This window comes from Streptomyces sp. GQ60, from assembly GCF_059758875.1.
Genome location: NZ_JCAXEG010000029.1, coordinates 1 through 50099, shown reverse-complemented (window position 1 = coordinate 50099; position 50099 = coordinate 1). Strand labels below are relative to the sequence as shown.

Sequence of the window (50099 nt, the reverse complement as noted above, 5' to 3'; positions counted from 1 at the left end):
GCCAAAGCGGAGCAAGCTCAGGCCGCGCCCTGCGACGGCTCAGGCGACGCGGGGGCTGCTCGGCGGCTCGGGCTCGCGCAGTCGCTCGGGCCGCCCGCTGACTCGGTCCGCTCAGTGGCTCGCCTGCAGCTCGGACGAAGTCGGATGCCCACCCGGCTGAAATGGCTGACCTGGCCGATCCGGCGGCCTCAGGCCTACGCGGCCGACCGGCCGATCCGGCTCACCCAGCCAACCCGTCCGATCCGGCTGATCCGCCCTGGCCGACACAGCCGAACCCGACTGACCCAGCTGACCCAGCTGACCCCGCCAACTCGTCCGATCCGGCACAGCCGACCAACCCGCCAACCCGTCCGATCCGTCCGATCCGGCCAACCCGGCCGATCCGGCTGATCCGGCCGCCCCGGTCTAGGCGGCTGCCCCTCCGACCCGACTGATCCAGCTGATCCAGCCACCTCGTCCGATCCGACATACCCGACTGCACCGCCGACCCGGCCAACCCGGCCGATCCGACGCACCCGACTGACCCAGCCAACATGTCCGATCCGGCGCCCCCCGCCGCACTGGCTGATCCGGCCGACCCGTCCGATCCAGCTCACCCGGCTCACCGGGCTCACCCGGCCGACCCCGCTGACGCCGCTGACGCCGCTGACCGGCCATCCCAACGGCCCCAGCTGATCCAGCCACCCCGTTCGGTCCGGCTCACCCGACCAACCCACCGACCCACCGACCCGCCGACCCAGCCGATCCGGTTCACCCAGCCAACTCCTCCGATTCGGCTGGCCCCACGCCCTGGCTGACCCGTCCGAGCCGGCTGACCCAGCTGAACCCGTCCGATCCAGCTCACCCAGCCAACCCGTCCGATCCGGCTGACCCCGCCGCCCTGGCTGACCCAGCAGGGTGACCCGTCCGATTCGTCCACCGGCTCACCCGGCCGACCCAGCTAACCCCCGGCCGACTCGGCCGATCCGGCTGGCTCAGGCAATCCGGCTGGCTCAGGCAATCCGGCTGGCTCAGGCAATCCGGCTGGCTCCGGCCCCCAGCAGGCGCCCTCCCGCTCATCCCCGCATTCGCCCTCGCTCGCAGCTGGCCGGCGAGGACGCTCAGCAACCGGGCCGTGCCGCTCGGACCAGTACGGCTCCCATCCGCTCAGACCCGTAAGTCCCCTTCGACGCACCCCGCCATACACCTACGGCTCGGCTCCACCCATCTCCTTCCGCGCAACTCCGCAGTCCGCGTCCCCAAGCCGCTGCCTCCTGGCTCCGCACGTGCCCCTTCTGCACGCCTCCGCAGCGCGCGTCCACACGCCCGTTCCCGCACGCCCAGTTCGGCGTGCTCGGTTCCACACGCCCGTTTCCACACGCCCGATTCCGCACACCTAGCCCAGCGCGCCCAGCTCGGCGCGCCCGCCGACGTGCCGCATCGGCGTGCCCGGTTTGGCATGCCGGGATCGGCACGCCCGGTTCCGCCCGCCCGCTTCGGCACGCCCGGTTCCGTTCCTCCCCACGCTGGCGTTCCCTCCGCGCTTCGCGCCCGTCCGCTGCCTGCCCGCCCGCCTCCGTGTCCCGGGGAGGTGGCCACGAAAGGTTCCGTCATGTCCCGTTTTTCCGGCTACGCCCTCACCCCTCCCCCGATGCCTTCCCGGCCGCCGCGGCGGCCCGTCCCTGCTGCTCCGCCCCGCCATGCCCTCGCCTGGGGCGCGGCGCTGACCCTGCTGTCCGTGCTGACGGGACTGCTGCTGCGGCTGGACGAACAGCCCTTTTTCCAGGGCCTCGACGACGCGTGGGCCGCTTCGCTGAAGGGGTCGCCCGCTGACGCCGCCAGCGGGTTCGCCACCGTGCTCGACCGGCTGGGCGGGCCGCTGGGCACGGTTCTGCCGCTGCTACTGGCTGGCTGCCTCTGCATGTACGGGCGCTGGCGGTCGGCGCTCTTCGTCTTCACCACGGCCGTCGTGGCCAACATGCTCGTGGTGTTGCCGCTCAAGCAGTTGGCCGACCGGCCGCGCCCCCCGCACACCTGGGTCCTGGTCAACGACGGCTCGTACCCCTCCGGCCAGGTCTTCAGCGCCGTGGCCCTGGTGATCGCGGCCGCCGTCGTGCTGTTTCCGCCGGGCGGGCGGCGCTGGTGGTGGCTGTTCGGCGCGGGCTACACCGGCGCCATGATGTGGAGCCGCACGTGGCAGCACGCCCAGTGGCTGAGCGACACCTTCGCGGGCGTCCTCGCAGCCGTGGGGGCCTGCCTGCTCCTGTGGCGGGCGTTCGCCCCCCTACTGGAGATCGAGGCCGAACGTATGGCGGCCGACACCCTCTGGAGTTGACGAACCGCCGCGACGGTCAGCCCGGAGCCGCCCATCCCGACGGCACGGGCCGCCCGAGCGGCCTCGGCGGGCAGTCCGGACGGGCCAGGCGGGGCCAAGCAGGCCCGGCGGTCCGGTCAGACAGGCCGATTCTCCGCAACGGGTCGGCCCTTCTGGGCAGTCGGGTCATCCCGGCCCGGCGAACCGGCACCAGGCCCCAAACGGGAAATGCGCAGACCGGGCCCATGCGGGCAGTCCGGGGGCATAGCCCGCCACGAGATCCCGCCCGCGACCAGGTAGCGGATCGCGTCCAACAGCTGCCGGTGGCAGTAGCCCTCGGGCCATCTGCCCCGCCCCTGGAACGAGGCCGGCACCGGCAGACGGCCGGACGGCCGCCCACTGCGCGTCCGTTCATGTCCGACGAATACCGGCGCGCCCGGTCCGGATGCTCGGCCGCGTCGCCCTACACGTGAGCGACGCAATCGCACGACACGGCAGGCGAGTTGAATTCAACATGCTCGGGAACGCACAACAAAGCCAACAGGGCCTCCGGGAACCACTCGGAAGGGGATCGCACCCCCGAGTTACCTCTACCTGGAGGCCCTGCTTTCACGCGCGGAAACCGCCGCAGGCACCCGATCGAGACTCCCACTCGATCGGCAGCCTTCCAGATCGGTACGGGCAACAACCACTTACGCGTCAGGATGCTCCGGCAGGGCGAGCCAGTCCGACCAGGAGATCTCGCGGCCGATGAACCGCGGCTGCTCGAACGGCCAGTCGGCGGCGATCCACTGCGGCACCAGCGCGTCGAGGGCCTGCTCGACCTTGCTGCCCACCAGCTCGTCCACCACCCACCAGGAGATCTCGCCGTCCGCTCCGGCCCTCTCCGGTGGGTCGATGTAGACACAACCGAGCAGAGCCGTCTCCGCCGCGTCGAACAGCGGGTAGTTGAAGGACTGGTGTGCGGCGATCTCCTTCTCGTGCCGCAACAGGTCGGCCTGGTCGGCCTCGTACGTCATGGTTGCCGCGGGCCAGCCCCAGGCCGGGCCGAAGATGGTCCACAGCCGCTCACGCGAACCCATCACAGCCGGATAGTCGAGTGGGGTGTCCGCCTCCCGGATCGGCCGCAGGTGATGGCCACCGCCCGGCAGCGGTACCAGGACGGGGTGGACGAAGTCGTCGGGAAGCCAGCTCATGGCGCCCGACCGTAGCAGCGCGCGGCCGCCCGCTCCCCTGGATTTTCCCCGTATACCGCTAGGACCTGCCCTCATGCCGGGCAAGGCCCGCGATCACCCGATCGAGACTCCCGCTCGATCGACGGACTCCATGATCGGTACGGCAACGGCTTCCCAGGCCCCGCCAGACCTATCCGACCGACGGGGGCAGGTCGGATGGCCCCGGCAGACCGGCGGGCCAGCCCTTCCGACCCGCCCGGCAGACCCCACCAGAAGCTCCCCTCCGCACCAGGCGGACGGGCGGAGCCCCCGGCCAGGCCGATCGGCCGCAGGTACGTCAGCTCGGCTTTCGGGCCCGCCAGACCTGCCCTCCCGGCGGGGGCGGGTCGGATGCTCGGCCAGATCTATCCGCCCGGCGGGGCAGGTCGGATGGCCCGGCAGGCCAGCGGGCCAGCCCTTCCGCGCCTACACCGGGCCAAGCGGGCCGTACGGGCCGCACAGGCAGGTCCACCTGGGCGGACGAGGTCACCCTGGCCGACCAGGCCGGCGGCCAGGGTGGCCAGGCCACCTCGAGCGCGGCCGACACGACGGGGCGCCCTCCCCGCGGCCCGCCCGTCACCGGGGCCCGCCACTGTGGCCCCCACGCGCGCCCGGCGGCCCCCACGCGCGCCCGGCGCCCACGCGCGCCCGGCGCCCACGCGCGCCCGGCGCCCACGCGCGCCCGGCGCCCGCGCCGCCCGGCGGCCAGGCCTCAGCGGCGCCCCTGGGCAAACCGGCCGAACCAAGCATGACTATCGAGCAATATTGACGACCGGAGAATCAACGCCATACTCTTGACAGGTCGGCACGCGTTCGGCGCGCGGCCCAGGAAGGATCGACTCATGGCACCCACCCCAGGACCCGATCACCCCGTGGCACATCCGCCCGCGGGCCGGCTCCGCGGCGCGGTCGAGGACGGCCTCGCCGTTTTCCGGGCCGTGCCCTACGCCGCGCCCCCGGTCGGCGAGCTGCGCTGGCGGCCCGCGCGGCCGCATGCGGGCTGGAGCGGCACCCGGGACGCGACCGTCGACGGGCCCAGTGCCCCGCAGATGTACGTGGAGGGCGGCGACCCCGTCCTCGGCGGGCACGGTTCGCCGCCCTTCGACGAGGACTGCCTGACCCTGGACATCTGGACGCCCGCGGTCGACGACGCCCGGCGGCCGGTGCTGGTCTGGATCCACGGCGGCGGCTTCGTCTCCGGCTCCGGGTCACTGCCGAACTACTCCGGCGCGACCTTCGCCCGCGACGGGGACCTGGTCGTCGTCAGCATCAACTACCGCATCGGTCCGCTCGGTTACCTCTACACCGGCCCCGAGGACGAGCCGGACGACTCCGGCGCAGGCTGCTCCGGCGCCAACCACTGGCTGACCGACCAGGTCGCCGCCCTGCGCTGGGTACGCGACAACATCTCCGCCTTCGGGGGCGACCCCGACTCGATCACCGTCGCGGGCCAGTCGGGCGGCGCGGTGTCCACCGCCGCCCTCGCCGGACTGCCCGAGACCCAGGGCCTGATCCGCCGGGTGATCCTGATGAGCCCGCCCTTGGGGCTGGATCTGCCCGCGCCGGACGCGTACCGGGAGCGCACCACCGCCTACCTGGAGCTTGCGGGGGCCAAAACCCTGGCCGAGCTGCGTGCCACGCCCTGGCCCGAGCTGATCGGCGCCATGGGCGGGCTCTTCCCGCTGACCACGCGCTGGGGGTACTGGCCCACGCCGTTCCTGCCCGTGGTCGACGGCGTCACCCTGGCCCGCCACCCCGCGCACGCCCTGCTGCACGGCGGCGCCACGGGCATCGAGGTGATGATCGGCTGGACCCGGGAGGAGGCCAATTTCGGCTTCGCCCTGAACGAGGCCTACGCCACGGCCTCACGGGAGCAGGTGACCGACCGGATCGCGGACACGTTCGGCTCCGAAGCCGCACCCGGGGTGTACGCGGCGTACGAGCGCGCCCGGACGGGGGCCGGACCCGTCGGCGTCCTGATGGACCTCATCACCGACGAGCTCTTCCGGGTGCCCGCCCTCCGGCTGGCCGAAGCACGGGCCGCGGCGGGCCACCCGGTGTGGGCCTACCAGTTCGACCTCCCCGCGGCCGCCTACGACGGCCGGCTCGGAGCGGCTCACTGTCTCGAACTGCCCTTCGCCTTCGCCAACTTCGACCAGTGGGCCCACGCTCCCCTCACCGCCGGGCTCGACCCCGCCGTCCGGGACGGGCTCGCGCACACCATGCACGAGGCCTGGATCGCCTTCGTCCGCACCGGCGACCCGAACCATCCGGACATGCCGACGTGGAACCCGTACGAGAAGGACACCCGCACCACGATGCGCTTCGACTCCGTGGTCACCGCGCTCGACGACCTCGCCGGGGACTCTCTGCGTCTGCACGAGGGAACGCTCGTTCGAAGCGAGTGACCCTGCCGCTCGCCCCCTGTCTCCCCTTGCGCCCCTGCCCGGCGGCCCCCGGCCCGGGGCTCCCCGCCCATCCGGGCGGGCCGGCGCTCGCTTGATCTAACTCGTGTAACCTTCGAAGGGAAGGCAGCGAGCCGATCAAAAGGAGCGTCGATCGACGTCATGGCCAAAGACACTCCTGTTCCGGCGTCCCCCACCAGCGCCGACGTGGCCCGCCTCGCCGGGGTGTCCCGTGCCACGGTCTCCTTCGTCCTCAACGACACTCAGGGCCACCGCGTCGGCGAAGCCGCCCGCGCGCGCGTCCTCGACGCCGCCCGGCAGCTCGGCTACGTACCGCACGCCGCGGCCCGGTCCCTGCGGGCAGGCCGCAGCAACCTCGTCCTGATGCCCGCGTCGATCTCCGCGGTCGGGCGCCTCGTCAGCGACTGGGTCGACGACCTGCACAGCGAGCTGGACCGGCACGGCTACACCGCGGTACTCCACGCGGGGCGCTTCGCCGATCCCGTCGACGCCGCCCGCGCCTGGGCCGAACTGCGCCCGGCCGCCGTCATCGCGCTCGATGGCGACCGCCTCACCGCGCAGGCTTCCGAGCTGCTGCGACGCGCCGGGGTGCGCGGCCTGATCGCCTTCGCCGCCCGGCCCGTACCGGGCGTGCACACCATCGGCTTCGACCACGCGCTCATCGGCGCCACGGCCGCCGAGCACCTGATCGCCCGCGGCCGGACCCGTATCGGCGTGGTCATGCCCCAGGAGCGCGGCCTCGGCACCCTCGCCGCGCCGCGGCTCGCCGGCGCCGAGTCGGTCGCCGCCCGGCACATGGCCACCGTGACCCCGGTGGAACTCTCGTACACCCGTGAGTCGGCGACCGCGCTGGCCCGGCGCTGGCGGAGCCTCGGGCTGGACTCCGTCTTCGCGTACAACGACGAGTACGCCGCCCTGCTCCTCCACGCGCTGCGGACCGAGGGGATCTCCGTACCGCAGGACGTGGCGGTCGTGGGCTCCGACGACCTGGTCCTCGCCGCGCTCCAGGACCCCCCGCTGACCTCGATCCGCCTGGAGCTCGCCTCGCCCGCCCTGGTCGCCGACGCCGTGCACGAGCTGATCGAGACGGGCACCACCGCGCCCGTACCCGACATAGAGGCGATCCTGGTCCAGCGCGAGACCTCGTAGGCGGGACCTTCCGGGCCGGCGGACCGCCGCCCCGGGTGCGATCGCCCGCATCACACTGCCTTGGGTGCGCCGAGACCGTCAGTTGCGTTGGGATCCCGCGCGACCACGGCGGCGGCCTGTGCGGCCAGCGCGGTGAACACGCTCCCCCAGGTGCCGCCGAGGGCCCACGCCCGCTGCTGGTTGTAGACGCCTCGCCCATCTGCCGTACTTCTCCGGGAGTTGGATCCACTGCGGAGTCGTGTGGAACTCCAGGCGATCGCGTCCACCGCTTCGCGGTGATCCCGCCACCGCCCGTGCCGGCGGGAACGCCGGCGCCGTCAGTCGGACGGCCTGGTGCGGAGCCGCCGACCGTCCCGCACGAGCGCGTACGAAGCGATGAGGAAGGTTACGGCTCCCGCCACGAGCCAGACGACCGAGGCCCCGGAGCGGTACTCACGAACGCCAAGAGCGAGCAGCATCACGCTGGCAAGGACGCCGAAGGCCGAGATCAGAGCGCCGAACCCGCCTCGGCGCGTGACGGCCGGCGACCGGCGACCCGGCACGGATCCGGAAGCGACCCGGCTCCGTGCCGGACACCCCCGGTCGGGGCGTCCGGCCGGGGCCGGGCCACTGGCCTCTCCGGGGCTCAGGCGGCCAGGTGGCGGGCGAGGAAGGCGACGCTGTCGGCCACGATCCGGTCGATGTCGGGAGAGCCGAGGAAGATGTGGTCGGCGCCTTCCACGGGGGTCAGGACGACCTCGCCCCCGGCCTTCGCGAGGGCCGCGGCGAGCTCCTCGCTCTGGCTGTAGGGAACCAGTCCGTCCAGGGTTCCGTGGACGAGGAGGAACGGCGGCGGGTCGGAACCCTCGACGGCGTACGTGACGGGGCTCGCGGCCCGCGCCAGCTCCGGGCGTTCGGCGACGGACGCGCCGAGGAGGGCCTCGTACGGGTCGGGGAACTCGGCTCCGCCGGGCATCGGTGGGAAGGCCGGCATGGGGTGTTCGGCGAGGGTGAGCAGGTCGGAGACCCCGTACCAGTCGACGACGGCCCGTACGGCGGTGTCGCCGGCGCCCACTCCGTGCGCGCCCTCCAGCCCCGCGGCGTCCGGGGTGCCCGCGCCGACGACCCCGGCGAGGGCCGCCAGGTGGCCGCCCGCGGACTCGCCCCAGACCCCGATCCGCTCAGGGTCCACGCCGAGGACGCCGGCGAACTGCCGTACGTAGCGGATCGCGGCCTTCACATCGTGGAGCTGGGCCGGGAACGGGGCCTCCAGGCTGTGCCGGTAGTCGATCGAGACGAGGGCCAGCCCCGCCCCCAGCACGGACCCGTGCAGCAGCTCGACGGGCACGGTCGGCGGCGGGTAGCGGCGGTCGCCGTCCAGCCAGCCGCCGCCGTGGATCCACACCACGGCCGGGAAGGGGCCCTCACCCGCGGGTACGTGGACGTCGAGCAGCCGGGGGCGGTAGCCGGGCGAGGTCGCGTAGGTGACGCCCTCGAAGCGGCGGCCCCCGTCCGCGTCCACGACGGCGGACACGGGGGTCCGGAACGGCGGCGGCGGCCAGGTCATGTCCGCCGGTTCGATCGCAGCGGGGAGCGATTGCGTCATTGCGGCCCTTCCAATCTGCCCGGCCCGGGGGGCCGAGGGGTTCAGGTGCGACTCCCTCCGCGCCCGAGCGAGCACCGAGCGCTACGGACAAGGCTTCGTAACGTATGTCCGAAATGCTTGCGCGGGCCGGGGAGGAGGCTTAGCGTGTTACACGTGTAATCAAGACTCTAGCGACGCGTTTCCGCAGACCACAAGAGCACGGGCAGTCCGAGTTCCCCGGCTGTTACACGAGCTATCGCGCGAATGTCGTCGCCTTCCCCTCCGGGAGCACGCCATGCTCACCTCCACACCCCCCTCCGCACCCCCCTCCACACCCCCCTCCACACGGTCCGCCGCCGACCCGGCCGACTCGGCCGCCACGGCAGCCACGGCCACTTCCCGGGCCCGGGGCGTCGACCACTGGGCCGCGGAGCCCACCGCGGCGACCGTCCCCCCGATCCGCTCCCGCGTGCGCTCGGTGCTCGACGGCTGGGAAATCGCCGCCGAGATCGCGGACGTCCTGCTGCTGGCCGTGAGCGAGCTGGTCGGGAACGTCGTCCTGCACGCCGCCGACGCGGGCCGCCTGCGCGTCGGGATCTCGGTGCGCGGGGGGTGGCTCCAGCTCGAGGTCGCCGACGGAGGCTCCGCGCTGCCCCGGCTGCCGCAGCCGCAGGGCCAGGTCGACCCGGACGCCGAGGACGGGCGCGGCCTGCTGATCGTGCACCTGATGGCCACCGAGGCCGGTGGGCAACTCAGCGTCCGGGCCGATGAGTTCGGCAAGTCCGTCCGCGTGCGGGTGCCGGCAGCCTGACTGCGGCTCGGCGCGCACCGGGAGTCTACCGGGAGGCGATCGCGAGGGGGTCCGGGAGGGGGCCGAGCGGCGACCCAAGGGAGTCGCCAGGGGTGCCGGGGGGTCGTCAGGGGGGCGCAGGGGGTCTCGCCAGGGGGTTGCCGGGAGGTCGTCCGGGGCTCGCCAGGAGGTCGATCGCCTCACAGAAATATAGCGAGGAATTGACGGCAGCCAATTTATCGAGATACTTGCCCCATCTCCCCCGCTGCTCCCTGATTGAGGTGCCGCCCCATGGAGCTCTCCCCTTCGGCGCACGCCGATACCTTCTGTCGCGACCGGCTTCCGCCGTTCGACCTCTGGCCTGAACTCCACTTCGACCTGCCGGAGTTGGACTACCCGGACCGGCTCAACTGCGCCCACAGCCTCCTCGACGACGCCGTCGAGCGCTGGGGACCCGACCGCCCCTGCCTGCTGACCGCCGAAGAGCGCTGGACCTACGGCGAACTACGCCAGCGGGCCAACCAAGTGGCCCAAGTACTCACGGAGGACCTGGGCCTGCTCCCCGGGAACCGCGTGCTGCTGCGCGGCCCGAACAACCCCTGGCTCGTCGCCGCCTGGTTCGGCGTGCTCAAGGCGGGCGGGGTGGCCGTCACCACGGTGCCGCTGCTGCGCGCCGCCGAGCTCGCCGCACTGTGCGAGATCAGCCGGCCCGCCGTCGCCCTGTGCGACCACCGCTACCTCGAGGAACTCGAGGCCGCGGCCACTGCCGCTCCCCCTACCGATGGTGGTGACGATGCAGAAGCGGGCCCCGGTTCGGGCGTCCCCCCGCGGGTGGTCTCGTACGGCGGCCCCGGCGAGGACGACCTCACCGTCCGCTGCTCGGCCAAGGCCGGTGTCTTCACCTCCGTGGACACCGCCGCGGACGACGTGGCCCTGATCGCCTTCACCTCCGGCACCACCGGGCGCCCCAAGGCGACCCTGCACTTCCACCGGGACGTGCTCGCCAACGCCGACACCTTCTCCCGGCACGTCCTGCGGCCGCAGCACGACGACGTGTTCACCGGCACCCCGCCGCTCGCGTTCACCTTCGGGCTCGGCGGGCTGGTCGTCTTCCCGCTGCGGGTGGGGGCCGCCACCCTGCTCGTCGAGACGGCGACGCCGGGGCAGCTGGCCGACCTCGTCGCCGCACACGGCGTGACCGTCCTGTTCACGGCGCCCACCGCCTACCGGGCGATCCTGGCCGCCGGTGCGGCGGACCGGCTGACGGGGTTGCGCCGCTGCGTATCGGCGGGCGAACCCCTGCCCGCCGCCGTGTGGGAGGAGTTCCACGCCGCCACGGGGCTGCGCATCATCGACGGCATCGGTGCCACCGAGATGCTCCACGTGTTCATCTCCGCGGCCGACGAGGACATCCGGCCCGGCTCCACGGGCCGGCCCGTCCCGGGCTACCGCGCCGCGGTGGTCGACGGAAACGGTGCTCCCGTCCCCGACGGGCAGCCGGGCCTCCTTGCCGTCACCGGACCCACCGGCTGCCGCTACCTGGACGACCCGCGCCAGGCCGCGTACGTCCGGGGCGGCTGGAACATCACGGGCGACACCTACGTCCGCGACGCCGAGGGCTACTTCTGGTACGTGGCCCGCAGCGACGACATGATCGTCTCCTCGGGCTACAACATCGCGGGCCCCGAGGTCGAGAAGGCGCTGGCCGACCACCCGTACGTGGCGGACTGCGGTGTCGTCGGGGTCCCCGACGAACGGCGCGGCATGCTCGTCAAGGCGTACGTGGTCCTGCGCGACGGTGTCCCGACCGCCCCGGAGACCGTCCGCGAGCTCCAGGAGCACGTCAAGGCGGCCATCGCCCCGTTCAAGTACCCGCGCGCGGTGGAGTTCGTCACCGAGCTCCCGCGTACGGAGACCGGCAAGCTCCGGCGTGCCGAACTCCGCACCCGGGGAGGGGGGTCAGCCCCCGCCGCACCGGCACCGGACGACGGCGGCTGCGCCGCCGGGTGTCCCGAGGCGCGGGTGCCGCACCTGCCCAGCGTGGTCGTCGAGCGCCGGGTCGAATGGACCGACACCGACGCGGCGGGCCACTACCACCACTCCACCGTGATCCGCTGGGTCGAGGCGGCCGAGGCCGTGCTGCTGCGCCGCCTGGGCCTGTCGCACCTCTTCGGCAGTACGCCCCGGGTCCACTTCGAGGCCGACTACCGGGCCCGGCTCTGGTTCGGCGAGGCCGTACGGACCGAGCTGCGGGTCACCAAGGTCGGCACCAGCTCCCTCCACTACGCCTTCGCCGTTCGCGGCGAACCGGGCCCGGCGGGCCCGGACGGCCCAGACGGCACGGACGACACGGTGGCCGCCACCGGCCGCATGGTCATCGCCCACTCCGCCGCCCGCGCGACCGGGACCACCCCCTGGCCCGCCGAGGTCCGCGAGGTCCTCACGAAGGCCGGCCGGCAGGCCCCAGAACTGATCGAGAACCACCGAGGAGGCGCCCCGTGCGCATAGCAGTCATCGGAGGCGGGCCGGGCGGCCTGTACTTCGCCGCCCTGGCCAAGCAGATCTCCCCGCACTGGGAGGTGACCGTCTGGGAGCGCAACGCTCCCGACGACACCTTCGGCTTCGGGGTGGTCTTCTCCGACGAGACCCTCGACGGCATCGCCCAGGCCGATCCCTCCGTACACGCCGCGATGTCGGCGGAGTTCGCCCGCTGGAGCGACATCGACGTCCGCCACCGCGGCCGGACCCTCACCTCCGGCGGGCACGGTTTCGCCGCTCTGGGCCGCCGGCGGCTGCTGGAGATCCTCCAGGAGCGCTGCGCCGCCCTGGAGGTGGACGTCCGCTATCGCACGCAAGCTCCACCGGCGGAGCAACTGGCCGCCGAATACGACCTGGTGGTCGCCTGCGACGGCGTGCGCTCGGCCACCCGGGCCGCCTACGCCGACGCGTTCGGTGCCGATCTCGACGAGCGCGCGGGCCGCTACATGTGGCTCGGTACGGACAAGGTCTTCGAGGCCTTCACCTTCATCGTCGAGGAACGGGACTTCGGCACCCTCCAGGTGCACGCGTACCCGTACGACGACACCCGCTCCACCTTCATCGTCGAGATGGACGAGGACACCTGGCAGCGCGGCGGCTTCGCCGGGTCCGCCGGCCTCGACCTGGCGCCCGGCGCCAGCGACGAGGAGGGCATCCGGCGCTGCGAGGAGATCCTCGCGGAGCACCTGGACGGCCACCGGCTCATCCCCAACAACTCCAAGTGGCTGCGCTTCACCACCGTGCGCAACCGCACCTGGCGCCGCGGCAACACCGTGCTGCTCGGGGACGCCGCGCACACGGCCCACTTCTCCATCGGCTCGGGCACCAAGCTCGCCATGGAGGACGCCCTCGCCCTGGCCGCCTGCCTGCACGAGCACCCCGACGTGGAGAGCGCGCTGGCAGCCTACGAGGACGAGCGCAGGCCGGTCGTGGAGTCCACGCAGCGGGCGGCGCAGGCCAGCCTGGAGTGGTTCGAGAACATCGACCGCTACACGGGCCAGGACCCGCACCAGTTCGCCTTCAACCTGCTGACCCGCAGCCGCCGGGTCACCTACGACAACCTGCGGGTGCGCGACGAGGAGTTCACCACCGCCGTCAATGCCTCGGCGCCGGTCCCGCCCATGTTCCGCCCCTTCCAGCTCGGCGGCCTGCACCTGCGCAACCGGATCGTCGTACCCCCGATGGCCCTGTCCACGGCCCGCGACGGAGTCCCGGGCGACTTCGACCTCGTCCACCTGGGGACCCAGTCCCTCGGCGGCGCGGCCCTGGTCATCGCCGGGATGACGGCGGTGAGCGCCGACGGCCGGACCGACGCGGGCTGCCCCGGCCTGTGGACCGACGAGCAGGAAGCCGCCTGGCGGCGGATCACCGCCTTCGCGCACGGGCAGTCCGACACCTGCCTGGGCATCCAGCTCACCCACGCCGGCCGCCGGGCCGCCGGGGGGCCCCTGCTGGCCGCCTCCCCGCTGCCCTGGGACGAGGGCGCCCGGGTGCCCCGCGAGGCGAGCCGCGCCGATATGGACCTGGTCGTACGGGACTTCGTGCGCGCGGCCGAGCGCGCCGACCGGGCCGGCTTCGACGTTCTGGAACTCCAGTACGGGCACGGACATTTGCTGTCCGGGTTCCTCTCTCCGCTGACCAACCGGCGCACCGACGGGTACGGCGGACCGGTGGCGGGCCGCCTGCGCTTCCCGCTCGAAGTGCTGGGCGCGGTACGGGCGGTGTGGCCGGCCGGGAAGGCCCTCGTGGTCCGCGTCTCGGCAGCCGACTGGGCCGAGGGCGGCCTCGACGAGGCGGACGCCGTGCACATCGCGCGCGCCCTCGCGGCCGCGGGCGCCGACGCGATCGACGTCTCGACCGGCGAGGTCGTGTCCCACGAGCGGCCCCCGTTCGGCCGCAGCTACCAGACCCCGTACGCCGACCTGATCCGCAACACCATCGGCGTGACGACCATCGCCGTCGGTGCGATCTCCACCTACGACGACGTGAACTCGGTGATCCTGGCGGGCCGCGCCGACCTGTGCGCGGTGGGCCGCGCCCAGCTCCACGACCCCCTGTGGACCCTGCACGCGGCCGTGGCCCAGGGCTACCGGGGACCGGCCGCGCCGTGGGCCCGGTCCTGGCGGGCCGGCAGCGCCCGGCCGCCGGCCGCGCGCACCGACCGGGTGCCGCCCCGCCTCGAACTGCTGCGGCGGCCCGCCGCACCGGTGCACCAGCGATGGCTGCCGCGCGTCGCCGCGCCGGCCCTCTGAAACGGAACGGCCGAGATCCATGGAGACCCGTACCCCGTCCGATCTGCCCCGCTTCACCGCGGCCGCCGTCCAGGCCGCTCCCGTCTACCTCGATCCCGCCGCCACCGTCGACAAGGCCGTCTCCCTGATCGCGGAGGCCGCCGGGAAGGGCGCGGAACTCGTCGTCTTTCCCGAGGCGTTCGTCCCCGGCTACCCGTACTGGAACTGGACGATGAATCCGGTCCAGGGCTCGCCCTGGTTCGAGCGCCTGCAGCGCGCGTCCATCGACGTTCCCGGGCCGCACGTGGACACCCTGCGCGCGGCGGCCCGCCAGTACGGGGTCGTGCTGGTCATCGGCGTCAACGAACGCGCCCCGCACAGCCTGGGCGTGCTCTACAACACGCTGCTGACCATCGGAGCCGGCGGCGAACTGCTCGGCGTGCACCGCAAGCTGGTGCCCACCTGGGCCGAGAAGCTCACCTGGACCGGTGGTGACGGCAGTTCCCTGCGCGTCCACCAGACGCCCGTCGGCCCGATCGGCGCCCTCGCGTGCGGGGAGAACACCAATACCCTGGCCCGTTTCACGCTCCTGGCACAGGGCGAACTCGTGCACGCGGCCTGCTACATCGCCCTGCCCGTGGCACCCGCCGACTACGACATGGCGGAGGCCATCGCCGTGCGGACCGCGGCCCACAGCTTCGAGGGCAAGGTCTTCTCGGTCGTCGCCTGCTCCACCGTCTCCCCCGAGATCGTCGACGCGGTCGCCGGCGAAGACGAGGCGGTCCGGGCCCTGTTCGCCCGGCCGCGCAGCGCCCTGTCGGGCATCTTCGGTCCGGACGGACGCCCGGTCACGGAGCCGCTCGTCGACGTCGAGGGCATCGTCTACGCCGAGATCGACCTGAACCGGTGCATCCAGCCCAAGCAGATGCACGACATCACCGGGCACTACAACCGCTTCGACGTCTTCCGCCTCGAAGTGGACAACCGGCCGCGCCTGCCGGTCACTTTCACCGCACCGCACACGGCTCCGCCGACCACCGCCACCCCCGAGGAGGACGCATGACCACCGACCAGGACGACACCGCGCTCGGCCGCGCCCGGGTCTCCGACACCCCCGAACTCACCGCCTACTACGGCGAGCTCGAAGCCCTCGAGGCGGGTGCGCTGTGGACCGTGGCCAACGACATCGAGCCCTGGTACCCGCAGCCCAGGTCCGTTCCGGTGCTGTGGCGTTACGAGGAGCTGCGGCCCCTCGTCCACAAGGCCCTCGGCCTCGTCCGGGCCGACGACGCGGGCCGCCGGGTCGTGATGCTGGTCAACCCCGGCCGCAGGGACGTCAGTGCGGCGGCGGGACTCCTGTACACCGGGCTGCAGATCATGGGTCCCGGCGAGGCGATGACCGCCCACCGCCACCAGGCCGCGGCACTGCGCTTCGTGCACGAGGGCACCGGTGCGTGGACGATCGTGGACGGCCAGAAGCTGAAGGTCGGCCCGCGCGACTTCGCCATCACCCCGAACGGCACCTGGCACGAGCACGGCAACGATTCCGCCGACGCCCCGGTGATCTGGCAGGACGGCCTCGACATCCCGCTGGTCAACGCCCTGGACGCCGGGTTCTACGAGGTCCACCCCGAGCTGTACCAGCAGCCCGGGAAGGTGGTGAACTCCTCGGTCCTGACCTACGCCGCGAACCTGCTCCCGTACGGCTCCGAGAAGTGGACCCGCCCCTACTCCCCGCTGCTGGCCTACCCCTGGGAGCAGACCTACGAGGCCCTGCGCGGCCTCGCCTCGGCCACCGACGGCTCCCCGTACGACGGGGTCATCGCGGAGTACACCAACCCGGTGACCGGCGGTTCGGTGATGCCCACCATGAGCGCCCACATGCAGCTGCTGCGCCCGGGCCAGGCCACGCTGGCCCACCGCCACACCGGGTCGGTGATCTACACGGCGGCGAAGGGACACGGCGTATCGGTGATCGCCGGGCAACGCTTCGAGTGGAAGCAGGGCGACATGTTCTGCGTGCCGTCCTGGGCCTGGCACGAGCACCACAACCTCGACCCGTCCGAGGACGCCTGCCTGTTCTCCTTCAACGATTTCCCCGTCATGCGCTCCCTCGGCTTCCACCGCGAAGAGGCGTACCCGGACAACGGCGGCCACCAGCCCGCCTCCTGAGCCGCGTCGCCGCACCGGACCGCCGGCCCTGACACCGGTCCCGGTGCGGCGGCGCACCCCCGCGGGGACCTGCCTCCGCGCCCCCGAAACCCCCTATCCCTGAGGAGCCACCGATGCGACTGGTGACCTACACGACCGCGCCGATGACCGCCACCGCCGACCGGCTGGGCGCCGAGGTCGACGGCATGGTGTACGACCTCGCGGCCCTGGCCCGGCACGCCGGCGTCGAACTGCCCGCCGACCTGCTCTCCTTCGTCCGGGCCGGCGCACCCGCCCGGGAGACGGCCGCCCGCCTGCTGGCGGGCGACGCGGCGGACCGGCCCGCCGGGGCCGTGCACCGGCTGGAAGACGTCACCCTGCGCGCCCCGCTGCGCCCCGGCAAGATCATCGGGGTGGGACTGAACTACGTGGAGCACGTGGCGGAGTCCAGCCGGAGCCTGGACACCGACAAGGACCTGCCCCCGCGTCCGGTGCTGTTCAGCAAGCCCGCCACCGCCGTCACCGGCCCCGGCGCGCCGATCCTGCACAACGCCGACCTCACGACGCAGCTCGACTGGGAGTGCGAGCTCGCCGTGGTCATCGGCACGACCGCCTTCCGGGTGACCGAGGAGGAGGCGTACGGCCACATCTTCGGCTACAGCGTCGTCAACGACATCAGCGCCCGCGACCAGCGCCGTTCGGGCCAGTGGTTCTTCTCCAAGGGGCAGGACTCCTACGCCCCCTTCGGCCCGGCCGTGGTCACCGCCGACGAGGTTCCGGACCCGATGGACCTCGATCTCGAACTCCGGGTGAACGGGGTCACGAAGCAGAAGTCCAACACCCGCCACATGCTGTTCCCGATCGCCCGGCTCATCGCCGACATCAGCTCGGGCGTGACCCTGGAGCCCGGCGACGTCATCGCGACCGGCTCACCCTCCGGCGTCGGGGCCGGCATGGTCCCGCCCGAGTTCCTCATGCCCGGCGACACCGTCGAGGCCACCGTCGAGATCATCGGCACCCTCGCCAACCCCGTCGTCGACGCCCGCTGAGCCCCGCCGCCCACCTCCCCCACCACCCGCCGCCCGACCATCGAGGAGCACCCGTGCCGCCCCGTACCTACCGCATCGGTCAGATCGTGCCGAGTTCCAACGTCACCATGGAGACCGAGGTGCCCGCGATCCTGCGCGCCCGCATGGAGATCGCGCCCGACGACCGCTTCACCTTCCACTCCAGCCGCATGCGCATGACCCATGTGACGCCGGAGCAGCTCAAGGCCATGGACGCCGATTCCGACCGCTGCGCCGTGGAGCTCTCGGACGCGCGGGTCGACGTGCTCGGCTACGCCTGTCTGGTCGCCATCATGAGCATGGGCCTCGGCTACCACCGCACCTCCGAGGAGCGCCTCCACGCGCGCACCGTGGAGAACGGGGCCCCGGCCCCGGTGGTCACCAGCGCCGGCGCCCTGGTCCACGGGCTGCACACCATGGGCGCCAAGAAGGTGGCCCTGCTCGCCCCGTACATGCGCCCCCTGACCCAGACCGTCGTCGACTACCTCACGCACGAGGGCATCGAGGTCCTCGACCACCACGCCCTGGAGATCCCGAACAACCTCGACGTGGCCGCCCACGACCCGGCCAGGCTCCCCGGCCTGGCCCGCGCGCTGGACTACGCCGACGCGGACGCGGTCGTCCTGTCGGCCTGCGTGCAGATGCCCTCGCTCGGAGCCATCGAGGAGGCCGAGCAGCTCCTCGGCAAGCCGGTCGTCTCGGCGGCCGTCTGCACCGCCCATCAGATGCTGCGCGCGCTCGACCTGCCGGCCGTCGCGCCGGGCGCCGGCCACCTCCTCTCCGGCGCGTACGCGGAGGCTCCCCTGCACCCGGGGGCGCGGGCCTCGGGGTGAGCGGGGGCGGTCCGGCCGCCACCCCTCGATAGGATCACCACCCCACACCACGGGAAGGTGATCATGTCGGACAGCCCCCTCAGGCCCAGCTCGCTGATCAGTACGGTCTACGGGGCCTTCGTGCGCGGGAGCGGCGGCTGGATCAGCGTCGCCGACCTGATCACGCTCATGTCCGAGCTCGGCGTGGAGAGCCAGGCCGTGCGCTCGGCCATCTCCCGGCTCAAGAAGAAGGGCGTCCTGGAACCGGAGCGGCGCGGAGCCACCGGGTACCGGCTGAGCGCGGCCGTCCACCCCGTCTTCGACGCCGGCGACCGGCGCATCTTCGCCAGCCTCGAACCGGCGGACCTCGCGGACGGCTGGGCCATGGCGGTGTTCTCCGTACCGGAGTCCGAGCGCTCCCACCGCTACCAGCTGCGCACCAGGCTGACCTGGCTCGGCTTCGGCAACATCGCCCCCGGCGTGTGGCTGGCGCCGGGCCGGCTGCTGGAGGACGCCCGCGACATGCTCGTCCGGCTCGGCCTCAGCGAGTACGTCCACCTGTTCGCCGCCGCCGACTACGCCGCGTTCAGCGACCTGCCGGAGGCGGTGAGCTCCTGGTGGGACTTCCCCGCGATCCAGGCCCAGTACGCCACGTTCACCGGCTCGTACGCACCGGTCGCCGCGAAGCTCGCCCCGCGGGACGGCATCGACCCCGGCGAGGCCTTCCGCCACTACGTGCCGATGCTCACGGAGTGGCGCCGGCTGCCCTACCTCGACCCGGGTCTCCCCGCCGAGCTGCTCCCCGCCGACTGGAACGCCGTGGGCGCCCGGCAGGTATTCCAGCAGTTGCACGAGGTCCTCGCGGGTCCGGGCCTACGGCACGTCCAGCACGTCACGGGCTCCTCCGAGGGAAGCGGTGCCTGAGGGAAGCGGTGCCTGAGGGAAGCGGTGCCTGAGGGAGCGCTTCCCTCAGGAGGATTCGCGGACCACTAGGTCGTTCGGCATGAGCACCCGGTCCCTGGAGCCGCCCTCGATCAGGCCCAGGAGCAGCCGCACGGTGGCCGTGGCCTGGTCGGCCATGGGGCTGCGGACGGAGGTGAGGGCCGGGACGGTGTAGGCGGCGGCCTCGATGTCGTCGAAGCCGACGACGGCCACGTCCTCGGGGACCCGCAGGCCCACCTGCCGCAGGGTCCGCAGGGCGCCGATGGCCATCAGGTCGTTGGCCGCGAACACCGCGTCCAGTTCCGGATCGTCCTCCAGCAGCTGCCGCATGGCCTCGGCTCCGGAGGCCCGGGTGAAATCGCCCAGCGCCACGATGGAGCGGCGGCCGGTGTCGCGCAGGGCCGTGCGGTAGCCGTCGAGGCGCTCGCGGGACTCGAAGAGGTCCAGCGGTCCGGTGATGGTGGCGATCCGGCGCCGGCCCCGCTCCAGGAGGTGGCGTACGGCGAGCGCGGCGCCGGCCGCGTTGTCCAGTTCCACGTACGGCACGTCCGGGGCGCAGGTGCGGTTGAACGAGGCGACCGGCAGGCCCGTCCTGGCCAGGGCCGCGGGCAGCGGGTCCGTGCCGTGCAGGGCGACGAGCATGACTCCGTCCACGTGGCCGCCGGCCACGTACTCCTCTACCCGGGCGCGGCTCCGGTCGGATTCGGCGAGCATGAGCACGACCTGTTTTCCGGCGGCTTCCAGTTCCCTGCTGACGGCGCGGACCACGGTGGAGAAGAGGGGGTCGTCGGAGACCACCCCCTGGGGTGGGTCGGAGACGACGACGGCGACCGCGTGGGTCCGGCGGGTGACCAGGTTGCGGGCGGCGGCGTTGGGCACGTAGCCCAGTTCGCGCACGGCCCGCAGGACGACTTCGCGGATCTCGGGCGCGACCGTGGTCTCCCCGTTGACGACACGGGAGACGCTCGATCGGGACACGCCCGCGCGGGCGGCGACCACTTCCAGCGTGGGTCTTCTCAATTCCGGCCCGTTCCGTTCGGCGGCGCCGCCGGGTCGGACGGACGGCTCGCGGGGAGCGTTCTCCCGCGATGGTGGACCGGAGCCTGATCGGCTGTCAACAGTCCGCGCCTCGGAGGGGATTGCGCGCGATCGCAGCCGGACGGCGGCCCGCTCCGCCTTCTCCCTGGTCAGCGCGGTTCACCGGGAGACGTGCGGGCACCGAGAGAACGCTCCATCCGTGGACGAACCGGAGTCGCCGGTATGTCCATCGGATGACGCGACACCTTGACAGCCCTGGGGGCCCGCCCCATCCTCACCCCTCAGGGAGCGCTCCCCGGCTCCCTCACTTCCCCCGCGTTTTGCCCTCCCCACTCGCTTCCAGGAGCCGCCGTGCCTCCGTCGCTGCGCCGCCTCGGCTTACTCATCGCCGTCGCGCTCACCCTCTTCACCTTCAGCACCTTCCCCGCCTCCCCCGCCCGCGCCGCCGAATCCCTGCTCTCGCAGGGCAGATCCGTCACCGTCTCCGGCAGCGAGCCGGGCTACAGCCCTTCGAGCGCCGTCGACGGGAACGCCGGCACCCGCTGGTCCAGCGCCTTCGCGGACCCGCAGTGGATCCAGGTGGATCTGGGTGCCGCCGCCACGGTCAGCAGGGTCTCCCTCGCCTGGGAGGCCGCGTACGCCAAGGCGTTCCAGATCCAGGTCTCGGACGATGCCGCGAACTGGACCACGGTCTACGCGACGACCTCCGGCGCCGGAGGCACGCAGAACCTGACCGTCTCCGGAACCGGCCGCTACGTACGGATGTACGGGACCCAGCGCGCCACTGGATACGGCTACTCCCTCTGGGAGTTCCAGGTCTACGGCACCCCGGGCACCGGCACGGGTGACGCACTCCTCTCGTACGGCAGGACCGGCGCGGCCTCCTCCTCGCAGGCCGACGGGAACTGCTGGGAGTGCACCCCGGCCAGGGCCTTCGACCGCGACCCGGCCTCTCGTTGGGCGACCAGCCCCACCACGGGCTGGACGGATCCCGGCTGGATCTCCGTGGACCTCGGCGCGCCCGCGCAGATCCACAAGGTGGTCCTCCAGTGGGACCCGGCCTACGCGAAGTCCTTCCAGATCCAGGTCTCCCCGGACGGGATCGCCTGGACCCCGGTCTACTCCACGACGGCGGGCACGGGCTTCAAGCAGACCCTCACCGTCTCGGGCTCCGGGCGGTACGTGCGGATGTACGGCACCGAGCGCGCGACCCCGTACGGCTACTCCCTGTGGGAGTTCCAGGTGTACGGCACCGGCGGCGCCCCGGTGACTCCCCCGCCGCTGCCGCCGGACCCGGCGAACCCGCCGCGGCTGGTGTGGAGCGACGAGTTCGACGGCCCCGCGGCCGGCAAGCCCGACCCGGCCAAGTGGCGCGCGGACCCGGGCACCGGGCAGAACGGCGAGCTGGAGTACTACACCGACCACCAGAACGCCGCGACGGACGGCGCGGGCCACCTCGTCATGGAGGCCCGCAAGGAGGCCACGCCCGGCAAGGGCTGCCCGCCCGACCCGCTGACGGGCAGCACCACCTGCCAGTACACCTCGGCGCGGATGAACACCGGGGCCACGTTCCAGTTCACGTACGGGCGCGTCGAGGCCCGGATCAAGGTTCCCAAGGGCAACGGGCTGTGGCCGGCGTTCTGGATGATGGGTGGTGACTTCCTGACCGGGCGGCCGTGGCCGTACAACGGGGAGATCGACATCATGGAGGTCCTCGGCAAGGACGTGAAGACCTCGTACTCCACCGTCCACGCGCCCGCCTACAACGGCGGCGGCGGGATCGGCGGCCCGTACAAGCTGCCCCAGGACGCCGATTTCTCCGACGACTTCCACGTCTGGGCCGCCGACTGGAACAGCAAGGGCATCGTCTACAGCCTGGACGGGCGGACCGTCTTCACGCTCGACAAGGAGACGGTGGAACGGACCCGCGGGCCGTGGATCTTCGACCACCCCCACTACATGATCCTCAACCTCGCGGTGGGCGGCGACTGGCCCGGCCCGACGGACGCCACCACGCCGTTCCCGGCGCGGATGCTCGTCGACTACGTCCGCGTCTACCAGTGACCCACTGACCCACTGACCGGCAGGGGGCTGCCCGCGTCACCGCCGCCGGGCGGCCCCCTTCCTCCGCTCCGCCCTCCTCCCCACCCACCCCACCGGCAGGCAAGGAATCGCCATGCGAAAACCCCGGTTCACGCTCCACGCCCTCCTCGCGGGCGCCCTGGCCACGGCCTTGGCCGCGGGCCTCGGAGCCACGGTGACCAGCACTCCTGCCCGGGCCGCGGACACCGTGCTCGTCCAGGCGGAGTCGTACGCGGCGCAGTCCGGCGTACAGGTCGAAACGACCGGCGACACGGGCGGCGGCCAGAACGCCGCGTACCTGGCGAACGGCGACTGGATGCGCTTCGACAACGTCGACCTGGGCGCCTCCGGCCCCCTGACCGTCTCGGCCCGGGTGGCCTCCGCGGTCGGGGGGAGCGGCGCCGTCGAGCTGCGCACCGGGTCCACCACGGGCCCGCTGCTCGCGCAGTTCGACATCACCTCCACCGGCGGCTGGCAGAGCTGGGCGACGCGGACCGCCGACGTGGCCGCCCATCCCGCAGGCCCGCAGTCGGTGTTCGCGGTCCTGCGCGGCAGCGGGGCCGGGGACTTCGTGAACATCAACTGGTTCTCGTTCGCCGCCGGTTCCTCGCAGGGCTGGGTCAAGGTCGACCAGGCGAAGTGGGACGCGCAGCTGGCGTCCTTCCGGGCGATGGCCCCCGCGCCGGTGCCGGCGAACACCGTCCGGGTCCCGGAGTTCAACGCCACCTGCGTCTACAGCCATTCCAAGCCCGACGACCCGATCGTGGCCCCGGGCCTGCCGGGTGCGTCCCACATGCACAGCTTCTTCGGCAACCGCAGCACGGACGCGTTCAGCACGGCGGAGTCCCTCGCCGCGCACACCGCGACGAGCTGCACCCCCGCCAAGGACCTCTCCAGCTACTGGATCCCGACCCTCTACGAGCGCGGGAAGGCAGTGGAACCCGAAGGCATGATCGTCTACTACGGGTCCCGGTTGTCCGACCCCACGGCCACGGTGCCGTTCCCGCAGGGCTTCCGGATGATCGCGGGCAACGCCAAGTCGCAGATACCCACCCCGGCCGGCTCGGTGAACCAGTTCTGGTGCGCGGGCGAGGGCGGCGAGATCGGCCGCAGTGCCGACGGCAACTGGCCGGTGTGCGCGCCGAACGCCAAACTCGTGTACCAGCTCGTCTTTCCCGACTGCTGGGACGGCAAGCACCTCGACAGCCCCGACCACAAGTCGCACGTCTCCTTCACCACCGTCAACGGGAAGTGCGGGGGCGCCTACCCCGTGGCCATCCCCTCCGTCTCCTTCGTGATCGGCTACCCGACCGGCGGCAACCCGGACGGCCTCTCACTGTCCTCGGGCATGGCCTCCTCCATCCACGGCGACTTCTTCAACGCCTGGGAGGACGCGGCCCTGGGGCAGCGCGTGAAGGACTGCGTCGTACAGAGCGCCAAGTGCAACTCCGCCGGTACGTTCTGACCCGGCGAGCCGCGTCCGTGCTGCTGCTCGCGGCGCTCCTGGTCTCCGGCTGCACCACGCAGCCGGTGGCCGGGACGCCGCGGGCCGCGGCCTTCAACTCCACGGACATCGCCTGGATCCAGCTGATGATCCCGATGGACGAGCGGGCCCGGCTGCTGACGGATCTGGCGCCGGCCCGGGCCGGGGATCCGGCGCTGGCCCGGTTCGCGCAGCGGGCGGCGGACCGGCAGCGGGCCCAACTGGGCCGATTGCGCGCACTCTTGGCCCTCTCCGGAGCACCCGACACGCGCCCCCACGAGGGGCACGACATGCCGGGCATGGTCAGCTCCGAGACGGTACGGAGGGCCGGAGCGCTGTCGGGGGCGGAATTCGACCGGGTCTTCACCGCCGCCCTGCGCGCCCACCTCGCCCAGTCCCTGCTGCTCTGCGCGGGCGAACGCGCCTCGGGCGGGGCCGCGGAGGCACGGGAGCTCGCCGGGGAACTGGAGAAGGCCGGCTCCGAGCAACTCGCCCTGCTCGACGCGGCCCGCTCCGACGAAAGTTGAGAATTGTTCACTTTCCATTGACAGGGCGGGTCCGGGGACCCGAAAGTGCCGTGAACAGCGCGCCCGACGGCGTGCGTCCCCGTACTCGCGCGCGCCGGGGATTCCGTGCGTCCCCGACCGAAGCGAGCCCGCATGACCACGTCCGTTCCGCCCGCACAGCCCGTACCCCGCTTCCCGGCCGGCTTCCGCTGGGGGGTCTCCGCCTCCGCCTTCCAGATCGAGGGCTCGCCCACCGCCGACGGCCGGGGCCCCTCCTCCTGGGACGCCTTCACCCGGGAACAGGGCCGCGTCAAGGACGGCTCGCACGCGGAGGTGGCCACCGACCACTACCGCCGCTACCGCGAGGACGTGGCCCTGATGGGCGGACTGGGCGTGGACGCCTACCGGTTCTCCGTCTCCTGGTCCCGGGTCCTGCCCGAGGGGCACGGAACCGTCAACCGGGCGGGGCTGGGCTTCTACGACCGCCTCGTCGACGAGCTGTGCGCCGCGGGGATCGATCCGGTGCCCACCCTCTTCCACTGGGACACCCCGCTCGCCCTGGAGGAGCGGGGCGGCTGGCTGGAGCGCGACACCGCCGAGCGCTTCGCGGCGTACGCCTCGGTGGTGGCGGAGCGGCTCGCCGACCGCGTGCCCATGTGGATCACCATCAACGAGCCCGCCGAGGTGACCCTCCTCGGCTACGGCCTCGGCGAGCACGCCCCCGGCAAGCAGCTCGTCTTCGACGCCCTGCCCGCCGCCCACCACCAGCTCCTGGCCCACGGACTGGGCGTACAGGCCCTGCGCGCGGCGGGCGCCCGCCACATCGGCATAGCCGCCTCGCACAGCCCCGTCTGGACCGCCGGCGAGAGCGAGGAGGACCGGGCCGCCGCCGCGTTGTACGACACCCTCACCAACCGCCTCTTCGCCGACCCGATCCTGACCGGCGCCTACCCGGACGGCCTGGAGTCCCTGCTGCCCGGGCCGGTGGCCGAGGACCTCAAGGCGATCTCGGCCCCGCTGGACTGGTACGGGGTCAACTACTACAACCCGATGCTCGTCGGCGCCCCCACCCCGGCCGGCGGCTCCGCCTTCGGCGGGATCGAGATACCGTCCGGACTCCCCTTCGGCATCCGGGAGATCGAGGGGTACGAGCGCACCGACTTCGACTGGCCGGTGGTCCCGGACGGGCTGCGCGAACTGCTCGCCACCCTGCGCGAGCGCTACGGCGACCGGCTGCCGCCGCTGTACATCACCGAGAACGGCTGCTCGTACGGGGACGGGCCGGACCCGGGCACGGGGCGGATCGAGGACGCGCGCCGCATCGCCTACCACGAGGGCCACGTGCGCGCCCTGCACGAGGCGATGACCGAAGGGGCCGACGTCCGCGGCTACTTCATCTGGTCGATCCTCGACAACTTCGAATGGGCGGAGGGCTACCGGCAGCGGTTCGGCCTGGTCCACGTCGACTACGCGACCCTCGCCCGGACCCCCAAGGAGTCGTACGCCTGGTACCGCGACCTGATCAAGAGCGGCAGGTGACCGCCGGGCCGAAGGCCGAGGCCCCGTCGGCCGCGGCGGCCGGTACGCCGCCCGGCGGCCGGTGGGTGAGCGCGCTGTCCCTCGCGAACCTCGGGGTCTGGGTCGGCTGGTTCGGCCCGCTGCAACTGCTCCTGGCACGCCAGGCCGAGTTCCTCACCCCGGACGGCAAGGCGTCCACCCTCGCGCTGGTGACGGGACTGGGGGCGGCCGTCTCGATGGTCGCCAATCCCGTCTTCGGAGCCCTGTCCGACCGTACGACGGCGCGCGCGGGCCGCCGCATCCCCTGGGTGGTCGCCGGGGTGGCGGGCGGGGCGGCGGGCCTCGTGGTCCTCGGGCTCGCGCAGAGCGTCGCGGTGGTGATCGCGGGCTGGTGCCTGGTGCAGCTCGCCCTCAACGCCGCCTTCGCCGCCCTCACCGCGGCCGTACCCGACCAGGTACCGGTCCGACAGCGCGGGCTGGTCGGCGGCTGGCTCGGCGTCTCCCAGGTCATCGGGATCCTGGTCGGCACGGCGCTGGCCACCGTCGCGGGCGGCATCACCGCCGGCTACCTGTCCTGCGCGGCCTTCTGCGTGCTCGCGGCGGTGCCGTACGTGCTGATGCGGCGGGACTCGGTGCTCGCCCCCGCCGCCCGGCCGGCCTTCCGGTGGCGCGGCTTCCTGACCGGCTTCTGGATCGACCCGCGCCGCCATCCCGACTTCGGCTGGGCCTGGCTGACCCGGTTCCTGATGAACCTCTCGTACTCGATCAGCACGATGTACCTGCTCTACTACCTCACCGACGCCGTGCGCTACCGGGGCGACGCGGACACCGGCGTCCTGATCCTCACGGCGCTCAACGCCCTCACCCTGCTCTCCACCGTGGTGATCAGCGGCATCCGGTCGGACCGCACCGGCCGCCGGAAGTCCTACGTCATACGGTCGGGGCTGGTCATCGCCGCGGCCACGCTGCTGCTCGCCGGCTGGCAGACCTGGACCGGCGCCGTCGTCGCCTCGCTCATCCTGGGCCTCGGCTTCGGCGTCTACACGGCGGTGGACTTCGCCCTGCTCACGGACGTGCTGCCGACGGCCGAGGACCGGGGCAGGGACCTGGGCGTCATCAACATCGCCAACGCGCTGCCGCAGGTGCTGGCCCCGGTGATCGCGGCGCCGGTCGTCACCCACCTGGGCGGGTACACGGCCCTGTACACGCTGGCGGGCGTCCTGGCCGTGGCGGGATCGCTGCTGGTCCGCCGGATCCGCTCGGTGCCGTAGGCGGGTCCGGTCCCCTCCGCGGCCCGCCGCCCCGCACCGTGAGACCGGGCACATTTCTCACCCTTTTGGTCCGATTTGGACCAAACTTGTGTAGTTCGGATTCCGAAGTGACAGGGAGAGACATGCGACGCGCCCACGGCCGTACGGCCACCACGCGGATCGCCCTGATATCGGCCGGTACGGCCGCCGTGCTCGGCCTCGGCGGCCTCTCCGCCGGTTCCGCGGCCGCCGCGGGCACGCCAGCCCCGGACCGGACCGCCGAGCCCACGGCCACCGCCAGCGCGAGCGCGAGCGCCACCGCCAGCACCCCGGCCCCCGCAGCCGTCGGGCAGCAGGTCCTCTCCACCTTCACCGTCGCCTATCCCGCCGCGCCCTACCGCACCCACAACATCGCGCGCGCCGTGGAACTGATCAACGGGGCCGTCGTCCAGCAGGGCGACATCTGGAGCTTCAACCAGGCGGTGGGCGAGCGGACCGAGGAGAACGGCTTCGTCGACGGCATCATGATCAACGACGGCCGTTACGTGAAGTCCCCCGGCGGCGGGGTCTCCGCGGTCGCGACGACCATGTACAACGCCATGTTCTTCGCGGGCCTGAAGCCCGTGGAGCACGGGGCCCACTCCTTCTACATCGAGCGGTACCCGGAAGGCCGCGAGGCCACCGTCGCCTGGGGCACCCTCGACCTGCGCTGGCAGAACGACTCGGGGCATCCCGTGACCGTCCGGGCCTCCTCGACCTCCACCTCGGTGACCGTCACCCTGCTCGGAACGAAGCAGTACGACGAGATCCGCGCGACCCAGGGCCCGCGCACGAACGTCACGCCGCCGGCGAAGCGCACCGTGACGGGCCCCACCTGCGAGGCGCAGACCCCGCTGGAAGGGTTCGACGTCTCCGTCGACCGCGTCTTCGTCCGCGACGGCCAGGAGGTCGGCCGCGAGACGTTCCGTACGCACTACACACCGCGCGACGAGATCATCTGCGCTCCGGAGTCCCCCACGGCCACGCCCGGCGCCACCCCGTCGGGCTCCCCCGGAACCCCGGCCGCGCCCGCGGCCCCCGCCGCACCCGGCGCGTCCCACGCACCCGGCACCTCCGCCGCACCCGGCACGCCGCCCGCGCCCACCGCGTCAGCCGCGCCCGGCGCCCCGGCCGCATCCACCGCTCCGAGCGCGCCCACCGCGTCCGGCACCGGCACGGCGCCCACGCCTTAGGGCGTGATCAGCACCTTTCCGCGGGCCTCGCCCCGGTGGAGCCCGGAGGCCATCGCCGGGCTCCACCACGTCCGGCACCGGCACGGCGCCCACGCCTTAGGGCGTGATCAGCACCTTTCCGCGGGCCTCGCCCCGGTGGAGCCCGGCGATGGCCTCCGGGGCCTCGGCGAGGCCGCAGGTGCGGTGGACGGCCGGGGACAGGGTGCCGTCCTCGACGTGCCGCCCCAGGACCTCCAGGTCGGCCTGGCGTTCGGCGGAGACGAACCCCTTGAGGCCGTGGCGCACGAAGGGGTTCAGCAGCACGGCCCACAGGACCCGGCCCATGCCGCCCAGCCAGGGGCCGCCGCCCTCGCCGCCGACGATCACGAGCGTCCCGCGCGGGGTCAGCGCGCGCCGGAGCCGGGCCAGCGGGCGGTTGCCGGCGATGTCCAGGATGAGGTCGTAGCGCAGGGCCCCGTCCGTGAAGTCCTCGCGGGTGTAGTCGATGACCTCGTCCGCGCCGAGCCCGCGCACCAGCTCCGTCTTCGTGGTGCTGCACACGCCGGTGACGTGCGCCCCGTAGGCCTTGGCCAGCTGCACCGCGAAGGTGCCGACCCCGCCAGCGGCGCCGATGACCAGGACCCGCTGCCCTGGCCGTACGCGCCCCGCGTCGCGCAGGGCCTGGAGGGCGGTGAGCCCGGAGATCGGCAGGGCTGCCGCCTCTTCCAAGGGCATCCCGGCGGGCTTGTGCGCCAGCTTGTCCTGCCGGGCGGTCGCGTACTCCGCGAGGGAGCCCTCGCAGATGCCGAACACCTCGTCCCCCGCCCGGAAGGCGCTGACCCCCTCGCCGACCGCCTCGACCCGCCCGGAGACCTCCCGGCCGGGTACGGGCACGCTGGGTGCGCGCAGACCGTAGCCGAGGAGCCGCAGCAGGTAGGGCTTGCCGCTCATGAGGTGCCAGACCCCCGCGTCCAGCGCGGCGGCCCGGACGGCTATCAGCACCTCTCCCGTGCCCGGTCTCGGCGTTTCGATCTCCCTGAGCTCCAGTACTTCGCTGGAGCCGTACGTGTCCTGCACGATCGCCTTCACGGCGCCGTCCCTTCCTCGTCCCCATAGTGGAATACCTGTTCGAGCGGTACGGCGAAGACGCGGGCGATCCTGAAGGCCGTCTCCAGCGACGGCGAGTAGCGGCCCTTTTCGATGGCGATGACGGTCTGGCGGGTCACGCCGATGCGCTCCGCGAGCTCCGCCTGGGTCATCTCCCCGCCCTCGAAGCGCAGGATCCTGATCCGGTTCGTGATCCCGGTCGGCTTCACCACGACTGGAACCCCCAGCGGTAGGCGGCGAGCTTGACCACCGAGCCGAGCACCGCCGAAAGGACGAAGCCCAGGTAGAGGGCGTTCGAGATCCAGAAGCGGTCCGCGCCGGCCATCGAGAGGATCAGCGCGGTCACGGCGCCGATGACGAGGAAGGACTGCCCGGCATGCTCGCCGAGGCGGCCGATCTCCTTGTCACGCTGGTCCTTGGCGTCGGCCTCGCCGGGCTTGGACACCGCCACGGCGATGTTGAGGAGGATCGCGGCGATGCCGGCGCCCCCGACCGTCTGGAGCAGCGGCGTGACGTACGGAAGCTCCGTGAGGGGGATGCCTTCGCCGGACCCGCCCAGCACGAGGGCCAGGTAGACCGCGTACCCGATGACCGCGACCACCCCCATGATCCATGCGCGCTTCTCTTCGAAGGTCACGACCGCACCCGCCCCCATGTAAAAGAACTTTGACATCACGAAGGTAAAAGGATTCATACCTGGTGTCAATGATTTCTTACATCGGCCTCACGGGCTCGGAGCCCGGACCCCGTGTCACCCGGGCGCGCGGCCCCGCTGGCACCACCGCTCCACCCCGGGCTTGCTGGACGCATGAGACCAGAAGCCCCGGGAACGGCCCCGCTAAAGAGCCTGAGCACCCCCGGGGCGGCGGGGCTCGCGGGGATCCTCTTCGCCGTCCTCATGGCAGCGGCGATCGTGCTGGCCCGGATCGGCCTGCCCGAAGGAGGCGGCGCGGCCGAGGTCGAGGTCACCCCGGGGCAGCGGGACGCGGTGACCACCGCGCTGGAGCTCGTCCCCTTCGCGGGGATCGCCTTCCTCTGGTTCATGGGCGCACTGCGGGAGCACTCCGGCGAGGCCGAGGACCGGTTCGTCGCCACGGTCTTCCTGGGCAGCGGGCTGATCTTCGTCGCCTGCCTCTTCGGCGCCGCCGCGGCCGCCGGGACGGTGCTGGACGCCGATCAGCCCCAGGAGTTCGGCCGCCACTTCGCGTACACCCTGCTCACCACGTACGGGATGCGGATGGCCGCCGTGTTCGTGTTCGCGACCTCCACGATCGGCCGCCGGCTCGGGGTCTTCCCGCGCCCGCTGGCCCTGGCCGGGTACCTCGCCGGCCTGGTGCTGCTGGTGGCGGGCTCGGCCTTGCCCTGGTCCGAGCTGGTCTTCCCGGCCTGGGCCCTGCTCGTGAGCCTGTACATCCTGCGGTCGGGCCGGAGCCGCCCCCGCCCGGCCCCCTGACGGGCGCCGAAACCTCACCCCAACGGCCGCCGCGGACGGGCCCCCGGACACCACCGCGCACACGCTGGTCCGGGAAGCCCAGGGGGGCACCGAAAGGACCACACCTTGCTGAGGCTCGTCGTCGATCTCAACCGGTGCCAGGGATACGCGCAGTGCGCCTTCCTCGCCCCCGACGTCTTCGCGATGCACGGGGACGAGGGACTGCTCTACGATCCGCAGGCCGAGCAGGCCCAGCGCGAGCGCGTGGCCCAGGCCGCCGCCGCCTGCCCCGTACAGGCCATCCTCGTGGACGATCTGGACCGGTCGCACGGCGCCGCGCGCACCCCGCCGGCTGCGGCTTCCGGCTCCGGAGGGCAGGCCTCCGATGGCTGACACCGCGCTGGACCAGCTGAAGCGCTCCGGCCGGATCGTGGTCGTCGGCGCCTCGCTGGCCGGCCTGCGCGCCGCCGAGGTCATGCGGGAGAAGGGCTTCGCCGGCTCACTGACCCTGATCGGCGACGAGCGCCACGAGCCGTACGACCGCCCGCCGCTGTCCAAGCAGGTGCTGCTGGGCAAGGCCGACGCCGACCACACCCTGCTCCCCCGACGGCTCGACATCGACGCCGAATGGCGCCTCGGCGTCGCGGCCACCGGCCTCGACATGGCGGCCCGAACGGTCGAGCTCGCCGATGGCGACGAGGTCCCGTACGACCGTCTCCTGATCACCACCGGGGTCCGGGCCCGGCCCTGGCCGAACGAGGCCGAGGGCGAGCTCGGCGGGGTCTTCACCCTGCGCACCCGCGAGGACGGGGCGGGCCTGGCCCGCGCGCTGGCCGCCGGACCGCGCCGGGTCCTGGTCATCGGCGCCGGGTTCACCGGCTCCGAGATCGCCTCGGCGTGCCGGGAGCGCGGGCTGGACGTGACCGTCGCCGAACGCGGCGACGGCCCCCTGGTCGGCGCCCTGGGCGGAGTGATCGGGGCGGTCGCCGCCGAGCTCCACCGGGAGAACGGCGTGGACCTGCGGACCGGGATCATGGTGACCGGACTGGAGGGCGACTCCACCGGCCGGGTGCGGGCCGCACACCTCTCCGACGGCACCACGCTGGAATGCGACGTGGTGGTCGTCTCGCTCGGCGCCCAGCGCAACACCGAGTGGCTGACCGGCTCCGGACTCGGCGCGGGTCCGCGCGGCATCGCCTGCGACGCGGGCTGCCGGGCCTTCGACCTGCGCGGGATCGTCACCGACGACATCTACGTGGCGGGCGACGTGGCCCGCTCCCCCCACGCGCTGTTCGGCTACCAGTTCCTCTCCCTGGAGCACTGGGGCAACGCCGTGGCGCAGGCCGAAACCGCCGCCCACAACATGATGAGCGAGAGCACCGACCGCCGGCCGCACCTGTGGGTGCCCGCGTTCTGGTCCTCGCAGTTCGGGGTGAACATCAAGTCCGTGGGCGTGCCCTCCATGGGCAGCGAGATCATGTTCATCCAGGGCTCCCGGGCCGAGCGCCGGTTCACCGCGGTCTACGGCTACCAGGGCCGGGTGATCGGCGCGGTCACCTTCGACAACGGCCGCTGGCTGCAGTTCTACGAGAAGCAGATCGAGGCCAGCGCGCCCTTCCCGCCCCCGTTCACCACGGTGGACCGGCGTCCCGACGGGCAGCGGCCGATCCCGGCCGACTTCCCCGACCCGTCCGTGCCCACGCACGGCCCGACCATCACCCTCAGCGGGTACTCGCCGGCCGACCGCCGGATCGCCACCTTCACCCCCGCCGGGCACTGACCCGCACGTTCCCGGAGGACCCCCATGGCCCACGGCATCCTGAGCCAGATCCTGGACTATTCCAGCCGCGCCAACCCGTACCCGCTGTACGAGGAACTGCGCAAGACCCCCGTCTTCCACGACGGGACCGGCCCCTACGTGGTCAGCACCTACTACGACATCCAGGGCCTGCTGCACGATCCGCGCCTCAGCTCGGACTCCCGCAACCTGGCCGCGACGGCCGGGGACCCGCTGGCCGAGGGCGGGGAGGCGGCGGCGACGGCCCTGCCGCCGAGCTTCCTGAAGCTGGACCCTCCGGAGCACGACCGACTGCGCCGGATGACCAACCGGCCCTTCGGGCCGCCGCACTCCCCGCACCGCGTCGACGGGATGCGCGGGGGGCTGAAGGACATCGTCACCGGTCTCATCGACAACCTCGGCGACCCCGCGAAGATCGACCTGGTCGACCGGTTCGCGTACCCGTTCCCGGTGACGATGATCTGCCAGCTGCTCGGCGTACCGCGCGAGGACGAGGCCCGCTTCCACGTCTGGGCCGACACCCTCGCCGCGAGCCTGGACCCCGATCCGGACTCCGATCCCGCCGAACGGCAGCGGACCACCCACGACGCCCGGATGGAGCTGGGCATGTACCTGGCCGGGCTGATCGAGGAGCGCCGCAAGGATCCCGGCGAGGACATGCTCTCCCAACTGGCCGTGGGACACGGCCCGGACGAGTCCATGTCCACGATGGAGCTGCTCAGCACCTCGGCCCTGCTGCTGATCGCCGGCCACGAGACCACGGTCAACCTGATCACCAACGGGATGCTGACCCTGCTGCGCAATCCGGACGTGCTGGCGGAGCTGCGGCAGGAGCCCGGTCTGGCCGTGCCGCTGGTGGAGGAGCTGCTGCGGTTCGAACCGCCGGTGCAGCTGCTGCCGCAGCGCACCCCGCTCGTGGACATCGAGGTCGGCGGGGTCATCATCCCCAAGGGCTCCTCGATGTGGCTGGTCCTCGCCTCCGGCAACCGGGACCCGAACCGCTTCGAGAACCCGGACCGCTTCGACCCGCACCGCAAGGACATCCAGCACCTGGGCCTGGGCAGCGGCATCCACAGCTGCTTCGGCGCCCCGCTGGCGCGGCTGGAGGCCCAACTGGCGCTGGCCGAACTGGCCCGGCGGCTGGAGAACCCGCGCCTGCTGGAGGATCCGCCGCCCTACCGGCAGAACGCGGTGCTGCGCGGGCCCCGGCACCTGCGGATCGCCTGCGGCGGGATCCGCGACTGATCCAGGTCAGGGAGCCGGGGCCCGGGGCCCGGGGGCCCGCTCGTGGCTACCAGCCGAAGCGGCGGTCGACCTCGCGCTCGAACTCCTCGAAGGTCAGTACGCCGTCGCCGTCCGCGTTCGCCCGGTCGAAGAGGGCCGAGGAGGTGTCCACGTCACCCACGGCCCAGACGGGCAGAACGCCCTGGGCGGCGAGGGTGGGGCCCTTGCTGCGCAGGGCCCGGATCACCTCCACGCGGGTCAGGACCCCGTCGCTGTTCAGGTCGAGCGCGTCGAAGAGTTTGCGGGCCTTCTCACTCATGGCATGGTCCTTCCCCCGGGAGGCCGGCGGGACGGAAGCCCCGCCGGACCGACAGCCTATGACCGACCCCGGCGGAGTTGACCACCGGGGAGGGGCCGGGTGTCCGGGATCGCCAGGCCGGTGGGCGTGTTCAGGCCGGTGACGGGGAGGGTGGTCTGCCCGCTGCCGTCCGGGGCGAGTCGGACCACCCGGTTGTTGAAGGCGTCCGCGATGTAGAGGCGTCCCCGCCCGTCGAGGGCCAGGCCCAGCGGGTCGTTCAGCCCGGCCGCGGGGACGGTGCGCTGGCCGGAGCCGTCGGCCGCCAGCCTCAGCACTCGGCTGTTGCCGGTGTCGGAGACGTAGAGGTTGCCCGCCGGGTCGAGCACGATGCCGGCCGGCTGGGAGAGCCCCGTGAAGGGGAGGGTGCGCTGTCCACCGCCGCCGGCCGGGAGCGTGACGACCCGGTCGTTGACGAAGTCGGAGACGTAGAGGGAGCCCGCGGAGTCGAAGGCGAGCCCCCACGGGTGGAGGAGCCCCTCGGTGGGAACGGTGCGCTGCCCGCTGCCGTCGGCGGGCACCTCGACGACGCGGTCGTTGAAGCTGTCGGCGATGTACAGGTCGCCGTCGCCGTCCAGGGCCAGCCCGAGGGGGCGGGACAGGCCCTCGGTCTCGACGGTGACCTGGGGGCCGCCGTCCGAGGGGATCCGTACGACGCGGTTGTTCCCGGTGTCCGCTACGTAGAGGTCGCCCGCGGTGTCGACCACCATGCCCGTGGGCCGGACCAGGCCCACGGCGGGCACCACGACCTGGCCTCCGCGGGCCGGCAGCCGCAGGACCCGGTCGTTGCCGTAGTCGGAGACGTACAGCGAGGCGCGCGCGGCCCCGGGTCCCGGGTCGGAGGCGGCCGCCGTCCCGGCGGGGCCGGCCCCGATCGCGCACAGCGCCAGCAGCACCAGGAGGGAGCCCGCCCTCCGGCCGGCGGCACGGCCCGCACGGCCCGCACGGGCGAGCTGCAGCGTCTCGGGAACTGTGGAACGGGGCACGGCGCACCTACCTGTCCTGGTCGTCCGGCCGCCGAGGCTAACCCCGGCGGCGCGTCCGCTCCCCCGCACCACGCCACGTCCCGGCCGCCTTGCACACGGACGGCCGGGCGGCCGGGCGGCCGAGGGGGTGCCGGCTTCGCGGCCGGGGTGCGGCTACCCGAGGGGGTCCAGCTCGCGGCGGCGCCGGCTGATCGAGTCGGGGTCCCAGCCCGGACGGGGTACGGAGGCCAGCAGCAGCCGGGTGTAGGGGTGCTCGGGGTCGGTGAGGAGCTCGGTGACCGGGCGGTGTTCCATCGTGCGGCCGCGGTACATGACGAGTGCCTCGTCGCAGACGTAGCGGACGACGGCCAGGTCGTGGCTGACGAAGACCAGGCCGATCCCGGTGTCGCGCCGGATGTCGGAGAGCAGGTTGAGCACCTGCGCCTGCACGGAGACGTCCAGGGCGGACACCGCTTCGTCGAGCACCAGGACGGCCGGCTCCACGGCCAGCGCCCGGGCGATCGCTGCGCGTTGGCGCTGCCCGCCGGAGAGCCGGCGGGGCAGGGCGGCGGCCTCGCGGTCGCCCAGGCCGACTTGGGCCAGCAGTTCCCGTACCCGCGCGGCCCGGGCCGCCCGGCCGGACATCCCGTGGAGCCTGAGCACGCCGTCGACCGTCGCGCCGATGCTGATCCGCGCGTCCAGGGAGAGGTAGGGGTCCTGGAAGACGATCTGGACCGCCTTGGCGCGGGCCAGCCGGGCCGGCCTCCCCCGTACGGAGGCCGCCAGCGGCCGGCCCTGGACCAGGATCTCGCCCGCGTCGGGGCGTTCCAGGCCGATCAGCATCCGGGCCGTGGTGGTCTTGCCCGATCCGGATTCCCCCACGATGCCGAGCGCCCCGCCGGCCCGCACCGAGAACGAGAGGTTCTCGACGGCGACGACCTCCGTCCCGCCGGTCCGGTAGGTCTTGCGCAGTCCGGTCACCCGGAGAAGCTCCGCGGGGAGTTCCGCCGGGAGTTCCGGGGAATGTCCCTGGGCGGTGTCCTTGCTCGGACGGTTGCTCAACTGTCCTCCTTCGGGCCGATTTCGGCGGCGCGGTGGCAGGCGACCTCGGTCGGTCCGTGCCGCAGGAGCTCCGGCGGGGACTGGTCGCAGCGGCCCGGCTCGGCGAACCGGCAGCGGGGTGCGAAGGCACAGCCGGGGGCCGACTCCAGGAGGCCCATCGGGGCGCCGGGGATGGGGGTGAGGCGGGCGAGGGGGCCTTCGAGCGGTGGGGACGATCCGAGCAGGCCCGCGGTGTAGGGGTGCCGGGGGGAGGCGAAGAGTTCCGCCACGGGCGCCGTTTCGACGATCCGGCCCGCGTACATCACGTAGATCCGGTCACTGACGGAGGCGGCGAGCTCGATGTCGTGGGTGATGAGGAGGAGTCCGAGGCCGCGTTCGCGCTGGAGCCGGCCCAGGACGGCCAGGATCTCGGCCTGGGTGCTGACGTCGAGCGCGGTGGTCGGCTCGTCGCAGAGCAGGAGCCGCGGTTCGGCGGTGAGGGCCGCGGCGATCACGACGCGCTGGAGCATGCCGCCGGAGAGCTCGTGCGGGAACTGGTTCAGGTGCCGGACGGGGTCGGGCAGGCCGACCGCGTCGAGCAGTTCGGCGGCCCTGACGTTCGCCCGGGCCTTGGACCAGCCGTGCACCAGGCGCAGCGGTTCGGTGAGGAAGTCACCGACCCGGCGCACCGGGTTGATGGCGGCCCGGGGGTCCTGGTAGATCATCGCCGCTTTGTTCGTGCGGACCTCGCGCAGGCTCGCGGGGGTGGCGCCGACCAGGTCGGTGCCGTCCACGCGGACCCGGCCGCCGGTCTCGGCGCCCTGCGGGAACAGGCCGAGGGCTGCGCGGGCGGTGACGGATTTGCCCGAGCCGGATTCGCCGACCAGGGCGACGACCTCGCCGGCCGCGACGGTGAGGCTGACGCCGTCGAGGAGGGGGCGGGCCATGGCCGGGAGGGTGACGCGCAGGTCTTCGTAGGCGAGCAGTGTCATCGGGAGTCCCTCCCCGCGAGCCGGTCGCCGAGGTCTTCCCCGACGACGTTGAAGGCGACCACGACCAGGACGACCGCCACGGCCGGCGCGATCGCGGAGAGCGGCTGGCCCTGCAGGACGGCCGCCTGCCCCTGGTTGATCATGGCTCCCCAGTCGGGGGTGGGCGGCTGGACGCCGAGTCCGAGGAAGGAGAGGGCGGCGAGGTCGAGCAGGGCGTAGCCGAAGTTCACCGTCGACTGGGCGAGCAGCGTCGGGGCGATGTTGGGCAGCAGCCTGCGGACGGTGACGTACAGGGGCGAGTGGCCCTGTACCTGGTAGGCGGCGATGTAGGGCCGGGACTTCTCCCGGACGGCCAGCCCCCGTACGAGGCGTGCGGTGTACGGCATGTAGGCGATGGCCATGGCGATCACCGGAGCCGTCATCCCCTTGCCGAACAGCGCCACCGCGAGGATCGCGAGGAGCAGCGCGGGGAAGGCGAACAGGACGTCGAGGACCCGGCCGACGGCGGTGTCGATCCAGCCGCCGCGCCAGGCGGTGAACAGGCCGACGGCGACGCCGAGGACGGTGGAGAACAGGACGACGGCGAGCGGACCGGCCAGGCTGGTCCGGGTGCCGACGATGAGCGCCGACAGGGTGTCGTGGCCGCCCTGGTCGGTGCCCAGCCAGTGCTGGGCGCTCGGTCCCAGCAGGGTGTCGCCGAGCTGTCCGAAGGTGGGGTCGTACGGGGCGATCCAGGGGCCCAGGATCGCGACGAGCACGAACAGGACGAGGAGCGCCAGGCAGGTCCGCTGGAGCCGGCTGCCGCCGAGGCGGCGCAGCCGGGCGAGCGGGTCGCGCCGGGCACGGGGGGTGCGGGGTGTACGGGTCGTGGTGCCCGTTTCGGAAAGGGTGCTCATCGGGCGCTCCCCGCCGCGGCCGTGCGCGGATCGATCAGCGGGTGGACCAGGTCCACGAGTGCGTTGACGACGACGAAGGCGGCCACCACCAGCAGCACGATGGCCTGGACGACCTGGAAGTCGAGCTGGTCGACGGACTGCACCAGCAGGGAGCCGACGCCGGACATTCCGAAGGCGGTCTCGACGATCGCGGTGCTGACCAGCATGCCGGAGACCAGGAGCGCGGAGACGGTGACGATCGGCCCGAGCGCGTTGCGCAGGACGTGCCGCCGGATGACGGTGCGCCGTGGTGCTCCGCGGCTCAGGGCGACCTCCACGTGGTCGCGGCTCAGCTCGTCGAGCATGGCCGAGCGGGTCACGCGGGTCACCAGGGCGGTGAAGGTGACGGACAGGGCCGCCGCCGGGAGGATCACGTGGTGGAGCCGGTCCATGAGGCCTTCGCCGTTGCCGATGGTGGGGAACCAGCCCAGCTGCACCCCGAACACCGACCTGAGGAGCAGGGCGGCGACGAAGGCGGGTGCGGCGGCGCCCACCGTGACGAGGAGCATCAGGGAGCGGTCGGTGCGCGAGCCCCGGCGCAGCGCGCCGATGATGCCGGAGCCGATGCCGAACACGGCGATCATCAGGCCGGATACGGCGATCAGCAGCATGGAGGAGGGCAGCCGCGACCAGATGACCGCGGAGACGTCCTGGTGGAAGAGGTAGGAGCGGCCGAAGTCCCCGTGCAGCACCCCTTCGAGCCAGTTCCAGTACCGGACCAGGAAGGGTTCGTCGAAGCCGTACTGGCTGCGGAGCGCGGCGAGGTCTTCCGGGCTGGGACTGCGTCCCTTGATCAGGAAGCTGGCCGGGTCCCCGGGGGCCAGGAACAGGGAGGAGAAGACGAGGAAGGAGGTGACGAGCAGGGTGGCCGCCATGCCGGCGAGCTTGCGGAGCACCCGTACGGCGCGGGCCGTCGCGGCCGTCGCCGCGGCCGTCATCCGTTGGCTCCGATCTCGGCCGCCCACGGGTAGTAGAGGTAGGCGATGGAGGGCTGGACGCCGGTGATCTTCTTGCCCATGAACACGCTGACGGGCAGGGTGTAGAGGGGCAGCCAGGGCAGTTCGCGCGAGGCTATCCTCTGCGCCTCGGCGTTGGCGGCCGCGTGCTCCGCCGGGTCGTGGGCCCCGACGGCCTTCTGGACGGCGGCGTCGAAGGCCGGGTCGGACCAGTTGCCGTAGTTGCTGAAGGCTCCGGTCTCCAGCGAGGCGAACATGTCCAGCGGGTCGGTGATGGACGTGTACCAGAAGGTGAGGAAGAGGTCGATGCCCTCGCGGGCCGCGGGGTCGGTGAAGAGGGTCGTGTACTTCTCCGCGGAGAGGGAGTCGATCCGCGGCTTCAGTCCGATGGCGGTGGCGGCCTGGGCGATGGCCTGGGTGATGATGGTGGTCTGCGAGTCCAGCGGGCTGGTCGCGATCACGATCTCCTGGCCGTTCACTCCGGCCTCGGCGGCGAGCGCCTTGGCCTTGGCCGGGTCGTACGGGTACTTCGGCAGGTCCTTCGCGAGGGCTTCGCGGGTGTCCGGGGGCGCGTCGGCCCACAGGTTGTCCGTGACGAGCGAGTCGGAGACCTCGCCGACCCCGGCGGCGCCGGCCTTGACGATGCCCTTGCGGTCGGTGGCCATGAGCAGGGCCTGGCGGACCTTGGGGTTGCCGAGGGGGCCCTTGAGGTTGGCGACCACCTCGTCGGCGACGGTGGTGTTGCGGCCGAAGTAGAGCGTGCCGGCCTCGGTGGAGCCCAGCTGGGTGTAGGCGTTCGGCGGGACCATCCAGCCGCCGTCGACCTCGCCGCTCTGGAAGGCGTTGACGCGGGTGGTGGCATCGGCGAGGAAGACGAACTTCACCTCGCCGGCCTTGGCCTTCAGCTCCTGGTTCCAGTACCCGTCGAACCGCTTGAGGGTGAGGGACTGGCCGGAGGTCCAGGAGGCGAAGGAGAAGGGGCCGGTGCAGTTCACGCCGGTCTGCGGATTGCCGTAGTCCTTGCCGGACTTGGCCAGGGTGGCGGCGGATTCCACCGTGCCGGGGCCGGCGGCCAGGTACTTGTTGAAGGTGGAGTCCGGCTTGGTCAGGGTGACGGTGACTTCCAGCGGGCCCGTCTTGTCGATGGACTTGACGTTCTTGTACTGGTTCGCCCAGACGCTGCCGGTCCCGGGGTCGAGGTTGCGGCTCAGGGAGGCGACGACGTCGTCGGCGGTGAGCACCGTCCCGTCGTGGAACCGCACGCCGGGGCGGATCTGGTACACCCAGGTGGTGGGCGCGGGGTTGGCGTACGAGGACGCGAGGCCCGGAGAGGTCGTCAGGTCGGGGTTCCAGCGCAGCAGGCTCTCGCAGACGTTGGAGAGGATCTGATTGGGCGGGAAGTCGAAGGAGTACGCGTAGTCGATCGTGGTCGGCTCCGCGTAGACGGACCAGGTGAAGGAGTCCACGTTCCCGGCGGCTGCGGGCGTCTTGTCCGTGATCTTGTACGCGGTGGCCGCCCGGTCCGCGTCCTTGTCGGGCGCGGCGCCGCCGCAGGCGCTCGTGACGAGCACGGCGGCCGCGGCGAGGGCTGCGGCGGCGCCGTTGCGGATGCGGCGGCCGCGGTGCAGGGGGGATCCCGATCGGGTTGATGACATCGTCTGACTCCCTGAGGGATGAGCTCGGTGGGGTGGGTGACGCTCGGCCGGCGGCGGCCCGGCTGGTGACTGCCCGGGCGGGCGCGGGCCGGCCGGTGACTGCCCGGGCGGGCACGGCTCGGCCAGTGTCTGCCCGGGCGGGCACGGCTCGGCCGGTGACTGCGCGGGCGGGTGCGGCTCGGCCGGTGGGGATTCGGGCGGGCGGGACTCAGTCGGTCGCGGCGAAGACCAGTTCGCCGTCGATGTAGGTGCGCAGCACGCGGGTGTCGGCGATCTCCATCGGGGGGTGCGCGAAGGGGTCCCGGTCGAGGACGACGAGGTCGGCGTACTTGCCCTCCTCGACCGTGCCGGTCACCTCGTCGAGGTGGTTCACCCACGCGCTGCCGGCGGTGTAGGCGGTGAGCGCCTGGGAGAGGGTCAGGGCCTGCTCCGGGAAGAACGGCGGCGCCGGTTCGAAGGTCCCGGTCGCGTTGGGGGCCTCGTCGGGTACGGAGCGGTTGACCGCGACGTGGATGCCCCAGAGCGGGTTGGGGCTGCTGACCGACCAGTCGCTGCCGGCGACCAGGCGGGCTCCGGCGCGCTGGAGGTCGCCGAACGGGTACTGGAGGCGGGCCCGTTCCGGTCCGAGGAAGGGGATCGTGAGCTCGTCCATCTGCGGTTCGTGGGCGGCCCACAGCGCCTGGATGTTGGCGGCCGCGTCCAGGCTCGCGAAGCGCTCGATGTCCTCGGGGTGGACGAGCTGGAGGTGGGCGAGGTGGTGGCGGTTGTCGTTGGCCCCGTTGGCCTCGCGGGCCTCGGCGAGGGCGTCGAGCACCTCGCGCACGGCCCGGTCGCCCAGGGCGTGGAAGTGGATCTGGAATCCGGAGCGGTCGAGCCGGGCCACGGCCTCGGTGAGCACCTCGGGCTCGATGAAGCTGAGTCCGGAGTTGCCGGTGGCGCAGCCGCAGCCGTCGAGGTAGGGCTCCAGCATGCCGGCCGTGAAGTTCTCGGCGATGCCGTCCTGCATGATCTTCACGCTGGTGGCGTTGAACCGGCCCACCTGTCCCCCGGCCCGGCGCTCCTCCAGTTCGGGTATCTGCTCCAGGCCGCGTTCGCGGTCCCACCACAGGGCGCCGACGACGCGGGCGCGCAGGGAGCCCTCGCGGGCGGCGCGCAGGTAGACGCCGTAGTTGTCGGGGTTGCCGGGGAAGGAGCCGATCATGGCGTCCTGCCAGCTGGTGACGCCGAGGGAGAAGAGGTGCTCCTGTGCGGCGAGCAGTCCCGCGTGCGCCTCGTCGGGCGTCGCGAGGGGCACGTGGTGTGCCACCAGTTCCACGGCGCCCTCCTGGAGGGTGCCGGCCGGGCTTCCGTCTTCCTCCCGCTCGATCCGGCCGTCGGCCGGGTCGGGGGTGGTGCGGTCGACGCCGGCGATCTCCAGCGCCCGGGTGTTGACCCAGGCGCCGTGGCCGTCCCGGTTGGTGAGGAGGACGGGCCGGTCCGGGACCACCGCGTCGAGCATGGCGCGGGTGGGCGTGCCGCCGGGGAAGATGTCCATCGACCAGCCGCCGCCGCGGATCCAGGCCGCGTCGGGGTGGGCCTCGGCGAAGGCGGCGACCACCGCGAGGTAGCCCTCGATGGTGCGCTCCTCGCTCAGGTCGCAGCCGAGCATCTGGACGCCGGCCACCGCGGGATGCACGTGGGCGTCCTGGAATCCGGGGATGAGCAGTCCGCCGTCGAGGTCGACGATCTCGGTGTCGGCGTCCGCGAGGAGCCGTACGGAGGCCGCGTCCGCGACGGCCATGATGCGGCCGTCTCGGACGGCGACGGCGGCGTCGATCGGGGTCGGGGAGGTCCCGGTGAAGACCCGCCCTCCTACGAAGACGATGTCGGCACGCTGCCTGGTGTTGCCCATCGACGCATCCTTCGGCTCGGCGGGTGAGCCCCGCACGGCTGGTTCGTTGAGGAGGAGTGAACGGGAGCGCAACAATGTTGTCAACGGTGTTGCGCTCGCTCTGTTCCACATCGTTACACTGGCCCCACCATGCCGAAGTCATCCGACACACCCGCCCGGTCCAAGCGCGCGGGCAGCCAGCTCACACCCGACGCGATCATCGAAGCGAGCCTGCGCATCGCGGCTCGCGGCAGCGAGGACGCCTTCACCGTCCGGCGCCTCGGCGAGGAGCTCGGCGCCGACCCGACCGCGATCTACCGGCACTTCCGCGACAAGGACGAACTGTTGCTGTCGGTCGCCGACCGCACGCTCGGCGAGGTGCTCGACCGCATCCCCGCGGGGCTCGACTGGAAGGACCGGCTGCGGGCACTCGCCGACGGCTCCCTCGAAGTCGCCCTCAGGTACCCGGTGGTCGGCTCGACCATGGCCAGCCGGACCACGCGCAGGCCCAACGAGTTCCGTGTCGTGGAGCTGATCCTCGGCGCGGTGACGGAGGCCGGCCTCGAAGGGGCGGAGGCGGCCGTCCACTACCGGATGGTCGGCGACTCCCTCCTCGCCTACGTGGGCCAGCGCGCCGCCTACCTGCTGTTCGACCCGGAGGTCCGCGCCGCGGACGAGTCCTCCTGGAACCGCGAGTACCGCCTCGTCGACCCCGAGGGCTTCCCCAACATCACCCGGCTCGGCACCCAGCTGGCCGAGGTCACGGACGAGCAGATCTTCGAGGCCAGGGTCGAGGCGCTGATCACCGCGATCGAGAACCGGGTCCTGGCACTGCGCGGAGTCTGAGCCGGGGACCGCCGGCCCCCGCCCACCCCCGCCGCCCCCGCCCGCGGACGTGCGTCCGCGGGCCTCCGCCTGCCAAAAGTGGCGCAACACCGTTGACAACGACGTTGCGCCACCGCTCTACTCCCCTCAGCCCGACTCCTTGCCGTCTCCGCAGGATTCCGAGAAGAGGGATCACATGCAGCACGCGCACCGTCCTGCCCAACGCGCCGGCCTCCCCGACCCGCTCCGCACCGCGTTCACCGCCCACGCCGAAGCCCGGCGCCGCGGTATGCCCGTCGCCGAAGTCGTCGGCGAGCACGCCGAGGACACCCGCCGCGAACGGGGCCGCCCGGCCGGGGAACAGCACGCCTCCGACAGCCGTACGCCCACCCGCCGCCGGATGCTCGGCGCCGCGGGCGCCGCCGCCCTCGCCGCCGCCCTCCCCGGCGGCCTGCTCACACCGGGCCGCGCCGCCGCCGCGACCGGCCCCAACGCCCCGCGCGTCGTGATCGTCGGTGCGGGTCTCGCGGGACTGCGCTGCGCGCACCGGCTGTGGAACCGGGCGAACCCGGTCGCCACCACGGTCTACGAGGCCGACACCACGCGCATCGGAGGCCGCTGCTGGTCCCTGCGCGGGTTCTTCTCCGGCGGTGCGGTCCACGAACACGGCGGTTCCTTCATCAGCTCCACCGACACCGCGGTCCTCGAACTGGCCCGCAGCCTCGGCCTGCAGCGGGAACTCGCCAACGGCGGCCAACTCCACGCGGGGGACTACGCCGGCTGGGTCAACGGCAGTTCCTACTCCGGGCTCCAGCAGCAGGACGACTGGATCGCCGCCGCCTACGACGCGTTCAGCGCCTCGTACGCGGCGGCCGGCACCGCCCGCTACGACGGCTACACGGCGGAGGCGTACCGGCTGGACCACCTCTCCTGCCTGGACTACCTCGACGAGATCGGGCTGGCCCCCGGCTCCCGCCTCGGCCAGCTGGTCCTGGCCCTGCAGCTCCAGTCGGGCGGCGAGCCCGCCGAGGCTTCCGCGCTGGGCATGATCGGCTTCCTCGGGGCCTCGTCGGTCTTCGCCGGCGGGCGCGGCTTCGACGAGAAGTACCACCTCATCGGCGGCAACGACCAGCTCGTCAGCGGAATGGCGGGCCAGCTCCCGGCCGGCACGGTCCGCCAGGGGTACGAGCTCATCGCCCTGCGCCGCAGCGGCGACGGCTCGTACACCTGCGTCTTCGACCAGGGGGGCAGCACGGTCTCGGTGCCGGCCGACCACGTGGTGCTGGCCCTGCCCTTCAGCACGCTGCGCGACGTGGACCTCTCCGGGGCCGGGCTCTCCGCCCGCAAGCTGACCGCCGTCCGACAGCAGGGCATGGGCCAGAACGCCAAGCTGGTCACCGAGCTCTCGGCCAAGACCTGGCCGCAGCTCGGCTTCAACGGCATCAGCAACACCGGCCCGGTCGGCTACCAGACCGCCTGGGACGGCTCCGTCGCCGGCGCGCCCAGCGGAACACCGGCGCTGCTGGTCAACTTCCCCGGCGGGAACACCGCCCGCGACGTGCTCACCGGAGCCGCCCACGGACCGGCGCCCGTCGCCGACGTGAACTGGTTCCTCTCCCAGATCGAGCACGTCTACCCGGGCACCACGGCCGCGTTCACCGGCAGGGCGTACGAGGACCACTGGTCGCGCGCCCCCTGGCAGCGGGGCGCCTACCAGTACTACAAAGTCGGCCAGTACACCTCGATCGCCGGGTGCGAGGGGATCCAGGAGGGCCGGATCCACTTCGCGGGCGAGCACACCGACGTGGAGAACTCCACGCTGAACGCGGCCGTAGCCTCCGGCGAACGCGTCGCGGCCGAGATCAGCTGCCAGATCTGATCCCGGGCCGCGCGCACCGCGTAGGAGCGGTCACCTCGGCGGGGTCACCTCGACAGGGTCACCTCGGCGGGGGTCAGCCGCTCCCACAGGAAGGTGTGGACCAGCGCCTCGTTGAAGGCCGTCTGCCCGTGGTCGGTGGCGCCCGCGTGGCCGCCGCCGAGGTGCTCGTGGAAGAGCACGGGGTGCCCCGACTCCCGCAGCCGGGCGGCCATCTTGCGGGCGTGCCCGGGGTGGACGCGGTCGTCGCGGGTCGACGTCAGCAGGAGCAGCGGCGGGTACGGGGGCCCGTCCGTCCGGACCTGGTGGTAGGGGGAGATCCGCTCCAGGTGGGGCCGGTCCGCCGGGCTGTCGGGGTCCCCGTACTCGGCGATCCAGCTCGCCCCCGCGAGCAGCTTGTGGAAGCGGAGCATGTCCAGCAGCGGCACGTGGGCGACGACCGCACCGAACAGCTCGGGGTCGCGCGTGAGCATCGCGCCCATGAGCAGACCGCCGTTGCTGCCTCCTTCGATGCCGAGCTGGGCGGGGGTGCTGACGTCCCGGGCGATGAGGTCCCGGGCCACGGCGGCGAAGTCCTCGTAGGCCCGTACCCGGTTCGCTCCGAGCGCGGCCTTGTGCCACTGGGGCCCGTACTCGTGCCCGCCCCGGATGCCCGCGACCACGTAGGTGCCGCCGCGCGCGAGCCAGGCACGTCCGGTGACGGCGCTGTAGCCCGGGACCATGGAGACCTCGAAGCCGCCGTACCCGTAGAGCAGGGTGGGCCCCGGGCCGGTGCGGTCCTCGGGCCCGACGACGAAGTACGGGACCCTCGTGCCGTCCGCCGAGGGTGCGAAGTACTGCCGGACCGCGAGGCCGGCGGTGTCGAAGAGGGCCGGGCCCTGCTTGACGGTCTCGTCGGCGCCGGCCGGGGCCGTACCCCGGTAGAGGGTGGACGGTTGGAGGTGGCCCGACACGTTCAGGAAGAACTCGTCGCTCACGTCCGGATCGGTGCCGACCACGGAGGCCGTGGACAGCGGCGGTACGCCGGAGAGGGGGGTGCGGCTCCAGCCGTCGGGTCCCGGCCCGGGGGTCAGGATCTCCAGCCGGGAGGAGACGTCGGCACTGGTGGTGAGGATCAGGTGGTGGCGGGTCCAGCTCCAGCCCGCGAGGGCGGTGTGCTCGTCGGGGGTGAAGAGCACCGCCGCCTCCCGGTCCCCCGCCCGGAAGGCCTCGAAGTCGAAGGCGAGCAGGGTGCCCGCGACGTGGCCGAGCCACGGCGACTTCGGCGCCACGAGCAGCCACTCGCGGTGGACGGAGGCGCCGGCGTCGTCCGGAACCTCGATCTTCTCGGGGCCGGCTGGATCCGGGGTTCCGTCCTTGGGGAGGAGGAGCAGCTCCCCGTTCCAGAAGTCGATCTGCCGGTGGACGAAGTCGCGTTCAAAACCGGGCGTGTCATCGTGCCAGCCGGAGGCGGACAGGTCGGTCGGCCTGCCCTCGTAGACGGTCTCCGCCTCCGCGAGGGGGGTCCCGCGCCGCCACCGGCGGACCTGGAGCGGGTAGCCGGACGCCGACATCGAACCGGGGCCGAAGTCCGTGCCGATCCAGACCAGGTCCCGGTCGATCCAGCCGATCCGGGTCTTGGCCTCGTCGACCGCGAAACCGCCCGTGACGAACTCCCGCTCCACCAGGTCGAACTCGCGCACGACACAGGCGTCCACCCCGTCCCGCGACAGCATGACCAGGGCGTGCCGGTGATCGGGGGCCAGGACGGCGCTGCCCGCCCAGGCCCAGTTCTCCCCCTCGGCCTCGGCGAGGGCGTCCAGGTCGAGGACCGGCTCCCAGTCGGGCCGGTCCTTGCGGTACTCCTCCAGCGTGGTGCGCCGCCACAGGCCGCGTACGTGGTCGGCGTCCTGCCGGAAGTTGTAGAGGTGGCGTCCCCTCCGGGTCGTGTACGGGATCCTGCCGTCGTCGTCGAGGACCTCGCGGATCTCCGACTCCAGCACCTTGAATCCGGGGTCCGAGGCCAGCGCGGACACCGTTTCTTCGTTGCGTTCGCGCACCCAGGAGAGGGCGGCCTCGCCGGTGACGTCTTCCAGCCAGAGGTAGGGGTCTTCATCGCTCATCCGCCGATTGTGCAGGATCGGACGGCGGTCGCGAATCGCCCGGACCGGCCCCGTCCACGACCGAAAACCGGTTGCCCGGGGGCGGGCGGGCACGGACGATGGCCCGTCGTGAGCAGATCCCGTTTCGCCTCCGTACTGCCCGACCTCAGCCCGCTGCGGTCCAGCCCCGACTTCCGGCTGCTGTTCTACCAGGGCACGGTCACCTACTTCGGCTCGTTCATGGCGATGATCGCGCTGCCGCTGCAGATCAAGCACATGACGGACTCGCCGCTCGCGGTCGGTGCGATGGGCGCGGTGGAACTGCTCCCGCTGGTGGTCTTCGGTCTCTACGGGGGCGCCCTCGCCGATGCCGTGGACCGGCGCCGGATGATCCTGCTGACCGAGGCCGGGCTCGGGGTGCTCGCCCTGGTCCTCCTGGTGAACGCCGCCCTGCCGAGTCCCATGCTGTGGCCGCTGTACGTGGTCGCGGCGTGCGTATCGGCACTGACCGGCCTGCAGCGGCCGGCCATGGACTCGCTGATGGCGCGGATCGTGCCGCACGACCAGCTCACCGCCGCCGCCGCGCTGAACGGGCTGCGCTACCAGTTCGGCGCCATCGCGGGTCCCGCGGCGGCCGGCCTGGTCGTCGCGTACGCCGGGCACGTCAGTGCGTACGCGGTCACCGTCGCGGGATTCTTCGTATCGGTGCTGCTGTGCCTGCGGCTGCGGCCGGCTCCGCCCGCGCGGGACGCCGAGCGGCCCTCGCTGCGGGGGATCGCCGAGGGCGCCCGGTACGCGTGGAGCCGGCCCGTGCTGCTCGGCACGTACGCCGTGGACATGGCGGCGATGCTCTTCGCCTTCCCGAACGCCATCTTCCCCTTCCTCGCCGACGAGCTCGACGCCGTGTGGGCGCTGGGCCTGATGTACGCGGCGGGTGCGGTGGGCTCGCTGGCGCTGGGGCTGACCAGCGGCTGGGCCTCTCGGGTGCGCCGGCACGGGCTGCTGGTGGTGTTCGGTGCGGCGGTGTGGGGACTGGCCATCGCTGCCGCGGGCTGGTCCGGGAACATCTGGCTCGTGCTGCTGTGCCTCGCGGTGGCCGGCGCGGGCGACATGCTCAGCGGGCTGGGCCGCGCGACCATCTGGAACCAGACGATCCCCGAGGAGCTGCGGGGCCGGCTCGCGGGCATCGAGGTGCTCTCGTACACCGTCGGCCCGCAGCTGGGTCAGGTGCGGGCGGGCACGATGGCCGGCTGGACCGGCACCCGCTCGGCCTTCTGGGGCGGCGGACTGGCCTGCGTGGCCTCGGTGGCGGTGCTGGCCGCCCTGCTGCCGAAGCTGATCTCCTACGACGCGGACACCGACGAGGACGCCCTGCGGCAGCGGGCCGCGAAGGAGCCGCAGCCGAGCGGAGCGCCGGCCTGAGCCGGCGTCTTCACTCCCCGGGGGATTTCTCCCCCGCGGCGGGGCCGCGGCCCGCGAAGGCGGAGGTGGCCACGGTCGTGGCGGCCAGGGCCAGCAGCAGTCCGCCGGCCGCCGCGGCCAGCGCCGGTCCCGGGCCCCACAGCGTCCAGGCGGCGCCGAAGAGCAGGGAGCCCGCGAACCTGGCCAGGGCTTGCGCCGTCTGGAGCACCGCCAGCCCGGTGGTGCGCAGGCCGGGGGGCAGCAGCGGCCCGGCGGCGGCCATCAGGACCCCGTCGGTGGCCGCGTAGAACAGGCCGAGCAGGCCGAGGACCCCGCACACGAGCGCGGGCCCGGGCGGAACCGGGGCCAGGAGCAGCAGGCAGGCGCCGAGCAGCAGCAGGTGGCCGCCGAGGAAGACCCGGTGGCGCCCCAGCCGGTCGGCGAGCCGGCCCGCGGGCACGGCGGCCAGCAGGAACACGGCCGCGGTGCCGACGGGCAGCAGCGGGAACCAGGCGACCGGCAGGTCCAGTCGCTGCTGGAGCAGCAGGTAGAGGAACGCGTCCCCGACGGTGAACAGGCCGAGCGCGGCGGCGGTCAGGCAGAGCCGTAGCAGGCCGGGGATCCGCAGGAGGGTCCGTGCCGAGGGCGTCCGTGCCGAGGCCGTCCCGGCCGCCGGTGCGGGCGCCGGGCTCTCCCGTACGAACAGGGCCAGCACCACGACCCCCAGCACCGCGAGGCAGCAGCTCACGGTGAAGACGGCCTCGTACCCGTCCACCGCCACCCACAGCACGCCGAACGCGGCCAGCGGACCCAGCAGGGCCCCGGCCGTGTCCAGCGCACGGTGCACGCCGAAGGCGCGGCCCTGCTCCCCCGGCGGACAGGACAGCGAGATCAGTGCGTCGCGCGGGGCGGTGCGCAGGCCCTTGCCGGTGCGGTCGGCGGCGAGCACCGCCGCCACCGACCAGGGGGTGGTGACCGCCAGCAGGGCCGCCTTGCAGGCGGCGGAGATCGCGTAGCCGGTGCCGGCGACGAGCTTGCGGCGGTGGGTGCGGTCCGAAACCCGTCCGCCCACGAGGCGCAGCAGCGCGGTGGCGCCCTGGTTGAGTCCGTCCAGGGCGCCGAAGGCGAGCGGGGACATCCCGAGTCCGGCCACCAGGTACAGGGGCAGGACGGCGGTGACCATCTCCGCGGAGACGTCCGTGACCAGGCTGACCATGCCGAGGGCGAGCACCGTGCCGGGGACGGCCCGCAGGGGGCCCTTCGGAGCCGGAGGGCCTGCGGCGATGTCCGCCGCACGGCTGGTCGACAGGTACACGGGTGC

General features: G+C 72.9%; 39 protein-coding genes and 2 pseudogenes. 25 read left to right on the top strand and 16 right to left on the bottom strand.

Going from position 1 to position 50099, the window contains the following annotated elements; translation table 11 throughout:
- Window positions 1-1591 precede the first annotated feature (1591 nt).
- Complete coding sequence (locus AC6CKD_RS35930) at window positions 1592-2314, top strand: phosphatase PAP2 family protein (protein ID WP_498333334.1); 723 nt, start codon at window positions 1592-1594, stop codon at window positions 2312-2314.
- Window positions 2315-2985: 671 nt separating this feature from the next.
- Here the strand turns inward: AC6CKD_RS35930 and AC6CKD_RS35925 are convergent.
- Window positions 2986-3489: an N-acetyltransferase gene (locus tag AC6CKD_RS35925; protein WP_498333332.1), complete on the bottom strand. Its 504-nt coding sequence runs from the start codon at window positions 3487-3489 to the stop codon at window positions 2986-2988.
- A gap of 860 nt (window positions 3490-4349) precedes the next feature.
- Here AC6CKD_RS35925 and AC6CKD_RS35920 point away from each other — a divergent pair.
- Both AC6CKD_RS35920 and AC6CKD_RS35915 read left to right on the top strand, forming a co-directional pair.
- Complete coding sequence (locus tag AC6CKD_RS35920; protein ID WP_498333330.1) at window positions 4350-5915, top strand: carboxylesterase/lipase family protein; 1566 nt, start codon at window positions 4350-4352, stop codon at window positions 5913-5915.
- Between the two features lie 159 nt (window positions 5916-6074).
- Window positions 6075-7082 carry a LacI family DNA-binding transcriptional regulator gene (locus tag AC6CKD_RS35915; RefSeq protein WP_498333328.1) on the top strand — a complete coding sequence of 336 codons (1008 nt, stop codon included), beginning with the start codon at window positions 6075-6077 and terminating at the stop codon, window positions 7080-7082.
- A 625-nt stretch (window positions 7083-7707) separates the two neighbouring features.
- Here AC6CKD_RS35915 and AC6CKD_RS35910 read toward each other — a convergent pair.
- Window positions 7708-8667 (bottom strand): alpha/beta hydrolase fold domain-containing protein, encoded by a 960-nt coding sequence (locus tag AC6CKD_RS35910; protein ID WP_498333326.1) that lies wholly within the window; start codon window positions 8665-8667, stop codon window positions 7708-7710.
- 274 nt (window positions 8668-8941) lie between these two features.
- Between AC6CKD_RS35910 and AC6CKD_RS35905 the strand changes: the two genes are divergently transcribed.
- From AC6CKD_RS35905 to AC6CKD_RS35865, 9 genes and pseudogenes are all read left to right on the top strand, one after another.
- Window positions 8942-9457, top strand: a complete 516-nt coding sequence (locus AC6CKD_RS35905) for an ATP-binding protein (RefSeq protein ID WP_498333325.1) — start codon at window positions 8942-8944, stop codon at window positions 9455-9457.
- Window positions 9458-9727: 270 nt separating this feature from the next.
- Window positions 9728-11404 (top strand): annotated as a pseudogene (locus tag AC6CKD_RS35900) (AMP-binding protein); the annotation flags it as partial.
- A 54-nt stretch (window positions 11405-11458) separates the two neighbouring features.
- Window positions 11459-11944, top strand: a complete 486-nt coding sequence (locus AC6CKD_RS35895) for an acyl-CoA thioesterase (RefSeq protein ID WP_498333340.1) — start codon at window positions 11459-11461, stop codon at window positions 11942-11944.
- On the top strand, window positions 11935-14226 hold the full coding sequence (locus AC6CKD_RS35890) for an oxidoreductase (RefSeq protein WP_498333324.1): 2292 nt from the start codon (window positions 11935-11937) through the stop codon (window positions 14224-14226). Before AC6CKD_RS35895 ends, AC6CKD_RS35890 begins: the two co-directional genes overlap by 10 nt.
- Before the next feature lie 19 nt (window positions 14227-14245).
- Entirely contained in the window at window positions 14246-15268 is a 1023-nt protein-coding gene (locus AC6CKD_RS35885; protein ID WP_498333322.1) for a carbon-nitrogen hydrolase family protein, read from the top strand.
- Complete coding sequence (locus AC6CKD_RS35880; protein ID WP_498333320.1) at window positions 15265-16377, top strand: cupin domain-containing protein; 1113 nt, start codon at window positions 15265-15267, stop codon at window positions 16375-16377. Before AC6CKD_RS35885 ends, AC6CKD_RS35880 begins: the two co-directional genes overlap by 4 nt.
- Before the next feature lie 113 nt (window positions 16378-16490).
- On the top strand, window positions 16491-17405 hold the full coding sequence (locus AC6CKD_RS35875; protein WP_498333319.1) for a fumarylacetoacetate hydrolase family protein: 915 nt from the start codon (window positions 16491-16493) through the stop codon (window positions 17403-17405).
- 107 nt (window positions 17406-17512) lie between these two features.
- On the top strand, window positions 17513-18256 hold the full coding sequence (locus AC6CKD_RS35870) for a maleate cis-trans isomerase family protein (protein WP_498333338.1): 744 nt from the start codon (window positions 17513-17515) through the stop codon (window positions 18254-18256).
- 63 nt (window positions 18257-18319) lie between these two features.
- Window positions 18320-19159, top strand: a complete 840-nt coding sequence (locus tag AC6CKD_RS35865; RefSeq protein ID WP_498333317.1) for a PaaX family transcriptional regulator — start codon at window positions 18320-18322, stop codon at window positions 19157-19159.
- 45 nt (window positions 19160-19204) lie between these two features.
- On the opposite strand, the gene AC6CKD_RS35860 is transcribed toward AC6CKD_RS35865, so the two are convergent.
- A complete protein-coding gene (locus AC6CKD_RS35860) occupies window positions 19205-20197 on the bottom strand; it encodes a LacI family DNA-binding transcriptional regulator (RefSeq protein WP_498333315.1) in 993 nt (330 codons plus the stop codon).
- Window positions 20198-20566: 369 nt separating this feature from the next.
- On the opposite strand from AC6CKD_RS35860, the gene AC6CKD_RS35855 reads away from it, so the two are divergent.
- The 6 genes and pseudogenes from AC6CKD_RS35855 to AC6CKD_RS35830 all read left to right on the top strand — a co-directional run.
- Window positions 20567-22279, top strand: coding sequence for a discoidin domain-containing protein (locus AC6CKD_RS35855; RefSeq protein WP_498333313.1), 1713 nt, complete (start codon window positions 20567-20569; stop codon window positions 22277-22279).
- A gap of 112 nt (window positions 22280-22391) precedes the next feature.
- Window positions 22392-23762: a DUF1996 domain-containing protein gene (locus tag AC6CKD_RS35850; protein ID WP_498333311.1), complete on the top strand. Its 1371-nt coding sequence runs from the start codon at window positions 22392-22394 to the stop codon at window positions 23760-23762.
- Complete coding sequence (locus AC6CKD_RS35845) at window positions 23738-24307, top strand: DUF305 domain-containing protein (RefSeq protein WP_498333309.1); 570 nt, start codon at window positions 23738-23740, stop codon at window positions 24305-24307. Before AC6CKD_RS35850 ends, AC6CKD_RS35845 begins: the two co-directional genes overlap by 25 nt.
- A gap of 132 nt (window positions 24308-24439) precedes the next feature.
- Window positions 24440-25825: a GH1 family beta-glucosidase gene (locus tag AC6CKD_RS35840; RefSeq protein ID WP_498333307.1), complete on the top strand. Its 1386-nt coding sequence runs from the start codon at window positions 24440-24442 to the stop codon at window positions 25823-25825.
- The gene (locus AC6CKD_RS35835) at window positions 25822-27075 is read left to right on the top strand and encodes an MFS transporter (protein WP_498333306.1); all 1254 of its coding nucleotides are present in this window, start codon (window positions 25822-25824) and stop codon (window positions 27073-27075) included. Before AC6CKD_RS35840 ends, AC6CKD_RS35835 begins: the two co-directional genes overlap by 4 nt.
- Window positions 27076-27407: 332 nt before the next feature.
- Window positions 27408-28055, top strand: a pseudogene (locus AC6CKD_RS35830) (VanW family protein); the annotation flags it as partial.
- Window positions 28056-28382: 327 nt separating this feature from the next.
- Here the strand turns inward: AC6CKD_RS35830 and AC6CKD_RS35825 are convergent.
- The 3 genes from AC6CKD_RS35825 to AC6CKD_RS35815 are packed head-to-tail and all read right to left on the bottom strand — an operon-like array spanning window position 28383 to window position 30045.
- Entirely contained in the window at window positions 28383-29354 is a 972-nt protein-coding gene (locus tag AC6CKD_RS35825) for an NAD(P)-dependent alcohol dehydrogenase (RefSeq protein WP_498333304.1), read from the bottom strand.
- Window positions 29351-29584: a helix-turn-helix transcriptional regulator gene (locus AC6CKD_RS35820; protein ID WP_498333302.1), complete on the bottom strand. Its 234-nt coding sequence runs from the start codon at window positions 29582-29584 to the stop codon at window positions 29351-29353. Before AC6CKD_RS35820 ends, AC6CKD_RS35825 begins: the two co-directional genes overlap by 4 nt.
- Window positions 29578-30045, bottom strand: coding sequence for a hypothetical protein (locus AC6CKD_RS35815; RefSeq protein WP_498333301.1), 468 nt, complete (start codon window positions 30043-30045; stop codon window positions 29578-29580). Before AC6CKD_RS35815 ends, AC6CKD_RS35820 begins: the two co-directional genes overlap by 7 nt.
- 135 nt (window positions 30046-30180) lie before the next feature.
- Between AC6CKD_RS35815 and AC6CKD_RS35810 the strand changes: the two genes are divergently transcribed.
- The 4 genes from AC6CKD_RS35810 to AC6CKD_RS35795 all read left to right on the top strand — a co-directional run bounded on the left by AC6CKD_RS35810 (window position 30181) and on the right by AC6CKD_RS35795 (window position 33847).
- Window positions 30181-30825: a hypothetical protein gene (locus tag AC6CKD_RS35810; RefSeq protein WP_498333299.1), complete on the top strand. Its 645-nt coding sequence runs from the start codon at window positions 30181-30183 to the stop codon at window positions 30823-30825.
- 108 nt (window positions 30826-30933) lie between these two features.
- Entirely contained in the window at window positions 30934-31197 is a 264-nt protein-coding gene (locus AC6CKD_RS35805; RefSeq protein WP_498333336.1) for a ferredoxin, read from the top strand.
- Window positions 31190-32584, top strand: a complete 1395-nt coding sequence (locus tag AC6CKD_RS35800) for an NAD(P)/FAD-dependent oxidoreductase (protein ID WP_498333296.1) — start codon at window positions 31190-31192, stop codon at window positions 32582-32584. Before AC6CKD_RS35805 ends, AC6CKD_RS35800 begins: the two co-directional genes overlap by 8 nt.
- A 24-nt stretch (window positions 32585-32608) precedes the next feature.
- Window positions 32609-33847, top strand: coding sequence for a cytochrome P450 (locus AC6CKD_RS35795; RefSeq protein ID WP_498333292.1), 1239 nt, complete (start codon window positions 32609-32611; stop codon window positions 33845-33847).
- Between the two features lie 46 nt (window positions 33848-33893).
- Here AC6CKD_RS35795 and AC6CKD_RS35790 read toward each other — a convergent pair whose 3' ends face one another.
- The 8 genes from AC6CKD_RS35790 to AC6CKD_RS35755 all read right to left on the bottom strand — a co-directional run bounded on the left by AC6CKD_RS35790 (window position 33894) and on the right by AC6CKD_RS35755 (window position 42616).
- On the bottom strand, window positions 33894-34145 hold the full coding sequence (locus AC6CKD_RS35790) for an EF-hand domain-containing protein (RefSeq protein WP_498333287.1): 252 nt from the start codon (window positions 34143-34145) through the stop codon (window positions 33894-33896).
- A 56-nt stretch (window positions 34146-34201) separates the two neighbouring features.
- Window positions 34202-35167, bottom strand: coding sequence for an NHL repeat-containing protein (locus AC6CKD_RS35785; RefSeq protein WP_498333283.1), 966 nt, complete (start codon window positions 35165-35167; stop codon window positions 34202-34204).
- A 153-nt stretch (window positions 35168-35320) separates the two neighbouring features.
- A complete protein-coding gene (locus tag AC6CKD_RS35780; protein ID WP_498333279.1) occupies window positions 35321-36208 on the bottom strand; it encodes an ABC transporter ATP-binding protein in 888 nt (295 codons plus the stop codon).
- Complete coding sequence (locus AC6CKD_RS35775; protein WP_498333277.1) at window positions 36205-37179, bottom strand: ABC transporter ATP-binding protein; 975 nt, start codon at window positions 37177-37179, stop codon at window positions 36205-36207. Before AC6CKD_RS35775 ends, AC6CKD_RS35780 begins: the two co-directional genes overlap by 4 nt.
- Entirely contained in the window at window positions 37176-38075 is a 900-nt protein-coding gene (locus tag AC6CKD_RS35770; RefSeq protein ID WP_498333275.1) for an ABC transporter permease, read from the bottom strand. Before AC6CKD_RS35770 ends, AC6CKD_RS35775 begins: the two co-directional genes overlap by 4 nt.
- Window positions 38072-39052: an ABC transporter permease gene (locus tag AC6CKD_RS35765; RefSeq protein WP_498333273.1), complete on the bottom strand. Its 981-nt coding sequence runs from the start codon at window positions 39050-39052 to the stop codon at window positions 38072-38074. The genes AC6CKD_RS35770 and AC6CKD_RS35765 overlap by 4 nt, the downstream gene beginning before the upstream one ends.
- Window positions 39049-40725 (bottom strand): ABC transporter substrate-binding protein, encoded by a 1677-nt coding sequence (locus AC6CKD_RS35760; RefSeq protein ID WP_498333271.1) that lies wholly within the window; start codon window positions 40723-40725, stop codon window positions 39049-39051. The genes AC6CKD_RS35765 and AC6CKD_RS35760 overlap by 4 nt, the downstream gene beginning before the upstream one ends.
- A 208-nt stretch (window positions 40726-40933) precedes the next feature.
- Window positions 40934-42616, bottom strand: coding sequence for an amidohydrolase (locus AC6CKD_RS35755; RefSeq protein ID WP_498333270.1), 1683 nt, complete (start codon window positions 42614-42616; stop codon window positions 40934-40936).
- A 129-nt stretch (window positions 42617-42745) separates the two neighbouring features.
- Between AC6CKD_RS35755 and AC6CKD_RS35750 the strand changes: the two genes are divergently transcribed.
- Together AC6CKD_RS35750 and AC6CKD_RS35745 are read left to right on the top strand one after the other, a co-directional pair.
- Window positions 42746-43441, top strand: coding sequence for a TetR/AcrR family transcriptional regulator (locus AC6CKD_RS35750; protein WP_498333268.1), 696 nt, complete (start codon window positions 42746-42748; stop codon window positions 43439-43441).
- A gap of 175 nt (window positions 43442-43616) precedes the next feature.
- The gene (locus tag AC6CKD_RS35745) at window positions 43617-45299 is read left to right on the top strand and encodes a flavin monoamine oxidase family protein (RefSeq protein WP_498333266.1); all 1683 of its coding nucleotides are present in this window, start codon (window positions 43617-43619) and stop codon (window positions 45297-45299) included.
- A 44-nt stretch (window positions 45300-45343) separates the two neighbouring features.
- Here AC6CKD_RS35745 and AC6CKD_RS35740 read toward each other — a convergent pair whose 3' ends face one another.
- Entirely contained in the window at window positions 45344-47398 is a 2055-nt protein-coding gene (locus AC6CKD_RS35740; protein ID WP_498333264.1) for a prolyl oligopeptidase family serine peptidase, read from the bottom strand.
- Window positions 47399-47506: 108 nt separating this feature from the next.
- Here AC6CKD_RS35740 and AC6CKD_RS35735 point away from each other — a divergent pair, with 108 nt between their 5' ends.
- Window positions 47507-48799 (top strand): MFS transporter, encoded by a 1293-nt coding sequence (locus AC6CKD_RS35735; RefSeq protein WP_498333262.1) that lies wholly within the window; start codon window positions 47507-47509, stop codon window positions 48797-48799.
- A gap of 10 nt (window positions 48800-48809) precedes the next feature.
- Here AC6CKD_RS35735 and AC6CKD_RS35730 read toward each other — a convergent pair.
- The coding region (locus AC6CKD_RS35730) for an MFS transporter (protein ID WP_498333261.1) at window positions 48810-50099 on the bottom strand (1290 nt) is incomplete at its 5' end.

Bases quoted from the DNA above. Each gene is read 5' to 3' on its own strand.
- AC6CKD_RS35930 (WP_498333334.1), top strand. From the start codon at position 1,592: ATGTCCCGTTTTTCCGGCTACGCCCTCACCCCTCCCCCGATGCCTTCC.
- AC6CKD_RS35925 (WP_498333332.1), bottom strand. From the start codon at position 3,489: ATGAGCTGGCTTCCCGACGACTTCGTCCACCCCGTCCTGGTACCGCTG.
- AC6CKD_RS35920 (WP_498333330.1), top strand. From the start codon at position 4,350: ATGGCACCCACCCCAGGACCCGATCACCCCGTGGCACATCCGCCCGCG.
- AC6CKD_RS35915 (WP_498333328.1), top strand. From the start codon at position 6,075: ATGGCCAAAGACACTCCTGTTCCGGCGTCCCCCACCAGCGCCGACGTG.
- AC6CKD_RS35910 (WP_498333326.1), bottom strand. From the start codon at position 8,667: ATGACGCAATCGCTCCCCGCTGCGATCGAACCGGCGGACATGACCTGG.
- AC6CKD_RS35905 (WP_498333325.1), top strand. From the start codon at position 8,942: ATGCTCACCTCCACACCCCCCTCCGCACCCCCCTCCACACCCCCCTCC.
- AC6CKD_RS35885 (WP_498333322.1), top strand. From the start codon at position 14,246: ATGGAGACCCGTACCCCGTCCGATCTGCCCCGCTTCACCGCGGCCGCC.
- AC6CKD_RS35880 (WP_498333320.1), top strand. From the start codon at position 15,265: ATGACCACCGACCAGGACGACACCGCGCTCGGCCGCGCCCGGGTCTCC.
- AC6CKD_RS35875 (WP_498333319.1), top strand. From the start codon at position 16,491: ATGCGACTGGTGACCTACACGACCGCGCCGATGACCGCCACCGCCGAC.
- AC6CKD_RS35870 (WP_498333338.1), top strand. From the start codon at position 17,513: ATGGAGACCGAGGTGCCCGCGATCCTGCGCGCCCGCATGGAGATCGCG.
- AC6CKD_RS35865 (WP_498333317.1), top strand. From the start codon at position 18,320: ATGTCGGACAGCCCCCTCAGGCCCAGCTCGCTGATCAGTACGGTCTAC.
- AC6CKD_RS35850 (WP_498333311.1), top strand. From the start codon at position 22,392: ATGCGAAAACCCCGGTTCACGCTCCACGCCCTCCTCGCGGGCGCCCTG.
- AC6CKD_RS35840 (WP_498333307.1), top strand. From the start codon at position 24,440: ATGACCACGTCCGTTCCGCCCGCACAGCCCGTACCCCGCTTCCCGGCC.
- AC6CKD_RS35815 (WP_498333301.1), bottom strand. From the start codon at position 30,045: ATGTCAAAGTTCTTTTACATGGGGGCGGGTGCGGTCGTGACCTTCGAA.
- AC6CKD_RS35810 (WP_498333299.1), top strand. From the start codon at position 30,181: ATGAGACCAGAAGCCCCGGGAACGGCCCCGCTAAAGAGCCTGAGCACC.
- AC6CKD_RS35800 (WP_498333296.1), top strand. From the start codon at position 31,190: ATGGCTGACACCGCGCTGGACCAGCTGAAGCGCTCCGGCCGGATCGTG.
- AC6CKD_RS35795 (WP_498333292.1), top strand. From the start codon at position 32,609: ATGGCCCACGGCATCCTGAGCCAGATCCTGGACTATTCCAGCCGCGCC.
- AC6CKD_RS35790 (WP_498333287.1), bottom strand. From the start codon at position 34,145: ATGAGTGAGAAGGCCCGCAAACTCTTCGACGCGCTCGACCTGAACAGC.
- AC6CKD_RS35775 (WP_498333277.1), bottom strand. From the start codon at position 37,179: ATGACACTGCTCGCCTACGAAGACCTGCGCGTCACCCTCCCGGCCATG.
- AC6CKD_RS35770 (WP_498333275.1), bottom strand. From the start codon at position 38,075: ATGAGCACCCTTTCCGAAACGGGCACCACGACCCGTACACCCCGCACC.
- AC6CKD_RS35765 (WP_498333273.1), bottom strand. From the start codon at position 39,052: ATGACGGCCGCGGCGACGGCCGCGACGGCCCGCGCCGTACGGGTGCTC.
- AC6CKD_RS35760 (WP_498333271.1), bottom strand. From the start codon at position 40,725: ATGTCATCAACCCGATCGGGATCCCCCCTGCACCGCGGCCGCCGCATC.
- AC6CKD_RS35755 (WP_498333270.1), bottom strand. From the start codon at position 42,616: ATGGGCAACACCAGGCAGCGTGCCGACATCGTCTTCGTAGGAGGGCGG.
- AC6CKD_RS35750 (WP_498333268.1), top strand. From the start codon at position 42,746: ATGCCGAAGTCATCCGACACACCCGCCCGGTCCAAGCGCGCGGGCAGC.
- AC6CKD_RS35745 (WP_498333266.1), top strand. From the start codon at position 43,617: ATGCAGCACGCGCACCGTCCTGCCCAACGCGCCGGCCTCCCCGACCCG.
- AC6CKD_RS35740 (WP_498333264.1), bottom strand. From the start codon at position 47,398: ATGAGCGATGAAGACCCCTACCTCTGGCTGGAAGACGTCACCGGCGAG.